The organism is Streptomyces sp. NPDC104761 (genome assembly GCF_055583445.1).
Window position 1 is genome coordinate 174,805 of the sequence record NZ_JBVJNZ010000014.1, and the last position, 55,759, is coordinate 230,563.

Genomic DNA, 55,759 nt, shown 5'->3' on the forward strand with positions numbered 1-55,759 from the left:
GCCTTCTTCGGCAACCACGTACTGGAGCAGGGCCCGCTGGCCGTGTACTCGGGAAGCATCATCACCGTTCTGGGCCGGGCCGGCGTCGGCGAGCAGGCCGTACGCTCCACGCTCACCCGCATGGTCAACCGGAACCTGCTGCAACGCCGGCGGCAGGGCCGCAAGATGTACTTCGGCCTGACGCCCCTCGCCACGCAGATCCTCCACGACGGCCGGCGCCGCATCTGGGAGACCGGCGCCGTCAACGACGACTGGGACGGCTCCTGGACCCTGTTCGGGTTCTCGCTGCCGGAGTCCTGGCAGCGCCAGCGCCACGACCTGCGCTCCCGGCTCGGCTGGTCGGGTTTCGGGCCGCTGTACAGCGGGCTGTGGATCGCGCCGGGCCGGGTGGACGTCTCGGCCGTCGTCGGCGAACTCGGGCTCTCCGCCCACGTGAAGATCTTCCACGCGCTGGCCGACGAGGCGACCGACATCGACCTCATGATCCGCGACACCTGGGACCTGGCGTCCGTCGCGGCCCGGTACGAGGACTTCCGCGCCCGCTGGGACACATGGCGCGCCGGACCCGGCGACGACGCCGTGGCCACCCGGCTTCGGCTGGTCAGCGAGTGGCTGGGCATCATCCGCACCGATCCCCGGCTGCCGGTCCGGCACCTGCCCGCCGGCTGGCCGGCCCGGGAGGCGGAGCGGACGTTCCACCGCGTCGCGGCCGAGACCGAGGCCCCGGCCCGCCGGACGGCCGCGGCGCTGCTGGAGACCACGCCCCTGTGACCCGCCGCGCGCGGCGGACCTGCGCGCGGCCCGCACAGAATCCCTGATCAGCCCGGATCGCGCGGCGATCTATGCTGCTGGGGGCAGGAGGTTCGCCGGACCGTCGAAGGAGAGGGTGCCCGGGTACGGCGACGCTCCCTGTCCGGTGTCCGCACCGTGTCCGTCTCGCCCGCTCTCCCGAGGAAGCCCCGTTGAACTTCTGGTCGATCTATGAGCATGGTTTCGCGCGCGTCGCCTCGTGCACGGGCCACACCGTCATCGCCGACCCGCGCGCCAACGCCGAGGCGGTGCTGCGGCAGGCACGCCGCTGCGCCGAGGAGGGCGTCGCGGTGGCGGTCTTCCCGGAGCTCGGCCTGACCGGTTACTCGATCGAGGACCTGCTGCTCCAGGACGCGGTGCTCGACCAGGCCGAGGAGGCCGTCGAGACGGTGAAGGCCGGTTCCGCCGGGCTGCTGCCGGTCCTCGTCGTCGGCGCCCCGCTGCGGCACCGCAACCGGGTCTACAACTGCGCGGTGTTCGTGCACCGCGGCCGGATCCTCGGGGTCGCGCCCAAGTCGTACCCGCCGAACTACCGGGAGTTCTACGAGCGGCGCCAGATCGCCGGCGGCGACGACGAGCGGGGCGGCACCATCCGGATCGGCGGCGAGAACGTGCCGTTCGGGGTGGACCTGCTCTTCGAGGCGGAGGACGTCCCCGGGCTCGTGCTGCACGCCGAGATCTGCGAGGACATGTGGGTACCGGTACCGCCGAGCGCGGAGGCGGCACTGGCCGGCGCGACCGTGCTGCTCAACCTGTCGGGCAGCCCGATCACGGTCGGCCGGGCGGAGGACCGCAAGCTGCTGTGCCGCTCCGCGTCGCAGCGCTGTCTCGCGGCGTACGTCTACGCCGCGGCCGGGCTCGGCGAGTCGTCCACGGACCTGTCCTGGGACGGCCAGACCATGATCTACGAGAACGGCTCACTGCTGGCCGAGACGGACCGGTTCCCGCTCGACGACCAGTACGCGGTGGCCGACGTCGACCTCGACCTGCTGCGCCAGGAGCGGGCCCGGATGGGCTCGTTCGACGACAACCGCCGTACCCACGCGGCCCGCACGGGCGGCTTCCGGACCGTCGCCTTCCGGCTCGACCCGCCGACGGCCGACCTGGGGCTGCGGCGCCGCGTGGAGCGCTTCCCCTTCGTCCCGGCCGACGTGCAGCGGCTCGCCCAGGACTGCTACGAGGCGTACAACATCCAGGTCGCCGCGCTCCAGCAGCGGCTGGCGGCGATCGGCGGCCCGAAGGTGGTCGTCGGGGTGTCCGGCGGCCTCGACTCCACGCACGCGCTGATCGTCGCCGCCCGTGCCATGGACCGCGCGGGCCGGCCGCGCAGCGACATCCTCGCGTTCACCCTGCCGGGCTTCGCGACGGGCGCGCACACCAAGGGCAACGCACACCGGCTGATGAACTCGCTCGGGGTGACCGCGGCCGAGCTGGACATCACGCCGACCGCGCGGCTCATGCTGCAGGAGATGGGCCATCCGTTCGCCGCCGGCGAGCCGGTCTACGACGTGACCTTCGAGAACGTGCAGGCCGGTCTGCGCACCGACTACCTGTTCCGGCTGGCCAACCAGCGCGGTGGCATCGTGCTCGGCACCGGGGACCTGTCGGAGCTGGCGCTGGGCTGGTCGACGTACGGCGTCGGCGACCAGATGAGCCACTACAACGTCAACTCCGGGGTGCCGAAGACGCTGATCCAGCACCTGATCCGCTGGGTCATCAGCAGCGAGCAGTTCGACGCGGAGACCGGCAAGACCCTCGCGGCGATCCTCGACACCGAGATCAGTCCGGAGCTGGTGCCGGGCGAGGAACTGCAGTCCACCGAGTCGAAGATCGGCCCGTACGCGCTGCACGACTTCAGCCTCTACCAGGTGCTGCGGCACGGGTTCCGGCCGTCGAAGATCGCCTTTTTGGCCTGGCACGCCTGGCACGACCGGGAGGCGGGCGCCTGGCCGCCCGGCTTCCCCGAGGCCGAGCGCAAGGCGTACGACCTCGCGGAGATCCGGCACTGGCTCGACTACTTCTGCCGCCGCTTCTTCGCCTTCGCCCAGTTCAAGCGCTCGGCGATGCCGAACGGGCCGAAGGTCTCGGCCGGCGGCTCGCTCTCCCCGCGCGGCGACTGGCGTGCTCCGTCGGACAGTTCGGCGAAGGCCTGGCTGCACGACCTGGCCCGCGTCCCCGAGTAGCCGCCCGAACGCGGGTCCGGTCCGTCCGCCGTCGGTCGCCGGCCGTCGCTCGACGAGGCAGGCGATGGTCACGAGGTGGCTCCTCGGGGTGCCGGTCGTGGTGCGGACCGGTCCGCCGCTTTCCGGGCGGCGGACCGCCGTGGTCGTCGTGAGCTGTCGTCACGGAGCGGGCGCGGTGTCACGGCGCGGAGGCGGTTTGTGGCCGGTGCCCGTCCGCGGTAGGCTCGATCATGAGCGCGGCACCCAACTCCGGGTCGCACGCGATGCGTTGGTGGTCCAAGGAAAGACGCCCCGCTTCCTGTGGGGAGATGCAGGTGCAAGGCCTGCCCGGCGCTCCATGCGAAGAGCCCCGTCCCTGATCCGTCAGGGACGGGGCTCTTCGCGTACGGCCCGCGCCGGCTGCCGGGCACACTCTGACGGGCGAACACCCGACCGACACCCGGACGGAGCCACGTACCGGAACAAACCCCCTGGTCAGAGGCTTCGCCCGGGGACGGCCCGCGCGCGCCACGGCGGGTGACCGGTTGCGGGCCCGCACCCCGCTTTCCACGGTGGGCGAAAGACAGCAGTTCTCGAAAGGAAACCCATGCGCGCCCTTGCCTCCCGCGGCCTCCTCGTTTCCCCCCTGGTCTGTGCCGCCCTGGTCCTCGGCCCGGCGGCCGCCTCCGCTGCCGCCGCCGACGCCGGCCGAGAAGCGACGGGACCCGGTGTCGCGCAGACGGCTCTGCCGCCCGGCACCGATCTCGCCACGCTCCTCGACCGGATCGACGCGATCGACCCGACACAGTACGACCGCGCCCTGACACCCCTGCTGGACACACTGCCCGGCTTCGCCGCGGCGCAGGGCACCCGCATCGACCCGGCGCAGGCCGCCGCCTACGCGAAGGCGCTGCGCCAGTGGAGCAGCACCGTCCAGGAGCGGCTGCGCCACCTGGACGCGGGTGCCGCCGACCGTGCGCACCGCGCCGCGCCCCGCGCCGCCGACCCCGTCTCGGACCTGGTGAACGCGATCCAGGACGCCGTCAAGAAGCTGCTCACCGCACTGACCTCGCTCGACCTCGGCGGGGTGGTGAGCGCCGTCACCGGGCTGCTGGCCCCCATCCTCGCGGCGGTCACCGGCCTCCTCGGCGCCCTGCCCTCGCTGCCGTCGCTGCCCTCGGCGGGCAGCCTGGCCGCCACGACCCTCGCCCCGTGAGGAACTGACACCGCGTCGGCGCTCTCCGCGCCGCCGGGGGGGGGGGGGGGGCGGGCGGCACACCCCCCCCCCCCCCCCCCCCCCCCCCCCCCCCCCCCCCCCCCCCCCCCCCCCCCCCCCCCGCTCCCGCGACCGTCAGTGCCCGTTCCAGCCGGGGACGGTCGGCAGTACCTGCTCCGCCACCCGCACCAGTGCCGTGTCGTCCGGTGGTACGTCGTCCTGCCGCCAGAGTGCGACCTCGAACGTGCCCCGGCCGTCGTCCTTGCCGTGCTTGGAGACCAGGAGGCAGCGCGCGGTGCCGCCGGGGCCCGTGCTCGCCTTGCCGCCACCGAGGTTGAATCCGATGGAGATGGTCGGGCTGGAGTAGAGGACGGCGGGGTGGCCGAGGACCGATGTCCTGCGGGCGTCGCCCATCAGGTCGCCCGCGGTGGCGACGGTCATGTGGTCGTACGACGCCGTCAGCTTCACGGAGTACGTCGCGAGGGTCACCGTCGCCTCGGGTTCGGCGATCTTCGTGCCCCCGGCGAGCGTGAGCCACTCCCCGCTGCCGTCGGCGGTCTCGGCCTGCTCGTGCGAGGTCCCCAGCAGGGCCGGCAGGTCCGGCCGGTTGAGCGCCTTGCACAGCCGGCCGCCGGAGACGTAGCGGGCCGGCAGATGGTCGTCCGGCTTCGAGCAGGCCGCCGGTTCACCCACCGTGTCCTTCTGGTGGACGAACTCCTTCTGCGCCCACAGAGCGCCCACCACGGCCGCGAACAACGCCACCGCCGCGATCGCCTGAAGTCCCGGTCTGCCGGCCTTTTCGGGCTCGGCGAAGCTCTCGGTCATGTCCCCCACCCCCGCTGTGCGTCCCCTGTGCGCGCTGGAGCCTAACCGATGTTCACGGGCACGGCACGCGCCGCACACACCGGTCGGTGGCAGCGGATTCCTCCGGGAGTGTTTGATGGCGGGAGCACACTGCAGGCCGGAGGAAGCGGGGGACGCGGTGACCGACGGACGCGGACGGGTCGTCGAGGCGGGCGGGAGTGCGCTGGTGTTGCGTCGCAGGCCGCGGGAGCGGACCCGCGCCGCGGTGCTCGTCCTGCACGGCGGGCAGGAGAACGGCGTCCGCCCGGCGCGCTCCTGGCAGCCGGCCGCGCTGCGCATGCGCCCCTTCGTCGGCGCGGCCGCGTCGGTCTCCTCGCCCCGCGACGTGCTGATCGGCCAGGTGCGCTACCGCTACCAGGGCTGGAACGACGCCGCCGACCCGCTCCAGGACACCCTGCGCGCGCTCGACGAACTGCGCGGCCTGGCCGGCGACGCGTCCGTGGTGCTGGTCGGCCACTCGATGGGCGGCCGGGCGGCGCTGCGCGCGGCGGCCGATCCCTCGGTGCGCGGGGTGCTCGCGCTGGCCCCCTGGTGCCCGCCCGGCGACCCCGTGGACGATCTCGCCGGGACGAGGATCGTCGTCCTGCACGGGGACCGGGACGGGACCACCGCTCCCGCCGACTCGGCCGCGTACGTACGGCAGGCCCGCAGCGCCGGTGCGCAGGCCGGGATGGTGCTGCTCAGGGGCGGGGACCACGCGATGCTCCGCCGCAGCCGTGACTGGCACCGGGCCTCGGCGGCCGCCATCAGGCGGTTGCTGCGCCCCGAACGCGACCTCGAGGGATGGACGGCCGAGGCCTGCGCGTCGGACGAGCCCCTTCTGCGCTGATCCGCGCCCTGGTAGGGTGCCTCGCCCCCATGGGGCGTCCGGCCGTACCGGACGTCCATCACCCGCACCGGACACCCACCCCGCACGGGACATCCATCCAGAGGACTGCTGCCGATGCCGATCGCACGATCGTTCCGGATTGTCACGTACCTGACAGTCATGTTCCTGGTTCTCACCCTGTTCGGCACCGCCCCCGTCACCGCCGCTCCGCAGTCCACGCGGTCCGCGCAGTCCGCCGCGCAGGCCACCGGCGCCTGGCAGCCCCCGCTGTCCACCCGGGGCCGGTACATCGTCGACGCCGCGGGCAACCGCTTCCGCCTCGAGGCCGCCAACTGGGACGGTGCACAGGGCTCCTGGACCGGCAGCGGCAGCACCGACGATCCCGCGAACCACCACGCCGGCCAGGACTCCCACGGCATCCCCCTCGGCCTGGACCGCGCGCCCCTGTCCCAGCTCCTCTCGGACTTCCAGGCACTCGGCATCAACAGCATCCGGCTGCCCTTCTCGAACGAGATGATCCACAGCACGGCCCCGGTGCCGGACGCTGCGGTCACCGCCAACCCGCAGCTGCGCGGCAGGACCCCGCTGGAGGTCTACGACGCCGTCGTGAGCGCCCTCACCGGCGCGGGCTTCGCCGTCATCCTCAACAACCACACCAACACCTCGCGCTGGTGCTGCGGCGTCGACGGCAACGAGCGCTGGAACAGCAGCCAGTCGACCCAGCAGTGGGCCGACGACTGGGTCTTCATGGCCCGCCGCTACGCCGCCAACTCCCGCGTCGTGGGCGCCGACCTCTACAACGAGGTACGCCGTGACGTCCTCGACGACCCCAACTGGGGCCTGGGCGACGGCCACGACTGGTACGCCGCGGCCCAGCTCGCCGGCGACCGCATCCTCACCGAGGCGAACCCGAACCTCCTGATCGTCGTCGAGGGCATCAACTGGACCGGCCTGCCCGTCGACGGCCTCCCCCACGGCCGCCCGATGCTCACCCCCGTCCGCACCCTCTCCAACACCCTCGTCGACGCCCACAAACTGGTCTACTCGGCCCACTTCTACGGCTACACCGGCCCCCACCACAGCGGCGCCACCGGCATCGGCGAGACCAGCGACCCCCGCTACCAGGATCTGACCCGCGACGAGCTCTACCAGGCCCTCGCCGACGAGGCCTTCTTCGTCACCACGGAGGGCAGGCACTACACCGCGCCGGTCTGGATCAGCGAGTTCGGCATCGGCGCGAACGAGACGAGCACGGCCGCCCGCACCTGGTTCGGCGACATCACCGACTACTTCGCCGGCCACGACGCCGACTTCGCCTACTGGCCGCTGGTCGGCTGGGCGGGCCACGACGACTGGGCGCTGCTGGACTACGACACCTCCGGGCACCGCTCCGGCATCCTCGACGGCGGCGACTGGCGGGCCACCGCCTGGGACCACCTCATGAACTCCGCGAGCCGCACCGGGTACGTCGAGCCGGGGCCGACCTGGCGCATGCTGTCCACGGACCACGGCGACCAGGTCGAGTCCCTGCGCGTCCGGGCGGGCGGCGACTGGGACTCGGGGGCCTACAAGGCGGTCTGCCCCGACGGGCTGCGGCTGATCGGTCTCGCGCACTCCGGCGGACGGGGCCTGTGCACCGACGCGGCCGCCGGCGACCTGCGCGCCGCGGGCAACGCCCAGACGGTGGTCACCGACGAGCGGTACGTCCCGGCGGGCGGCGACTGGGCGTCCGGGTACACCAAACTGCAGTGCCCGGCAGGCCAGTTCGTGATCGGCTACAGTCGGCGCGGTGAGCGCGTCTCGGCGGCCCTGTGCGCCCCCGCGCGCGCCACGCCGAACGCCGCCGGCCGGACGGTGTGGTTCGACCGCTCCGACAACCGCCCCGCCGACGGCGCGGGCGACGACTTCGCGTACGGCGCCTACAAGGGTCAGTGCGCCGCCGGCGAGTTCATCGCGGGCGTCGCCTTCACCACCCGGGTGGGCAGCGCGCAGGGGCCCGCCGCCGTGCTGTGTGTCCCCCTGCCGTCCTGACCGGGCCCGTCGGTCACCGGGCCGCCGCGCCGGTCACCACCTCGGACAGGGCCCGGACACTCACCGCGTCCTGGCTCAGGTGGGCGGCGCCGGTCAGCGGGCGGCCGCCGACCACCACGAACCGGGCCTTCGGCGCAGGCCGCTTGACCCGACGGCTCGAACGGGCACGCAATCAGGCGGAAGCTCATCCCGGAGGACTTCACAAAGACACCACCCGGTCGGTTACTTGACCGTCACTCGGCTCAGGTGCCCTGCCCGCCGGTGCCCGCGGGGACGGTGGGGAGCACGATGCCGAGCGCCAGGACCGCGGGGCGATCGTACAGGGGCGGCCGGCGGGAACCGGTGGCCGCGGTCTCCGGGCGGCGCGCGAACCCGGTGGGCGCAGTCGGCACGCGCCGCCTCTCGGCGCTCTGGGCACACCCGGCGCGCCGATCGATCTTGTCGCTCCGGTGATCACCCGCAGCCGCCCACGGCACGTCGATGACATGACCAGTGTCACTTGTCGTATGGTTCGACCAAGTTTTGGCCAACGTGCGTCGTTATCGTTTCCAGCCGCCCTGCCGTGGGACAGACTCACCCGCGGAGGGGGGACGAGCACGGCCGTTTCACGCCGGACGTGCCATCCCGCAGTGTCGCGTCGCCCAGGGGAAGGCGGCGAGCGGACCAGCGGAGGAATGCATGACGCAGTCGCTTCCGGGGCAGCGCCCTGCCCAGGAGCAGGCTTTCACGGGGCACGGGCGGCCACCCGTCGTCGTGATCGGCGCCGGGCCCTACGGGCTTTCGGTGGCCGCCCACCTGCGGGCGGCGGGGGCGCCGGTGCGCGTCTTCGGTGACGTGATGGGCAGTTGGCGGCACGCCATGGCCACCGGGATGTACCTGAAATCGACGCCGGACGCGACCGATCTGTCGGCGCCGGAGCCCGGCGGCACGCTGGCGGACTTCCGGCGCGCGCACAGCGAGCCGGAACTGACCGAGCTGACACCGATCCCGTGCGACGTCTTCGTCCGGTACGGGCAGTGGTTCCAGAAGCGGTACGTCGGTGAGGTCGAGCCGGCCCGGGTGACGGCCGTCGAGCGGGCGGTGTCCGGGCCCGGCTTCTCCGTCCGGCTGGACGACGGGACGGAGATGGCGGCCTCGGCCGTCGTGGTGGCGACCGGGCTGAACGGTCTCGCCCATGTCCCGGACGAGTTGCGGCGGCTCGCGCCCGAGGGGCCGGGCCCGCAGGCGCCGGTGTCGCACACCAGCCACCACACGGACCTGTCCAGGTACGCGGGACGCCGGGTGGCCGTCATCGGCGGCGGTCAGTCCGCGTTGGAGAGCGCCGCACTGCTGCACGAGGCGGGCGCCGAGGCGCAAATCCTGGTGCGTGAGCGGACGGTGCGGTGGGGCATGACGCCGGAGCTGTCGCGGCCCTGGACGCAGCGGGTGGCCAAACCGGCCTCGCCGCTCGGCACGGGCTGGATCCTGGCCGGGGTCTGCGCATCGCCGGGCTCTGTGCGTCGGCTGCCCGCGGCGGCCCGGCTGCTGCTGTTCCGGCGGGCGCTCGGTCCGTCGGGCGGCTGGTGGCTGCGGGACCGGGTGGAAGGCGTCGTACCGGTGCGCACCTCGCGCCGGGTCACCGGCGCCGTGGTCCAGGGACCGGAGGTGCGCCTGGACGTCGCCGGTCCCGGGGGAGAGCGGGAGTCGCTCGCGGTCGACCACGTGCTGGCGGCCACCGGTTACCGGCTGGACCTGGACGCGCTGCCGTTCCTGTCGCCGGCGGTGCGGGACGCCGTGGCGTGCGTGCCGGGTTCGAAGGCGCCCGCGCTGCGGGGGACGTTCGAGTCGTCGGTGCCCGGCCTGTACTTCACCGGTTCGCTCGCGGCGCCGGTGTTCGGGCCGATGATGCGCTTCGTGGCGGGCACGGAGTTCGCCGCCGTACGCATCGCCCGGCACGTCGCGGCCTCCTGAGAAACCCGCCCGCCGACCCTGGCACCCCCATCGGCCGGTCCGGGGCGAGCCCATCGGCCGCTCCGGGCGGGCCCCTCAGCCGCTCCGGGCGAGCGGGTCCGCCGTACCGGGTGCCTGGGTGTCGTCGGCGGGAGCCGACGGTACCGAGTGCCCTGTCCGGCCCAGGGCGGCCGAGGGTTCCAGGCCCTGGTCGCGCACCAGGGTGGTGCGCAGTCGCCGGTGGGCGTCCAACGCGTCGGTGCGCCGGCCCGAGCGGGGCAGGGCGAGGCCGGGCCGCCACACGCTCGACCCCCGCTCCCTGGTCCGGTATCCGGTGTCGGCGATCCGCTCGAACTCCCGGACGTCGTGGGCGCCTTCTTCGCTGTCGAGCAGACAGCCGCCGGGTACGGTGCGCAGGACCCGTTTGGCGGTGTGCGCGCCCGTGTCCTCGGCGCCCCGGTCTGCAGAGCTCCTCGGTCAGCGTGCCGACGGTCACCGCTTGGCCGGCGTGGGGCGCGAGCACGGCGAGGACCTGGCGGGCCTTGGGCTAGGTCGGCGCGATGCGGTCAAAAACCGCACGGACGGTTTGTCAACCTGCCCTGCGGCCGGATGACGCGCTCCCGGCCCGGGGCCGGGAGATGGCCGGCGCACTGTCATGCGAAGGACCCCAGCGAGCAGCACGATGGGGAGGTTTGCCGGTATCCGCCGGCCGGGTCCGACAGCCGCCTCCGTACCGGCCGGCCCGCCGCCAAGGCGCCGACGCCGGTTGACCTCATGCACTCAGCAAACCAGGCAGACGGTTTGGTACCAGTCTGCTCAGGCCTCGGTGGGCACGGGCGATTCCAGCCGGCGGCGCTCGACTTCCTCGACGACCCGGGCCCCCCGGTCGGGCGCGGTGTCCAGCCGGATCAGAGCGGCTGGAGTGGCTATGGCCGGCAGTACGTGGTTGTAGAGGACGGAGATCCGGTCGTTGAGATCGGTCCAGTCGGAGACCACCTCCGACATGAACTGGGTCCCGATCCAGGCCCCGAGGAAGCACTCCGCGGTCTCGCGCGGTGTGACGTGCGGCAGCACCTCGCCGCGCTCCTTGGCCTCCACCAGCTTGTCCGTCACCAGCTCGGTCCAGGCGGGCCACGCGCTGCCGAACAGGGAGCGCCCCTGGATGTCGGCGGAGAGCCTTATACCGGCGAGGAGAATGACCTCTTTGGGGATGCGGTGGGCCAGCGTCATGCCGATGTCCACCCACTCCTGGAGCTTCAGCTCGCGCGGCACCCAGTAGTCGTCGCTGATCTGGGCGTTGATCACACCCCGCGCGAGGGCTTCCTTCGAGTCGAAGTGGAAGTAGAGGGCGCCCTTGGTGACTCCGGCCCGTTCGAGGATCTCGGCGATCGTCGCCGCCGTGTACCCGCGTTCGGCGAAGACCGCGGCGGCGGCCTCGACAACAGCGCGGCGGGTCCGAATCGCACGCTCCTGACGCGCCATGGGGACCCCTCCTCGGTCAAAACAAAACCGGACGTGACGTACCTTACCCCAATCGGGGACGGGCACTTCGGCCGCACGGGGCAGGCTCCCGGTCGGTGCCGCCGCCGTCCGCCGCCGCCCCACCCCGACCGCGGGCCGGAGCCGGTGCGCCGGCGCGGGAGACCCTTCCGGGCAGTTCACCAGGCGGTGCGCCCCGCCGTCCACGGTAGATGCGGCACCCGTGACGAAGCTCGCCCGGTCGCCCCCACGGCCGGGCGGCGGCCTTCCCGGCCTCCTCCGGACCGCGGCGGCACGGGACAGCGGAGTGTACTCGACGACGGCCGCAGAGAGACGGTCGTACGGTTCGACGGTGAACCCGGCAGGCCGCCGGGTCACCCGCCCCGCGTCGGAGAGGGATCGGCGAGGGAGTCCACGTCCTGCCAGACGGTGCCGAGGGCGGCCTCGCGGTCGAGGGTGCGCAGGCGTTCCTCGTCGATCTCGCCGAGGTGGCCGACCAGGTGCCGGACGCCGATCTCGCGCATCAGCTCGCGCTGGAAGCCGTGTTCGAAGGTGCTGGGGCGGCCGACGAAGGGCACGCCCAGTTCCTTGGCGTGGCCGGCGAAGCGGGCGACGTCGTCGATGAAGAGGACCTGGTGGTAGCCGAGGCCGAAGCGGTCCCGGACGATCTCCCGGATGCCGGGGCGGAAGTCGTCGGTGCAGATGTAGTGGGGCGCGGTGAACAGGTGCTCCCAGGCGCCCAGATGACGACGGAAATGGGTCTCGTCGAGGCCGCCGTAGCAGATGACGTCCAGGCCCAGGCCGCGCAGCCGGTGCAGGAGTTCCTCGGCACCGTCGAGAGTGTGGACGGGGTGGTCTCGCAGGTGGTGCTCGCGTTCGGCGAAGTAGTCGGCGATGGCCTCCTGCTCGCTCACCCCGGCACCGGTCTCCTCCAGCAGCACCTTCGCGGCCGCGAGCCGGGACTGCGAGAAGAGCCGCTGCTCCAGCTGCCGGGTGTACACGCCGCCGTACTTGAGGACGAGCCGGTGCAGGACGGGACTGAAGCTGTCGTTGAGCAGGACGCCGTCGATGTTGACGGCGGCGAGGCGCAGGGTGCGCAGTGGTTCCATCGGGGTCTCTCCCTCTCGCGGGCCGTTCGTCCATCATGCAGGGGCCGTCGGGCGGGGGGTGAAGCCCAGGTGTCACGGCGGCCGGGCCAACTCCCTGGAATCTGGCCGAAAGAAACCGTCGGCCGGGTTTTCTCGAGAGCGGTGCACACTTTCCTGTCATCGCCGACGAGCCGCCGACATCTGCCAGTCAGTCCGCTTTTCGCCGTGCCCGTTGGCATGGTTGAGGGCAAAAATACTTGGCCAACCCACCACTGAGCGGAGTCATGCATGGATCGAGTCGAACCACACTTGGTGAATCCTTTACCTAGTGGCCGACCCGAGAAAACCGGTAGGTCCGTATCTTATAGGCGTCGAACAGGGATTCAAGCCAACGAAGAGCACTCCGACGGGGGGTCATCCGTGAGTCTTTCCGCCGGCGAGATCGACGTCGGTCTGCCCGAACTGCCCCGGCTGACCACCACGGTCCCCAAGGAGTACGTCCACCGCGCCTCCCTCGCCGAGGTGTTCCTCACCGGCTGTACCGCCCAGGACGACGGACGGCGGTTCTCCCTCACCGGACAGTGGCCGCGCGCCCACACGTTCTTCAACAGCGCCGACGGTTCCCACCATGACCCGCTCCAGGCCGCAGAGACGTTTCGGCAGGCCGGCATGTTCGTGACGCACGCGGAACACGGTGTGCCGCTCGGCCACCACTTCGTACTGTGGTCCCTCAGTTGCCACACCGATCCGGAGCGGCTGCGGATAGCCTCCCGCCCCACCGACTTCCGGCTCGACGTGACCTGCCCGGACTCCGCACCGCGCGGCCGGGCCTCCGCGCGCCGGATGGGCATCGGGTTCACCCTGCGCCGGGACGGCGTCCCCGTCGCCCACGGGGAGGGGCGGTACTCCGTGGTCACGCCGCCCGTGTACGCCAGGTTGCGCGCCGACCGGCCCGCCGGACAGCCGGCTTCGGCCGGCCCGGCCGTCGCGGCCGGTCCGGCCGTCGCGGCCGGTCCGATGCCACCGGCGTCCGTGGGCCGTACCTCCCCCGCCGACGTGGTGCTGACGGCCACGGACATGCCGGACCGCTGGCTCCTCACCCCGGACCTGGACCACCCGATCCTGTTCGACCACGGCGGCGACCACCTGCCCGGCATGGTCCTGATGGAGGGCGCCCGGCAGGCCGCCTGCGCCCGGCTGGCGCCCCGCGCGCTGATCCCGGCGAGCACGTCCTCGTCGTTCCACCGCTACGTCGAACTCGACAGCCCCTGCTGGATCGACGTCACGGAGGTGACGGCCGGGGACGACGGCACGGCGACCGTCGACGTCGTCGGCGTGCAGGACGGCGAGGTGGTCTTCACGTCCACGGTGAGCGGGCCGGTCGTCCTGGCCTGATACGGGGCGTCGGCGTGACACACGTCCGCCGCCTGGCCCCTGCGCTGGGGCCAGGCGGCGGACGTCTCACTGGTCAGCGACGGTGGCTGAAGGCGTGCCGGTCCTCCACAGCCGGGCGGTCGATGCCATGCCGCTCCTCCATCGGACGGTGGGCGACACCCTGCCGGTCCTCCATCGGGCGGTGGGCGAAGCCGTGCCGCTCCTCCATCGGACGGTGGGCGAAACCGTGCCCCTCCTCCATCGGACGGTGGGCGACCGCGTGCCGCCCGTCCGCGGCATGGCGGTGATGCGGGCCCCAGGAGGCGGAGTCGACGTAACGCCCGCGGTCGTTGCGCAGCGTGGCGGTGTCGGCGTCACGGTTCCACACGGAGGACCGGCGGTCCTGGTACAGGTCCGTCCGGGAGTCCCGGCCCTCGCCGGTGTGGACGCGGACCGTGGCACCGCCCGCCAGCCGGAAGTGGCGGAAGGTGTAGGTGTTGCCCGCGGCGTCCGACAGCGACCAGCCGCTGAGGTCGGCCTCCCGGCGCGCGGTGTTCGTGACGTCCACCCACTCCCGGTTCAGCGCGCGGCCGGAGAAGACCGCGCGGCCCTGCAGGTCGTGCTGTACGGCACTGATGACGACCGCGTCGCGGTGCGGCATCGCGGGCCGGGCGGTGGCCGCCGCGGCCGGCAGGGCCGTGACGCCCACCAGGGCGGCCGCGACGGCGGCGGCGGAACCGAGACGGCGGGCGGTCGCGGAGACGGAAACGGACACGTGGTCCCCCTTCGCGGGGTTCGAGCACACCCCGGCCGCGCGCGGCACGAAGCCGCAGGCCGCGAGGGGTGTGTGGAGCGGGACGGCGACCGGTCGGCCGCGCAGCCACACCCTGCGCCCCGGCCGGGCGCGAACCGGGCGCCACACGGCGCCTATTACGGATCCTTCGCTTTCCCATGACTCTCGGATGTAACGTCCATTTATTAGTTGAATGGGCGGATTTGACACTACTTCACCCCCTTCTGCCCCGCGGGCAACGGCCTCGACCACCCCCGGTCCGGCCGGTGCACAGGTCCGGGTCACCCGAAAGTGAGTAACAGTCAGCGCCCGATCGGCCGCACGGCGACAAGCCGATCTTTCGCGCGTCACGAGGAGTTTCCAAACTGGTTAGTAACAAGGGGGGTTCGGGAGAAAGCGTTTACCGCTACCTTGTGCCGTGCCTCATTGGCATGCCCACAACCCTCAGCGCACACCCTCCCCGTAGGAGACACCCCCATGCGCAGACTCGTTGCCTGTCTGGCGGCCGCCGTCGCCGCTCTCGGCGGGCTCACGGCGACGGCCACCCCGGCCGCGGCGGCCGGCTCGGGCACGTTCAGCGTGCTCACGTACAACGTCGCCGGGCTTCCGGAAGGCCTGTCGAGCGCACCCACCCCGCGCGACACCAGCACCACGGAGATAGGCAAGCGCATCGCGCCCTACGACATCGTCAACGTCCAGGAGGACTTCAACTACCACGCGTACCTGTACGCCACCGACACCCACCCCTACCGCACCGCGACCAGCGGCGGCGCGGGCATCGGCAGCGGGCTCAACACCGTTTCCGACTACGCCTGGGACGGGGACGACTTCGAGCGCGTCGGCTGGAACTCCTGCCAGATCGACTCCGGCGACTGCCTCACACCCAAGGGCTTCACCTTCATGCGGGAGCGGCTCGCCGAAGGCGTCTACGTCGACTTCTACAACCTGCACACCAACGCGGGCACGAACGACGGCGACGAGGCGTCCCGGGCGGACAACCTCAGCCAGCTGACGTCCTTCATCAGCACCCACTCGGCCGGCAACGCCGTCGTGGTGATGGGTGACACCAACACCCGCTACACCCGCACCGCCGACACCATCGCCGAGTTCGCCTCGGCCAACGGGCTCACCGACGCCTGGGTGCAGCTGATCCGCGGCGGCAGCGCGCCGGCCAAGGGCAGCGACGCGCTGGTCTGCGACCAGTCCGGGGCGACCGTGCCCAACACCTGCGAGGTCGTCGACAAGGTCCTGTACCGCAGCAGCAAGCTGGTGAACCTGAACGCGACCTCGTACAACAACGAGCACGCCAAGTTCCTGACGAGCGACGGCCTGATGCTCTCCGACCACGACCCGATCACGGTCGGCTTCTCCTGGTCCGAGAACGCGAACTTCCAGCTGAGCGACCAGTTCGGCGGTCCGCACGGCGACTACTACCAGGACATCGACAAGGTGGCCGCGGGCGCCCGCGCCACCAGCCTCTCGCTGCGCTCCGGCTCCCGCGTCGACCAGGTCGGCATCACCCTGGCCGACGGCACGACGCTGACCCACGGTGGCACCGGTGGCACGGCGTCCTCACTGACGCTGGGCAGCAGCGAGTACGTGACGACGGCGTACCTGTGCGAGGGCAAGTACAACAACACCACCCGCATCTTCTACGCGAAGTTCACCACCAACCTGGGCCGAACCCTCGCCGGTGGTACGACGACCTCGGACTGCGTGACCCGCACCGCCCCGTCGGGCTGGCAGATCGCCGGCTTCCACGGCCGCTCCGGCGACGAGCTGGACAAGGCCGGCTTCATCTACACGAAGCGCTGACCGCGCCCGGCCGGGCCGGCGAGCCGTTCATGACGTCCGCTCATGACACCCGCCGGCCCGGCCGGGGCGTGCGGCACATCGGCGATGATGGCCGCATGGCCGCCATGGACCTCCGCATCGACGCCACCGACCTGCCCGGCCGCTCCTGCCCGGCACCAGGAGACAGCGGTTTCTCCCTGTACGGCGACATCCACGTCGCCGTACAGCGCCGCAACCGCCCCGGCGAGCTGCTCGGCCCGCAGCCCGGCGACGCCGTCGCGGCGACCTGGACCCTGCCGTGCGTCACGGCGGTCTCGGTCACCGGTGTCGACATCACGGGGCCCTACGTCCAGGGCGGTCCCGGCGGCCGGTTCGTCTACCTGTCCTGGGGGACCGTGGACGCCGGGGGCGCCTTCACGATGTTCCGCCGCGCCAAGCTGATGCTCGGTGCCGTCCCCGCTGCGGTCGCAGAGGCGGCGGCGCGGGACGGGCTGCTGGTCGGCCGGCTCGGGCTGACCGACGGCCGGGGCATGCCGCTGTGCGCACGGGTCGTACCGCCGGCGGTCGAGTGGAGCGCCGGGAAGGGTCCTCAGCCCAGTGCCTCGCGGTAGTCGGCGAGCGCGGTCTCGGTGTCCGTGAGCGGGAAGCGGGCGCCGAGGTACCCGTCGGGGCGGACGACGAAGCCGGTGGGTCCGTCCGGCCGGTAGAGCCGGGCGAACTCTCCGGCCGTGCCCGGGTACCCGGGGGCGCGGGGCACGTGGGAACCGTCCTCCGTGCGGATGGCCAGGACGTCCCGCCGGGGGCGAGGACAGCCTTGATCACGTCGGGGGGGGCCGCCGCGTGGAGCAGCACGACGTGGTCCGGGCGGTCCCCATGGGGGGCGGTGGCGAGGGGGCCGTCGCCGGTGCGGGGCGCGGCCGGGCGGCTAATCGTGGCCGCCGTAGGCGCGCAGCTTGCGGTAGAGCGTGGCGCGGCCGATGCCCAGGGCGGCCGCCGTACGGGCCTTGTTGCCGCCGTGTCGGCGCAGGGCTTCCAGGATCGCGGTGCGCTCCGCGTGTTCCATGGGGCTCAGCGTGCGGCCGGCCGGGCCCTCGCGTACGGGGTCGGGCAGTTCGGCGCGCCGGACCGGTCCCACCAACCGCCTCCGCCGCGCCAACGACCGTACGACGTGGGTGAGTTCGGTGACGTTGCCGGGCCACGGGTACCTCTCCAGGGCGCGGCGGGCGTCGAGTGTCCAGGTGAGCGGGGGCTGTCCGGGTTCCGGCGCCGGGGCCACCGCGCTGAGCAGCTCCCTTATGTCCTCCGGACGTTCACGGAGGGCGGGCACGGTGACCGAGCGGGCGGCGAGGATGTCGAGGAGCCGCTGGAGGCACGGGCCGGGGGGCGCTCCCGGGGTGTAGGTGACCAGCAGAGGTGTACGGGGACGGGTTTCGAGCAGGGCGACGACCGCCGCCACGTCGGACTGCGCGAGGCGTTCGGCGTGGCGCAGCACGAGACCGCCGTGGGGGTCGGCGGGCAGTGTCTCGTGCAGGTCACCTTCGGCCGCGTCGACGACGAGTGGCCCGGTTGCGCCGAGCAACTCCCGGGCCAGGGCGGTCTTTCCGGTGCCGCGTTCACCGACGAGCAGCAACAGGCTGTGCGCGGCGGCCAGTTCGGCGGCGCGTGCGGTGGCGTGCCGCCACGGCACCGAGTGCCCGGCCAGCGCGCCGTCCGGGCGTCCCGCGGGAGCGGCGGGGGCGCGGCCGGGCACCGGTTCGAGTACGGCGACGGCGCCGGCGGTCTCGCCCAGGTGGCGGACGATCTCGACCGCGGCGCCGCCCGGGAGCCGTATGCCGGGCGCGTCCCTGCGCGGCACCTCGTGCACGGCGCGTTCCAGGTCCTCGATGTCCCGCGCCGACAGCAGCCGGGCCGCCGCCTCGCTCACCAGCCGGCTGTGGCCCGCGAACGCCACCACCGGCCGCTCCTGCCGCGCGCACGCCGCGAGGTAGGCATCCAGCACGGCTCGCTCCGGAGGACGCAGGTGCGCCCGCAGTTCCGCCTCCACCGCCGCGGCCGTCGCCTCGGCCAGGGCCGCCTGCGGATGCGGTGCGCAGCCGCCGCCGAGGGCCGAGGCGACGGTGACCGTGCCGACCGGCCTGGCGTCGCCGGAGGCCCGCAGCGGCACGCTCACCGCGGAGACCTCCTGCCACACGTCGAGGATGTGCTCGGGTCCGTGCACCTCGGCGCGGTGGCCGGTGCGCAGGGCGAGGGCCGCGCTGTTGGGGCCGACGCTCTCCTCGGAGAAGTCGCGGCAGAGGGTGTCCCAGGGGGCGTGCCCGGCGGACCACAGCACCCGGAGCCGGGCATCGGTGAGGAGGAGGGTGGCGCGTTCGTGGTCGAGTACCGGGGTGAGCCGCTCCAGCACCGGGCGGGCAGCCGCCAGCAGTTCGGGTTCGGGCGACTGCGGGGCGCGGCCCGCGGCGGGGGTCGCGGTGTCGGGTCGTACACCGTGGAAACGGGCGCGCCGCCAGGCGGCCGCCACCTCGTCCGGCACGTCCGCCGACGGCGGGTGCCCGGCGAGGAAGCGGGCGCGGGCCCGGCGCAGCCGGCCGAGCGCGGGGCGGGCCGTGGGGGGATGCTCTGCGGTGGTCATGGCGCCCCTCACCGTACCGGGAACAGTTGAAGGAGCAACGACCGGTGTGCACGGCCGGGATCCGCCGCACACCGGGTGTCTCGGATTGAGACACCCATGGCCGCCCCCGTCGGTTCATGATCTTGAACGGCCGGCTTCCGTACTTCCCCTCCGGAGTTCCCCGTGCACACCGACGTCGTGACGGACGTCCTGATCGTCGCCGGCGGCCCTGCCGGTGCCTCGGCCGCCCTGGCCTCCCCCCGCTTCCTCCCCCCACGCACGCCACACGAAAGGTGAACAGCATGGCCCTCGGGCTGCTCAGGCGCCGGTGGTCCAAGAACGCCCCGGTCCGTCCGGCGGAACTCACCCTGCCCCTCCCGCCCGGTGCGGGCGGGGTCGCCCGGACCGTCCTGGACCCCGTCGACCAGCCGTTCGGCGGCGCCGACGTCACGGTCACCGCGCTGGACACCCACCAGGTGGCGGCCCGGGGCACCACCGATCCCTTCGGCTTCTTCCTGGCGGCACTCCCGCCCGGCCGCTACAGCCTGCTGATCGTCGCCGAGGGTCTGGACCCGCACCGGGAGACCGTCGAGATCGTCGCCGGCAGCTGCCCGGAACCCGCCGGTGTCCGGCTGCAGCCGGCCCGGCAACTGCCGCTGCCGCCGACCGGCGGCTGGGTCTTCGATCCGCCGCACACCGCGATCCGCTTCATCGCCAAGCATGTCGGCATGGCACATGTCCACGGCCGGTTCGAGCGTTTCGACGGTTCCGTCAGCGTCGCCCCGGACATGAGCCGGTCGACGGTCCGGGTGCGCATCGACGCGTCGAGCATCAACACCGGGAACACGACCCGCGACAACCACCTGCGCTCCGGGGACTTCCTGGACGTCGAGCGGTATCCGTACGTCGACTTCGCCAGCACGCGCTTCGCCTACCGGGGCGGCAGCAAGTGGACGCTCCTCGGCACCCTGACGATGCACGGCGTCAGCCGTTCGGTCTCGCTCGACACCACGTACCTGGGCACGGTCAACGGCGGCTACGGCGAGGAACTGCGCTGCGCCGCGCTCGCCACGGCCGAGCTGCACCGGGAGGACTACACCCTCAACTGGCGGTCGATGCTGGCCCGTGGCATCGCGGTGGTGGGGCCGACGGTGCAGCTGGAACTGGACGTCCAGGCGATGTACCGCTCACCGGACACGCCGACGCCGCCGGACTGACGGGGCGGCTCCGCCAGGCCGGTGACCCCCTCCCGGGGTTCACCGCGCCGAGGCGGCGCCCGAGGGCTCTCGCGATCGCCGACGTGCCGGACCCGGCATGGCGCGGAGGTGCACCGATAGGTCGAAGAGCCCACGGAGTGCGGGTTCATCGCCGGGCTGCCCGACGACACCCGCTACGAGCCGGGCGCGATCATTGCCGAGGGTGACCTGGTCATGATGCACGGCCGCTACTGGGGCGGTCCCGGCAAGCCGCTCCTCGGGGTCGGCATCTTCCGTTTCGAGGACGGCCTGGTGGTCGAGCACTGGGAGCGTCCTGCAGAACGAGGTCGACGCCCGGGACACGGTGGCGGGGAACCCCATGTTCACCAACCCGCAGTCGAGCCCGGCATGACCCCCCGTCGACCGCGCGCCCAGACGATGACGCCGGTGTGGTCGCCGTCGCGGATCACCCGGTCCTCGGTGACGTAGTGCGCGGTCGCGCCGACGAGCTTCACGCCCCGCAGGAACCCGTCGGTGACGATGTGGCCGGCGCGGGTCACGGGTACGTACTGCCTGGCGTGGCCGACCGCGAATCGCTCGAAGTCGTCGACGCCGCGGTCGGCGAGCTCCGACGACGGCGATGCCGCCGCGTAGGGACCGCGGCAAGCGCTGTCTGTCCAGACAACCGCACGGGTCACCACACGCAGCTCACCTGCTCGGTGGTCCGTGCGTTGACCACCTATGGTTTTGATTGAGCTTTGTACCATTTTCGAGAAACCGCTTCACTCAAACACCGGTCGATCCGGATCGCTGGGTGTTAGAAATTGGCCACAGAACGTCGGGCTGCGCCCAGCCCTGCACGCCATCCCTGTTGTGAAATGGGACGATCTTGCCCAAGTCGAGACCTCTGACCGGCAATTGGCGCGTCGCAAGACGCCTCCAGGCCATTCTGCTCATCCCCGTACTCGTCGCCCTCGGCCTCGGCGGCATCCGTGTGAAGCACTCGATCGACACGCTGCGCGACGCCGACGACGCGGTGCGCGTCGCGGAGTTGGTCCAGGCGGCGAACGCCTACGCCAGTGACGCGATCAACGAGCGCGACGTGTCGGTCATCCCGCTCCTGGAGGGCAGGCGGGACGCTCCCGCCGTGGTGGCGGCCCGCAAGGTCACCGACGCCGACGCCAAGGCGTTCGACGCGGCCGTGGCCCGGGCGCCGCGGACCGCGGGACTCACCCGGCGGATCGAACTGGTACGGGCGGGCGAGCAACAGCTGGCGGCGGTGCGGGCCAACGCGTTCACGGCCAGGTCGTCCGGGGTGCAGACGGAGGAGAGCTACCACGCGGTCCAGCACCCGCTGATGGAGCTCTCGAACGAGCTGGGCTTCGGCAGCAACAACCAGGCCAGCTTCGGGCGCACCCTGTACGCCATCTCCCTCACCCAGGCCGCGGAGTCACTGGTCCGCAGTATCGGTACGCACCTGCTGGTCGAGGACCGCGACGCGCTCACCGAGGGCGAACTGCAGAACCAGCTCAGCTCGTTCAGCTCCTACGCCTACCTGGAGCAGGTGGGTCTCCAGGAGTACGCGGGCGCCGGCACCGCCGGGGACATGACCCGGCTGCGCGCGGCGCTGGCGGACGCACAGCAGAAGGGGGCGCGTCAGACGGCCGAGGCCGCCCGGAAGGCCAAGGCGGCCGGGCAGACCTTCGTGACGCCGCCGGCCCTGTCGCAGATGATCAGCGAGATCGCCAGTGGGAGGACCACCGAACAGCTGGCCGCCGAGGGGATCACCCCCGAGTCGTTCTTCGCCGCCTCCGCGCTCGCCTTCGACGCCTACCGGGGCATCGAGGTGCATCTCACCGACACCGCCCTCGCCGGTGCCCGGAGCGTCGCCTCCGACGCCAGGCGGGACGCGATCACCAACGGCTCCGTCGCGCTCGGCGCCGTACTCGCGGCCGTGCTCCTCGCCGCCTGGGTGGCCCGCTCGATGAGCCGCGGCATGCGCAGGCTCAGCGCCTCGGCGATGGAGATCGCCGAGCAGCGGCTGCCGGCGGTGATCACCCAGTTGTCGCAGGCCGTGCCCGGCCAGGTGGACACCAGGGTCGCGCCGATCCCGATCACCACCACCGACGAGATCGGCGAGGTCGCCCGCGCCTTCGACCACGTGCACCGGGAAGCGGTCAGGCTGGCCGCCGAACAGGCCCTGCTGCGCGGGAACGTCAACACGATCTTCACCAACCTCTCCCGCCGCAACCAGTCGCTGATCGAGCGCCAGCTCGCCCTGATCACCGACCTGGAGGAACGCGAGGCCGACCCCGAGCAGCTGGCGAACCTGTTCAGGCTGGACCACCTGGCCACGCGGGTGCGCCGCAACGGCGAGAACCTGCTGGTCCTGGGCGGCGAGCGCCCCACCCAGCAGTGGGACCACCCGCTCCCCCTGGTCGACGTCATCCGGGCCGCGGCCTCCGAGGTGGAGCAGTACGAGCGGATCGAGCTCGCGGGCGTCCCGGAGGCCGAGATCCACGGCCGCGCCGTCACCGACCTGGTGCATCTGCTCGCGGAACTGCTGGAGAACGCCACCTCGTTCTCCTCGCCGCGCTCGACGGTCCGGGTCACGGCGAGCCGGCTGCCGGACACCCGGATCATGGTCGAGATCCACGACCAGGGCATCGGCCTGCGGCCCGAGGACTTCGCGCTGATCAACCACAAGCTGGCGAACCCGCCCACCGCCGACGCCGACGTCTACCAGTACATGGGCCTGTTCGTGGTGGGCAGGCTCGCCGACCGGCACGGCATCCGGGTCCAGCTGCGGCCGGCCGCCGGAGAGTCCGGCACGACCTCCCTCGTCATGCTCCCGGGCACCGTCACCTGGCGCAGCGGCGAGTCCGACGCCGACACGCTGGCGCTCGCGGCCGTCAGGGCACAGGCGAAGCCCGGCCTGGCGGCGCTCCTCGCGAACGAGGCGGCGGATCCGTTCGGCGCCCACGAGGCGTGGGACGACGGCAGGCCGGCGCCCGGCCCCACGGCGCCCTCCGGCACGTCCACCACCACCCTGCGTGCCGCAGCCGGAACCTCCGCCACCGCGGGCACACCGGCTTCCGCCGGTCCCGAGCCCGCGGGACCCGCTGCGGCGTCCGGTCGTCCCCGGCGCACGGCCAAGCGCGGCCGTCGCCCCGCCGAGGGCGGCTGAGCCTCCGGCACCGGGTCAGGGCGGCGGTACCGGGCGCAGGGCCCGCACCACCGCCCAGACGACGGAGATGAACGGCACGGCCACGACGGCGCCGATCACCCCCGCGACGATGCTGCCCGCGATGACGGACACGGCGACGACGAGGGGGTGCAGCCGCACCGCCCAGCTCATCACCAGTGGATGCAGCACATGCCCCTCCAGCTGGCCGATGACGACGATGAGCACCAGGACGGCGGCGGCGGTGACCGGGCCCCGCCCGGCCAGCGCCACCACCGTGGCGACGCTCAGCGCGACCGGTGAGCCGACCAGCGGGACGAACGCGGCGAAGAACTCCAGCAGGGTGAGCGGCAGCGCGAGCGGCACCCGCAGGATGAGCAGGGCGATGCCGACGAGGACGGCGTTGACGGCGGCCACGATGATGATTCCGCGGGTGTATCCGGCGAACGTCCGCCAGGCCGCCTGCCCCGCCCGGTCCCAGGCGTCGCGGGCACCGGCGGGCAGCAGTTGGCTGCTCGTCCAGGCCCACAGCCGTTCGCCGGAGTGGATGAAGAAGACGGAGCTGAAGAGCGCGAGCGCGCCGCCGGTGACCAGTTCGACGAGGGTGCCGAAGCCGCTGAGCGCCCTGCTCGCCAGGTTGGAGCGGTGGGCCTGGACGTAGTCGACGATCTGCTGCTGGAGGTGGGACAGGGCGCCCGGGCCGAGCCCGAAGGGCGGGCGCTGCAGCCAGACCTCGATGCGGTGGATGCCGCCGCGGAACTCGTCGGCCAGCGTCGACGACTCCTGCGCGACCGCGTTGCCCACCAGGGCCAGCAGGCCGAAGAACAGGCAGATGCTGCCGACCAGGCTCACCGCCACGGAAAGGGGCCTGGGGAGCCACCGGGCCAGCAGGTCGGCGAGCGGGCGCAGCACCGAGGTGATGACGAGGGCCAGGAAGACGGCGACGGCGATCAGCTGGAAGCGGCCGAGGACGACGAAGACGCCGTAGACGACGATGCCGACCACGATGAGCCGCCAGGCGTAGGCGGCGGCGATCCGCACGGCGGGGACGACGACCGCGCCGGCGGGGGCGGCGGCGCGTGCGCCGCGGGCCCGTTTCGGGATCCGGACCGCGGGTGCGGTCCGGCCGTCCGGTGCCGCACCGCGGCCCCGGCGCGCGCGGCCCCGCCCGGCCGCCGGCCCGCCCGCACCCGCCACCGTGCCTCCCGCTGCCGGACTCCGTCACCTCTCATGCACGTTAGGGGCATTTCGGGTGGCGGGCGGGCTGCGGTGGGCCAAGGGGGTCAGCGGGGTCAGCGGGCCGCCGTCTCGGAGACGGCGGTGCGGACGGCTCGTTCCACCAGGTTCACGCCGTCCGGCATGGACGCGTTCCCGTTGGAGAGGACCGCGACGAGGTAGTGGTGGCCGCCGTTCGTGATGCGCCCGATGCTGTTGATGTCCCACCGGCCGGTCGTGGTGCGCATGAGCCAGCCGTTCTTCAGTGCCCACCCCGAGTCGGCGGCGGCGGAGACGCCCCAGGACTGGCCGGTGGAGATCTCGGTCATCAGGGTGCCGATGCGGTTGCGGGACGCCGTGTCCAGGGGGGTGGCTCCGGTGCCGAAGATCGCGCCGAGCAGGCGTATCTGATCGGTCGCGGTGGTCCGGGTGAGCCCCCAGAGGCCGCCGGGACCGCCCTGGGTGGAGGTGAGTCCGAGCCGCTTGTTGGCCGACGCCAGGCCGGGGGCCTGGCCGATGGCCCGCCACAGGGCGGTGGCCGCGGTGTTGTCGCTGTTGCGGATCATCACCTGAGCCTCGGCGTTCTCCCGTGCAGTGAGGTCGCGCCGGTGGTCCCGAGCGTGCAGGAGCATGGCGGCGAGGATGTCGACCTTGACGATGCTCGCCGTGTCGTACGGCGTGTCCTCGCCGTAGACGGCGGGTTCCCCGCCGGTGCGGTCGAGGTCGAGGACGGCGGCGGTCACCCGGGCCGTGTCCGGCGCCTGGACGGCGGTGCGGAAGGCGGTGGTGCCGGATCCGGCCTCGGCCGCCAGGGCCGCCGGTGCGGCTCCGGCGAGCAGGGTCACCACCGTGGCCGCGACGGACAGGGTTCGGTTGAGCATGGCGGGAACCTTCGCAGTTCGGGTCGGAGGGACACAGAGCTGCGAACGTAGACAAAATGTCCGACCTGCGACATGACGGGCGCCACGAAAGGACCGGTTCCGGGCCGATTGTGAGGAGGGCAACAGGGCCGGTCCGTGAGCAGGGCGACAGTGCCTTGTACGGCTCGGCCTTCCGGCGTACGGAACGCGAATTCCGCATGCCTGATTCGTATCGGTCCGGGGGAAGAATGAGGTCAGAGTGACGGGCCTGGTCCCTGGGAGGTGCCATGAGCACATCGGCGGAACCGCGGGTGAGCGGTCTGGAGGTCCGGTCCATCGACTACGTGCCGCTGGACGAGCGGCACGGCAAGCTCTGGCACCTGGGTCCGCTGTGGTTCATGTCCAACGCGCAGATCGCCACCCTGGCCGTGGGACTGATCAGCATCACGGAGGGCGGCAATCTGATCTGGTCGCTGCTGGCGATCGTCGCGGGCACGCTGATCGGCACGTTCTTCATGGCGTTCCACTCGGCGCAGGGGCCGCAGCTGGGACTGCCGCAGATGATCCAGTCCCGCCCGCAGTTCGGCTACGTCGGGGCGCTGCTGGTGTGGCTGTTCGCCTACGTGCAGTACGCGGGCTTCAACGTGTTCAACACCATCCTGGCCGGTCAGGCCCTGAACACCACGATCCACGGCGGGGTGAAGCTGTGGGTGGTCGTGGTCACGGCGATCGGGCTGGTCGTGGCGCTGGTGGGGTACGACGTCATCCACAAGGCCGAGCGGTTTTTGACCTACACGTTCCTGGTCGTCTTCGGGATCTTCACCGTCGGGGTCCTGGTCACGCTGCACTACCCGGCGGGCTCCTTCGACCTCGGCGCCTTCAAGGCCACCCCGTTCCTGGCGCAGTTCGGCGTGGTCGCCGGCTACCAGATCAGCTGGGCCATCTACGTCTCGGACTACTCGCGCTACCTGCCGCCGGACGTCACCGTCCGCAAGACCTTCTACTGGACCTACTTCGGCTCGGCGCTCGGCGGCATCTGGCTGATGGTGCTCGGGACGCTGCTGGCCGGCTGGGCGGGCGCCGGCTTCGACACCATCCGGTCGATCAACGCCGCGGGTGACAAGGTCTTCGACGGCTTCGGCGCGATCGTGCTGCTGTTCTCCGCGCTGGGCCTGATCTCGGTCACCGCGCTGAACATGTACGGCGGCTCCCTGACCCTGATCAGCGCCATCGACTCGTTCAAGCGGGTGCGGCCGACCCTGGGCGTGCGCCTGGTCACCCTCCTGGTGACCGCGGCGCTCTCCCTGATCGGTGCACTGGCGGCGACGTCGAACTTCCTGACGAACTTCAACAACTTCCTGTTGCTGGTGCTCTACCTGTTCATCCCGTGGACGTCCGTGAACCTGATGGACTACTACGTGGTGCGCCGGGGCCACTACGCGATCGCCGAGATCTTCAAGCCGAACGGCATCTACGGCCGCTGGGGCTGGCAGGGGATCATCTCGTACCTGGTCGGGTTCGCCGTCATGATCCCGTTCTTCTCGGTCGGCACCCTCTATGTCGGTCCCGCCGCGAAGGCCCTCGACGGCGCCGACATCTCCCTGTTCGTCGGGCTGCCGGTGTCGGCGCTGCTGTACTGGTGGCTGACCCGCTCCATCGACGTCGAGGAGGAGACCCGCATCGCCGAGGCGGAGGCCGCCGCCCTGGAGCAGGCGGCACACGAGCACCGCGAGCCGTAGGGGCGGGCGCCGTCCTGCTCGAACGGGCCGTGGCGGCGGGCCGGTTGCCCGCCGGGCTCGATCGGGACGCGGAGGCGGACCAGCTGGTGGGTCCAGGTCAGTACGCGGAGTTGACGTTGTCGATGGAGCCGTACCGGTGCGCGGCGTAGTTGGCGGCGGCGGTGATGTTGGCCACCGGGTCGGTGACGCTGTGGGCCGTGCCGGACACGTGGTACGCGTTGAAGGTGGGGTCGATCACCTGGAGCAGGCCCTTGGAGGGGGTGCCCTTCTTGGCGTTGACGTCCCAGTTGTTCTGGGCGCTCGGGTTGCCGCCGGACTCACGCATGATGTTGCGCTTGAGGCCGTCGTAGCTGCCCGGGATGCCCTTGGACTTCATGATCTGCAGGGACTGCTTGATCCAGCCGTCCAGGTTGTTGCCGCCGCCCTTCTGGGAGGCGGTGCGGCTGTCGCCGGAGGAGGCCGTGACCGCGGTCGTGGTGTGCGCCTGCGTCATCTCGGCAGCCTGTGCGTTCGCCGGCATCAGGGTGAGGGCGGCGGCCGCGGCACCCGTGGTGGCGAGGCCGGTCAGGCCGAGGGTGCGCAGGCGGGCGATGCGGGTGCGGTTGATCGTGGTCATGTGTAAGCAACTCTCCGGTCTGGGACGGCGTCGGCGCCGGCCGCGGTGCGCGGCGGCGGTGGGCGGAGCCCGTACTACCGGCGGGAGGTGCGCGGGTCCGGCGGGGTTCCGCTCGGCCCGTCGCTCGTCTCCCGGCGACGAGAGCAATAGTTAGCGGCAGCCGGAGCGGGTGGCAATCATGTGACGTACTACCCCACTTAGGAAGCAATGACCGAAATGCCCGCTATATATGCCTTCTGGGCAGTTCAGGGCGTTCCGTTCCTACGACGCCCGATAGGATGTGATCTGGCTCCTATGGGGGGTGTCACGCATCCGGGGCCCTTTCACGGGCTCCGCGGCACGGACTCGGCGCCCTCCAGAGGTCCCGGACAGGACCCCGCGGGAGCATCCCGCTGTCGCGGGCGGGGCGGGTCTCGGGCCGGCCGTCGCGGCCGCGATCACCCAGGCGCACGGCGGCCGCGTCGAGGGGGGCGGCGCGCCCGGCGACACCCGGTTCACCGTCACCCTGCCGCTCGCGGCGGCACGGAGCCGTACGGCGCGCACCGCCTGACGTCAGCGCGCCGCCGGCAGCTCCTCCCCCGCGGGCTTCCACCGCAGGTGGACGCTCTCCCCGTCCTGCCCGGCCCGCAGCAGTGACAGGCGCGGGCGGACGGCGTCGGTGCGTGCGGTGGGCGGCTTGCGGCGGCCGGCCCGGAACTGCACCGGCCACTCGGCGGCCGCTCCCGTGTACTCCTGCTCGGCGGCCGCGTGCAGGGTCCAGTGCGGGTCGTACAGGTGGGTGCGGCCGAGCGCGCACAGGTCGGCGCGGCCGGCGAGGAGGATGGAGTTCACGTCGTCGTAGGAGGCGATGGCACCGACGGCGATGACGGCCGCGCCGGTGGCGGCGGCGACCTCGTGCCGGATGCGGTCGGCGAAGGGGGTCTGGTACGAGCGGCCGTAGGCGGGCTTCTCGTCCTTGGCGATCTGGCCGGTGGAGACGTCGATGGCGTCGGCGCCGTGGGCGACGAAGGCGCGCGCGATCTCGACCGCGTCGTGCTCGGTGTTGCCGTCCGGCATCCAGTCGGTGGCGGAGATCCGAACGATCACGGGGCGGTCGGCGGGCCAGGCGGTCCGGACGGCGTCGAAGACCTCCAGCGGGAAGCGGAGCCGGTTCTCCAGCGGCCCGCCGAACTCGTCGGTGCGGTGGTTGGCGACCGGCGAGAGGAACGAGGAGAGCAGGTAGCCGTGGGCGCAGTGGAGTTCGAGGAGGTCGAAGCCGGCGTCCGCGCCGCGCCGGGCGGCCGCCGTGAACTCGTCCCTGATCCGGTCCAGGTCGGCGCGGGTGAGTTCGCGCGGGGTGGGTGAGCCGGGGCCGTAGGGCAGCGGGGAGGGGCCGGTGGTCTCCCAGTTGCCGTCCGGGAGCGGTTCGTCCATGCCCTCCCACATCAGGCGGGTCGAGCCCTTGCGGCCGGAGTGGCCGAGCTGGAGGCCGATGCGCGCGGTGCTGTTCGTGTGCACGAAGTCCACGACGCGGGTCCAGGAGTCGCGCTGTGTGTCGTTCCACAGGCCGGTGCAGCCGGGGGTGATCCGGCCCTCGGGCGAGACGCAGACCATCTCGGTCATCACCAGGCCGGCCCCGCCCATGGCCTTCGAGCCGAGGTGGACGAGGTGGAAGTCGCCCGGTACCCCGTCGACGGCGGAGTACATGTCCATCGGGGAGACGATCACCCGGTTCTTCAGCTCCAGCCGGCCGATGCGGAACGGCCGGAACATGGCGGGGGCCCGGCCGCTCAGGCCCTGTGCCGCGGCGAAGGCGGTGTCGACGCGGTCGGCGAACCCGGCGTCGCGGGTGCGCAGGTTGTCGTAGGTGATGCGGCGGGAGCGGGTGAGGAGGTTGAAGCAGAACTGGGTGGGTTCCTGTCGGGCGTACATGCCGATGTTCTCGAACCACTCGAGCGAGGCCTGCGCGGCCCGCTGGGTGGACTCCACCACTGGTCGCCGCTCGCTCTCGTAGGCACTCAACGCGCTGTCCGTGTCCGGGTGTTCGTGCAGGCAGGCGGCGAGGGCGAGGGCGTCCTCCATGGCCAGTTTGGTTCCGGAGCCGATGGAGAAGTGCGCGGTGTGGGCGGCGTCGCCGATCAGGACCAGGTTCCCGTGGTGCCACCGCTCGTTGCGCACGGTCGTGAAGTTCAGCCACTTGGAGTTGTTGGCGAACACCCGGTGGCCGTCGAGTTCGGCGGCGAACAGCTCACGGAGCCGGGCCACCGCCTGTTCGTCGGACGCGCCCGGCGCGAACACCGTGTCCTCGGTGGCGTCGAAGCCCGCCCGGCGCCAGACGTCCTCGTGCATCTCCACGATGAACGTCGAGCCGGCGTCGGAGTAGGGGTAGCCGTGCACCTGCATCACCCCCCACTCCGTCTCCTTGACGAAGAACTGGAAGGCCTCGAAGACCCGGTCCGTGCCGAGCCACATGTACTTGCTGTGCCGGCGGTCCAGAAAGGGGCCGAAGGCGTCCGCATGGGCCGTGCGCACGCCGGAGTTGACGCCGTCCGCGCCGACGACGAGGTCGTGCGAGGCACGCAGCTCGGCGACCTCCGGCGCGAGGGTGCGGAAGTGCAGGGTGACGCCCAGGTCTCGGCAGCGCTCCTGGAGGAGGCGCAGGAGTTCCTTGCGGCTCATGGCGGCGAAGCCCTGGCCGCCGACGGTGTGGCTCTCGCCCCGGTAGTGGATGTCGATGTCGGTCCAGCGGGCGAAGCGGCGGGCCATGGCCTCGGCGAAGACGGTGTCGGCGTTCTCGATGCCGCCGAGCGTCTCGTCGGAGAAGACCACGCCGAAGCCGAACGTGTCGTCGGGGGCGTTGCGTTCCCACACGGTGATCTCGTGGGCGGGGTCCAGCTGCTTCGTCAACGCCGCAAGGTAGAGGCCGCCCGGGCCACCGCCGATGATCGCGATTTTCACCGGAGTTCCTCTCACTGCTCGGCGACCGGCTCTGCGGCCTGCTTCTGTTCGACGGCCTGCTCGCGTTCGGCGGCCTGCTCCTGCTCGGCGACCTGCTCCTGCTCCAGGGCCCGCTCCTGCTCTACGGCCTGCTCCTGTTCGATGATCCGGCGGAGCGCGAACCGCTGGAGCTTGCCGCTGGTGTTGCGCGGCAGGGTGTCGCAAAAGCGCACGTCCCGCGGGTACTTGTAGGGCGCCAGGACCTGCTTGACGTGGTCCTGGATCTCCCTGGCCTTCGCCGCGTCCCCGGTGACGCCCTCGCGCAGCACGACGAAGGCGCACACCACCGAGCCGCGCTCCGGGTCGGGCCGGGCCACCACCGCCGACTCGACGACGTCGGGGTGGGTGTCGACGGCCGCTTCCACCTCGGGTCCGCCGATGTTGTACCCGGAGGAGACGATCATGTTGTCGCTGCGCGCGTGGTAGTGGAAGTAGCCGTCCTCGTCGCGGTGGAAGATGTCGCCGGTCACGTTCCAGCCGCCCACGACGTAGTCCTCCTGCCGCGTGTCGTCGAGATAACGGCAGCCCACCGGGCCGATGACGCCGAGCCGCCCCGGCTCCCCCGGGCCGAGCTCCTCGCCGTCGAGACCGAGGACGGCGGCCCGGTAACCGGGCACCGGGCGGCCCGTGGCGCCGGGCCTGATGTCGTCGCCGGCGGCCGAGATGAAGATGTGCAGCAGCTCGGTGGCTCCGATGCCGTCGATGACCTTCAGCCCGATGCGGTCGCGCAGCTGCTCCCACGTGGTCAGTGGTATGTGTTCGCCGGCCGAGACCCCGGTGCGCAGCCGGCTCAGCTGGTCCTCTCTGCCGTCGCGCAGGATCGCCTTCCAGGCGGTGGGTGCGGTGGCGAGGACGGTGACGCCGTGCTTCTCGACGAGGTCGGCGAGCTGGGGCGGGGTCGCCGTCTCCGTGAGCAGGGCGCAGGCGCCGGCCCGCAGCGGGAAGACGACGAGCATGCCGAGGCCGAAGGTGAAGGCGAACGGCGCGGTGCAGGCGACCAGGTCGTCCGGCCACAGCCGCAGGACGTGCCGTCCGAAGGTGTTGTCGATGGAGAGGATGTCCCGGTGGAAGTGCATGGTGATCTTGGGGACGCCGGTGCTGCCCGAGGTCGGGCCGAGGAGCGCCACGTCGTCGGCGGCGGTGTCGACGTTCGTGAACTCGCCCGACTTCGCCGCGCACCGGGCCAGCAGGTCGCCGTCGCCGGTTCCGCCGTACTCGACCACCGTCAGGCCGGGCAGTGCGTCGCGGAGCTCGTCGGTGCAGCGGTGGTCCACGAGGGCGAGCGCGGGCCGGGTGCGGTCGGCGATCGGGACGATCTCGCGGGCGCGCAGCGCGGCCATCGTGGTGACCACCACCCCGCCCGCCTTCAGGACGCCGAGCCAGCAGGCCACCGTCCAGGGGGTGTTGGGCGCGCGCAGCAGGACGCGCCTGCCCGGCACCAGGCCGAGGTCCTCGGTGAGGACCTGGGCGACCTGGTTGGCGCGGGTGCGCAGTTCGCCGTACGTCCACAGCTCCCCGGCCGGGGTGCGCAGGGCGGGGCGGTCGGGGCCGTGCCGCTCGACGGCCGCGTCGATGAGTTCGCCGGCCGCGTTGAGCCGGGCCGGGTAGGCCAGTTCGGGCGTGGTGAACTCGATGGTGGGCCACTGTCCGGCGGGCGGCAGGTGGTCCCTGGCGAAGGTGTCCAGGTGCGAGGTGGGTGAGAGCGGAAGAGCCAACGCGGGGTTCCTTCCGGGAGCCCGCCGGTGGTGTGCGGCGGGCGGCTCAGGCGGGGCGGATCATGCCCTCCTGGACCACGGTGGCCAGGTGGCGGTGGTCGCGGGTGAAGAAGCGGCCGCTGCCCAGCCCGCGGCCGGCCTCGGCGGCCTCCGCTTCCTGGGCGTAGAGCAGCCAGTCGCCGACCGGTGCGGGGCGGTGGAACCACATCGCGTGGTCGAGGCTGGCGGTGACCAGGCCGGGGTCGGCCCAGGCGAGGCCGAGGACGCGCAGGACGGGTTCGAGGATGGTGTAGTCGCAGACGTAGGCGAGCGCGGCGAGGTCGCGCTGGGCGTCGGTGAGTCCCTCGACGGGGCGGAGCGCGTCGAACGGCCGTACCCAGACGGCCTGGTGGGGCAGTCGTGCGCCGTCCACGGTGAGGTAGACGGGGCCGGGCACGTGGCGCATGTCGAAGCCGCGGCCGCCGCTCCAGTAGGCCTTGGAGCCGTCGGTCATGGTGCCGCCGGTGCGTTCGGCGAGGTACTCCGCCGTGCCGGGCAGGGACTCCGGGTCGGGTACGTCCGCGGGGAACTCGGCCTGGAAGGCCGAACCGGGCTCCCCTGCCGCGAAGTTGGCGAGGCAGACGTAGAGGACCTTGCCGTTCTGGTAGCCGCGCACCTGGCGGGTGCTGTAGCCGCGGCCGTCGCGCAGCACCTCGACCTCGTAGCGGACCTCGGCGCCGATGTCGGCCGGGCGCAGGAAGTAGCTGTGCATGGAGTGCAGCGTCTTGCCGTCGGTCACCGAGCGCATCGCCGCGGCGGCGGCCTGGGCGACGAGGTCGCCGCCGTAAGCCTTGGGCCAGGGGCAGGGCTGGGTGGTGGCGGTGAAGGCGACGTCGAAGTGCTCGGGCGGGGCGGGCTTGAGGGTGAGGGCGGCCGTGACGATCGCGGAGGTCGGGGCGGCCTCGCCGGTCGGCCCGGCCGGTGCGGCGGTCACCGGTTCAGCCAGTCGCGCAGGTCGGTGTCGGCCACGTCGGGCAGGTTCACCACGATGTTCTCCGGGGTCCGGGTGGTCATCCACACCAGCGGTTTGGTCCTGGACAGGTTGCACTCGACGTGCGGCATGAACGGCGGGACGAAGACCCAGTCGCCCTCCGCCATGTCGAGGTAGTCCTCGAACTTCTCGCCGAAGTAGATCCGGGCCCGCCCGGACAGGACGTAGCCGCCGGTCTCGGCCTCGCCGTGGTGGTGGGAGACCGAGCGGTAGCCCGGTTCGTTGCTGACCTTGCCGTACCACAGGCGGCGCGCCGGGGTGTGCCGGGCGCTGACGCCCGACACGCGGACGGCGCCGCCCGAGTCGGCGGTGTTGACGTCCTCCTGGCCGGCCCGGGTCACGACCGGGGCGACGATGCCGCTGGGCAGCCGGTACATCGCGTTGTCGCCCTCGAGCCGGTACTTGCCGAGGTCAGGCTCCATGGAATCGACTCCGTTTCCGTGGGCTCGCCGGGGTCCGGAACCGGACCGCGCGCTCTATCTCGTATTTTTCACGGTCGTCATTTATTGTCAATACAACCGGCCGTGCGGCCGGCGCCGGACACCACCGAACCGGAGGCCCGATGACTCCCGTCGCCGTGAACCCGCCCGTGCTGCCCGCCCCGAGCGGCTACTCGCACGGAACCCTCGCCGGGAACACGCTGTACCTGGGCGGTCAGACCGCGCTGGACGCCGACATGAAGATCGTTCCGGGTGGGATCGTCGAGCAGTTCCGCCAGGCGTTCGGCAATGTGCTGACCACCCTGCGGGCGGCCGGGGGTGAGCCGCAGGACCTGGTGAGCGTGACCATCTACCTCACCGACATCCCCGACTACCAGGCCCACGGCAAGGAGATCGGCACGGTGTGGCGGGAGCTGGCGGGGCCGGTGTACCCGGCGATGGCCGGCATCGGCTGCACCGCGCTGTGGCAGCCGGAGGCGATGATCGAGATCCTCGGTGTGGCGGTGATCCCGGAGGACCGGCTGGTCAGGCCGTAGGCCGGGGGCCGGGTGCGCTACCGGGCGTGTATGACCGCCAGGGCGTGGGCGCGGGCGGGCTCCCGGAGGGTCTTGTCCAGTTCCTCGAAGAGCGCGCCGGCGGTTTCCCCCATCCAGCCCGGCGGCAGCAGGGACAGCGGCAGCCCGGGGTCGCGGTACGGGAGCCTGCGCCACTCGGTGAGCATCGGCAGGTAGATCCCGAACGCCTCCCGGGGCGGGACCGCGCCCGCCGCCGCGCGCTCGCGCACCGGCCGGTACCGCTCCAGGAAGTCGGCGTACAGCGCGGTGAGCTCGTCGAGGTCCCACCACTCGCGGACCTTCGTGTGCAGGTCACCGAAGGCGAAGTGGTCACCGGTGAAGATGTCCACGTACGGCGTCAGCGCGAGGCGTTGCAGGGTGCGGCGGGTCTCGTCGGCCAGGATGCCGGGCGCCACCCACACGCCGGGGGCCGCGGTCCCGAAGCCGAGGCGGGTCAGTGCGGTGCGCAGGGCGTGGCGCTTGTCGCGCTCGGACTCGGGCACGGAGAACACGACGACGAGCCAGCCGTCGCCGGCCGCGGCCCGGTTGCGCTCGAAGATCCGCACGTCACCGTCTTCGAGGACCTCCAGCGTGCGGTCGGAGACGGCGTACCCGGCGGCACCCTCGTGGCGCTCCCCGCGCAGCACCCCGCGCCGCTTCAGCCGGGAGACCGCCGAGCGTACGGCCTGCCCCTCCACGCCGAGGTCGGCCATAAGGCGTATCACGGAGGCGACGGAGAGCCAGTTGTGCTCCCCGCGCGCGTACAGCGCGAACAGGGTGATGATCAACGGGCCCAGCCGGCTGTCCCGGCCGCCCGCGCCGACGGCGGACGACGGCTCGACGTGCGCTGTCATGCCCACCCACCTCCGGCCGGAGTCACCCTTCCGATCGCGCAGCAGCCTACCGCGCGTGCGGGAGCCGCAGCGGCGCCGCGGATCACTGCCTCGGGGCCCGGCCGCGCATGTCGCGCCGTGGGGCGCCTGCCGACGGCACGGGCCGGCGGTACGGCACGGGCGGCGGCGTCCGACCGGGCATCGAATGCGGCGGCGCCGTCGTTGTCCCTGACACCTCTCGGTACCTCTGGTACCTCTAGTGCTTCAGATACCTCTGGTGCCTTCGCCGTCTCTGTTGGGGAGTCCGTCATGACCACACCCCGGGACCTGTTCCTCGTCACCGTGTACGACGCCGCCGCGCGGCCCGTCGAGCAGGGTGACCTCTCGCTGGCGCTCGCGGGAGCAGAACTGGTCGATCTCATCGACGCCGGGGCGGTCACGCTCGACGGCGAGCTCGTCGTGCCCGCCCCCGCGGGCACGACGAGCGACCGGCTCCTCGGCGAGGCGGCGGCGGCGCTGCGGAGGGAGACACCCTACGAGTCGGTCGAGGACTGGCTGTGGCGGCGGGGGCGCGGCCTGGGCGCCGCCTACCTCGATGCCCTGGAGGCGGACGGGACCGTGGCCCAGCAGCGGCGGCGCTGGCTGCCGCTGCCGACCGGGCGTACGGAGGCCGCCGACTCTCCCGAGCGGGCGCGGGCGCACGAGCGGTGGGCGTCGGGCGAGCCCGTGCTCGCCGCCCTGGCGGCCGCGGTGGGGATCCGGGACGAGGCGGCCAAGGACCTCGCGAGTTCGGTCTCCGACCCGATCGTGACGGTGGTGGCCGCCGTGGACGACGCCGTGACGGAACTGGCCGCCGTACGCCAGCGCAGGGAGATCGAGGACGCGGCGTTCGACAACGTCTGGCGCGGCCTGTGACGGTGGCTGCCGTCCGGCGACGCCCGGAGCGCCCCTGAGCACCGTCGCCCGGGCGCCCGAGCGCCTGGGCGGCTGGGCGGCTGGGCGGCGGCCTCCTCGGCGGCGGCGAGATGCCCGCCGTCGCGTGCGGTGAAGACGGTGCCGATGGGCCGTCCGGCGGTGACCGCCACGACCGGCGCACCCGGCGCGCCCCCGGAGACCTGGCCGATCGCCCGCCCTCACTTGAGGCCGCTGAGCATGACGCCCCTGATGTAGTACTTCTGCAGCAGCAGGAAGAGGACAAGGACCGGCAGGACGCTCAGGACCAGGCCGGCCATGACGATGGGCAGGGTCCGCGTCGGGTCGACGTAGTCCTGAAGGAACTGGATGCCGACGGGCAGGGTCATCACGTCCGGGTCGGCGGTGGAGACCAGCAGGGCCCAGATGTACTCGTTCCAGGCGTCGACGAACGTCAGCAGACCGAGGGTGACCAGGACCGGCTTGGTCTGCGGGACGACGATCCGCCACCACACGGCGAACTCGCCCGCCCCGTCGATGCGCGCGGCCTCCAGGACCTCGTCCGGGAGGGAGACCATGAACTGGCGCGTCAGGAAGATCCCGAAACTGCTGACGAGGAACGGCATGGCAAGGGCCAGGATGCTGACGGTCAGTCCCGCGCCGCCGCGCCCGAGCAGGTCGTTGCCGCCGGCCAGCGGCCAGTGCACCAGGATCAGGAAGTGCGGGATGAAGAAGAGGAACGGCGGGAACATCATCGTCGACAGCACCAGCCGGAAGACGAAGTCCCGGCCGGGGAAGCGGAGTTTGGCGAGCGCGTAGCCCGCGAGCGACGACGTGAGCAGCACCGAGCCGGTGATCGTGGCGGTGGCGACGACGCTGTTGCGGAAGAGCACCGGCAGGTCGAGCTGGTGGATCGCCGCCCGGTAGTTGGACAGGTCGAACGCCTTCGGCAGGAACCGGTAGGGCAGCGTGCCCGCCTCGTCCGGTCCCTTGAAGGACGTCATCAGCATGTCGGCGAACGGCACCACGGTGAGCACCGCGCCGGACACCACCAGCAGGTACGACAGCCACGGGAAACGGCGGCGGATCACGCGTCCTCCCCCGTGCGCCGGAAGAGCCAGAGCTGGACCAGCGTGACCGCGAGGACCACCCCGAACAGCACGAAGGCGGCGGCGCTCGCGGTGCCCCAGTCGCCGTAGGAGAAGGCCTGCCGGTACATCTCGAGGGCGGCCACGTCGGTGGCGTCGCCCGGGCCGCCCTTGGTCATCACGATGATCAGCGCGAAGGACTGCAGGCCGGTGAGGAACTGGGTGACGCACACGAACAGCAGGGACGGCCGCAGCAGCGGCAGCGTGATCCGCCAGAAGACGGTCGCCGGCCCGGCCCCGTCGAGCGCGGCGGCCTCGTAGTACGACTCGGGAACGGACTTCAGCCCGGCGGTCAGGACGAGGATCGCCGAGCCGACGGAGGCCCAGGCCTGGACGACCACCACCGCGGGCAGTGCGGTGTCGGGGTCCTGGAGGAACGCCACCGAGCCGAGCCCGACGGCGTTGAGGACGCCGTTGACGAGGCCGCCCGGCTGGTACATGTACTTCCAGACGTTGCCGACGGCGACGACGGTCGTGACGATCGGCAGGAAGTACAGGGTGCGCCACAGCCCCTGGAACCGCAGCTTGTCGATGCAGGTGGCGACGAGCACCGAGCCGGCGAGTGCGAGGGCCACGGTGCCCAGCGCGAAGAGCAGCGTGTTGGTGAGGATCGGCGTCAGGAACGCCGAGCCGTCCGCGAACAGGCCGGCGAAGTTGTCCAGGCCCACCGGGTGGATGTCGCCGAGGTCGAACCCGGCCCAGCGGGACGTCGAGAGGAGCACCGCGAAGCCGAGCGGCAGGGCGAGGAAGACGGCGTAGAACAGCAGCGTCGGTGCCAGGAAGAGGTAGGCGACGACGGCCTGGCGGCGCCGGTTGCGGGCCTGGATGCGGAGTCCGACGGCGGTGGACCCGCCGTGCGGTGCCCGTTCGGTGGGCTCCGGTGCCAGGGTGGCGTTCACCATGACCGCGCCACCTCCTGGTCGACCTGGCGGCGGGTGGCGCGCAGGGCCTCGTCGACCGTCTGCTGACCGGTCCACAGGGCCTCGATGTTCTTGCGCAGCAGCGACTTGGCCTGCTGCGCGCCGGGCACGTTCGGTTCGGGTACGGCGTACGCCAGCGCGTCCAGGAACGGACGCAGGTTCGGATCGCCGCCCGCGCCGAGGAGCCTGCGCATGTCGTCGGCGCGGCCGGTCAGGGAGCCGACCGACGCCTGCAGCGCGCTCATCCGGGTGGTGCCCCGCACTTTCTCGGTGTTGAGCCAGCGCAGGAACTCCCAGGCCTCGTCCGGGTGCCGGCTGGCGGTGTTGACGCCGAGCATGAAGCCGGTGGCGAGGGTGGCGCGTCTCCCGCCCGCCTCGGGGAGGGGCACCGGAGCGACGCCGACGTCGCGGTAGGCCGGGCCCATCAGCGCCTTCAGGTTGGCGGTCCACCAGCCGGCGCTGATCACCATGGCGACCTGGCCGGAGGCGAACGCCTGGTAGACGTTGACGCCGGGGGCGCTCGCGCCCTTGTCGACGAGGCGGCGCTCCAGCTCGAAGACGGTCCGGCCGGCCGGCGAGTCGATGGCGGTGCGCCTGCCGTCGGCCGAGACGAACCGCCCGCCGGCGGCGTTGAGCAGGGCGAGGGTCTGGCCGACGGTCGTGGAGTCGTCGAAGGCGGACAGCCCGAACCCCTGGACCAGCGTGTTGCCGTACCGGTCCTGCCGGGCGGTCCGGTAGGCGGCCTCCTCCAGCTCCGGCCAGGTGCGCGGCGGGCCGTGGACGCCGGCCTCGCGCAGCAGCCGCCTGTTGTAGTAGAGGGCGTAGGTCTGCATCTCGGTGGGGTAGCCGTAGACCCTGCCCGCCACCGATGCGGAGCCGGCCGCGGCGGCGCCGTAGCCGCGGCCGATCTCCTCGGCGTGCTCGGGCGGCGCGGGCCGCAGCACCCCCGCGCGGACGAGCTGGCCGTTCCACAGGCAGTACGGGTGCAGGATGTCCGTGCCCTGGCCCGCCGCCTGCCGGACCATGAAGGTGGTCAGCAGGTCGGTGAACTCGACGGCCTTCGTCCGCACCTTGACCCGGTCGTGCAGGGCGTTCCACTCGTCCACCGGTCCCTGGAGCGCCTTCTTGAGCTCGCCGCTCGCGTAGTGCGAGAGCAGGGTGAGGACGACGGGGTCGCCGGGCCGGCCGGTGCCCTGGTGCGGGGCCGCGCAGCCGGAGACCAGCAGCGCCGAGGGCAGGGCGAGCGCGAAGTGGCGCCGGCTCAGTGAGGGTGTCACCGGGCGGCCTCCCTGCGCAGCACCCTGAACACCCGGGTCGTGGTGAAGCCGCTCTTGCGGTAGAGGTGCCCCGCCGGGGACTGCGCGCCGGTCCACAGGAACCACGCGGAGTGCGCGCGGAGCGCCCGCATCCGCTCCAGGACCAGGTGGAGCAGGACTTCGCCGAGTCCGGTGCCGCGCATCTCCTCCAGCACGCCGATCGGCCCGAACCGCTCGTCCACCGAGTCGAACGCCCCGTGCATCGCCCAGCCGGCCATCCGGCCCCCGGGATCGCGGGCCACGACGATCCGGTCGAGGGGGGTGCCCGCGGTCAGGCACGCCCGGATCGTGGCCGCCCAGTCCGGCCCGAAGTGGCCCTGGGCGAGGGCGAGGAGGTCCACCAGGTCGTCGTCGGCCGGGGTGCCGAACCGGTAGCCCCGCGCGGTCAGCTCGCCCACCCGGACGGCGACCTCGTCGGGGACGCGGTAGCCGACCAGGACGCGGTCCATCGCCACCGCCTCGTACAGGGTGCGAAATCCCAGGGAGTCGAGGAGGCCCGCCGCCTCCGGGTAGGCCTCGGCGTCCAGTCCCGGGAAGACGTAGTTCGGGGTGTACGAGGAGAAGTCCACCCGCGTCCGGCCGTGGCCGTGCAGCCAGTCGAGGGCCTCGGTGAGCAGCCGGCGGCCGAGGCCCTGCCCGCGGGCGTCCGGGTCGACGAAGAAGAACGGGATCCAGCCCTGCTCCGGTTCCAGGTCGGTGCCGGCCATCGGGGTGAGCCGGCGCACCGCGTAGGCGGCGCCGACGACCCGTTCGCCGTCGACGGCGACCCGCAGCCCCTCCGGGTCGAAGTTGGGGTCGAGCAGCACCAGCGAGCGGAACCGGTCCGCGGTGACGGGGTCGGCCGGCGCGCTCCGCCGCCACGCCGCCACGACCTGCGGCCCGTCGCCCGCGCGGAAGCCGCGGGTCGCGGTCCGGGTGGTCGTCGTCAGAGTCGTGAGGTCGGTCATCGACGGGGGGTCCTTCCGAGCGGGGCGGCGGCTGCCGGGGAGGGAACGGCGGGTCTCAGGGGTAGAGCAGCGCGTCGTCGCCGGCCCACCGGCCGGGCGGGGCGGGCGGGTCGCACAGCGGCAGCGGGTCGTCGCCCGCGTCGACGGCGCGCCGCAGCCGGTCGGATCCCCACAGCAGGTCGACGAAGTACCGGTGGCCGGTCCCCTCGGCGCCGGCGTCGGTGTCCGTGGTGTGCCAGGCGAAGTCGTCCGGGTACAGCCGCCGGAGCACGGCGAGCATCGCCACGGCGGTGCGTACGGGGGCGAACGCCGTGCGGTCGGTGACGTGGAGCTGGACCCCGCGCAGCTGCCGTCCGGCGTGTCCGTGGAAGGCCGGCACGAACCGCAGGTCGCGGAAGTGCACGCCGGGCAGGGCGAGTTCGGCGAGGGCGGGCGCGAACCGGGCGTCGAGGTAGGGGGCGCCGACGATCTCGAAGGGCTGGGTGGTGCCGCGGCCCTCCGAGAGGTTGGTGCCCTCGAAGAGGCTGGTGCCGGGGTACACGGCGGCGGTGGCGGGCGTCGGCATGTTCGGGGAGGGGGCGATCCAGGGCAGGCCGGTGGCGGCGGCGTCCAGGGCGCGCCGCCAGCCGAGGGCCTCGATCACCGTCAGGTCGGCCGCGCGGCCGGCGGCGCGGGGCACGGCCGACGCGTTGAGATGCCGGGCGAGTTCGCCGCAGGTGAGGCCGTGCCGGACGGGGATGGGGGCGCGTCCGACGAAGCTGGCCCACGCCGGGTCGAGCAACGGGCCCTCGCTGACGAGTCCGCCGAGCGGGTTGGGCCGGTCGGCGACCACGAAGCGGATGCCGGTGCGGGCCGCCGAGACCATCAGGTCGAACATGGTCCACACGTAGGTGTAGCAGCGGGCCCCGATGTCCTGGAGGTCGTACACCAGGGCGTCGACGCCACTGTCGATGAGCAGCTTGTCGAGCCGCTCGCCGTCGCACCGGTACGTGTCGTGGACCGGCAGGCCGGTGCCGGGGTCGGTCCGGGCGGCCTCGCTCTCGCCGGCCTGGCCGGTCCCGTGCAGTCCGTGTTCGGGGCCGAACAGGGCGACGAGGGGCGCGCCGGCTTCGAGCAGCGCGGGCGCGGCCGGGCGCAGGTCCGGCAGGACACCGGTGTGGTTGGTCACCAGCCCGAAGCGGCCGGGCCCGGCGAGTACGGGCGCCGCGTGCAGCCGTGCGATCCCGGTCGTCACGGTGCCGCGGTCGTCCGTGCTCATCCCTTGCCCCGTCCGCCGGTGAGATCTCCCTCGAGCAATGGTCTGGAATTTACTCTTATGTCACGCAATTCCGGCAGGGAATCGCGGGGAAGCGGATTGCCCCGATGGTGTGACGACGCCGGTTGCGCCGACTCCCCCGGGCGTCGCGGACGTTGGGACAGTCATGGGCCTCAGTGACACCCCTCCCTTCGCCCAACTGTCGGACGCCTACTGGCTGGACAGTCCCCACCTGGGCGAGGAACTCCCCGACCCGGCTCCCCCGGTGTCGGCGCCGTCCTTCGCATGGCGGACCGCGATGGTCGGACTGTCGGCGCTCACCGTCGCCGTCGCCCTGGTCGTGGCGTTCGTGTGAGCCCCCGGCGGGCCGGACCGGGCGTCACGACACGCCGACGTACGTCCCCCGGACGTGGGACGTGCCCGTGTCGCTGGGACATCCGGGTGCGGTGACGGTGTGTGATGGCGCCGGACCTCGGTGCACCCGAGGCCCGTTGGTCATCGTTTCGCCGTTCCCGAAGGACTTCACCATGCGTCTCCTCCGTCCGCTCGCCGTCGCTCTCGGCGGGCTCGCCCTCACCGTCATCACCGTCGGACCGGCGTCCGCCGCCGACGGGACGTTCGTCTGGGTGGGGCCGAAGGGCAAGGCGTACGCCATCCAGAACCCGCCGGACCGCAAGTGCCTCGACATGGCGCAGGAGGCGCGCGGCCCGCAGAACGCCACGAAGAAGACGCTCGCCGTCTACAGCAAGGCGAAGTGCAAGGGCACCGAACACCGGATCGCCCCCGGCCGCTCGGCCTCCGGCAGCGTCCGCTTCGCCAGCGTGGTGTTCAACCCCCGCTAACCCCCGTTCCGCCCTCCGGTGGCGCCGGTCACGTCGTGGCGACCGGCGCCACCGGTCTGTCCGCGGGCGTCACAGGGGCGCGCGGGCGACCGTCATCACATAGGCCCCGAACAGCCACGAGAGCACGGCGAGGGCGCCGACGACGAGGACGGTCTGGGCGGGACGCACGCGCCGGCCGCCGGCCAGGGCGCGGGCGAGCGGGATCAGGAGGGGGAAGGCGGGGAGCAGGAAGCGGGGCTTGGAGGAGAAGGAGCCCGAGCCGCCCAGGACCACCAGGACCAGGACGCCCGCGAAGACCACCAGGACCAGTGGTGCCCGGTCCAGGCAGAGCAGGCCGAAGAGCAGCGCTCCGGCGGCGACGGTCACCAGGGCCGCCGCGTAGACGAAGCCGCCGCCGTGCACCAGCAGGCTCTTGACGAAGCGGAGTGAGCCCACGCCGAAGTCGAAGCGGGAACTCCAGGCGTCCTGCACCTCGAAATAGCCGTGCAGGAGGTTGCCGGTGCGCCGGCCGACCCACAGCACGTAGCCGAGCCAGCCGAGCGGGGCGAGCAGGCACCCGGCCCACAGGGCGAGCGGCACGCGGCCTCGTCGCCGTACCGCTTCATGGGCACCCGCGGCCAGGACGGCCGCCGCGACCGCGAAGCCGGTGGGGCGGGAGAGCCCGGCCAGCGCGGCCAGGCAGCCGGCCCACAGCCAGCGGCGCGTGAGGACGCAGTACAGGGACCAGGCCGCGAGGGCCGAGAAGAGGGACTCGGTGTACGCGATGGTGAGTTCGACCGACTGGGGCAGCACGGCCCACAGGACGACGAGCGCCGCGGCGACGGCTCGGCCGTACAGGTGATCGCCGATGCGGTGGATGCCCCACGCGGCGACGACGGCAGCGGTCCAGGAGACGGCCAGCGCGGCCTTGCCGGGGGTGAGGGGCAGGATTGTCGTCACGGCGCGGACGAGCCCGGGGTAGAGCGGGAAGAACGCCCAGTCGGTCTGGACGGCTCCCTTGCGGGTGATCAGGATGAGGTCGCCGTAGCCGTGGGCGGCGATGTGCAGGTACCAGCGGGCGTCCCAGGAATGGGCCAGGCTCCTGACCAGGGGGCGCCCCAGGGCGTGGTTCGCCACGGCGACGGCGACGACTCCGGCGAGCCGGACGGCCGTGAACAGGACGAGGGCCCGCAGCAGGCCGGACGGGATGCGGCGGCGGGGGGCGGGGTGGGCGGGGCCGGTCTGCACGGCGGACCCGGGCCGCGGGACGGAGGACGTGCTCACGCTCCGACCTTCGGCAACGGCCCGCGACCGCGCAACACGGCACGGAGGCTTCTTACGGTCTTCCGCCGGGGTTCAGAACTTCGCGACCCGCGTCACACCCGGACCCCCTTGATCGATCATTCACCGGGCGGTTTAGCATATGAGCGCCACCCAGCTCGATCGAGAGATTCAGGTCTGTGACTGTCAACGACGACTCGTTCACCAACTGGAAGAACCGCGAGGAGATCGCGGAGTCGATGATCCCGCTCATCGGGAAGCTGCACCGGGAGCGGGACGTGACGGTCCTCCTCCACAGCCGCTCCCTGGTGAACAAGTCGGTGGTCAGCATCCTCAAGACCCACCGCTTCGCCCGCCAGATCGACGGTGCCGAGCTGTCGGTCACCGAGACGATGCCGTTCCTGCGGGCGCTCACCGCCCTCGACCTCGGCCCCTCCCAGATCGACATCGGCATGCTCGCCGCGACCCACAAGGCCGACGACCGGGGTCTGAGCGTCGAGGCGTTCACCGCGGAGGCGGTCGCCGGGGCCACCGGCGCCAACAAGATCGAACAGCGTGAGCCGCGGGACGTCGTCCTGTACGGCTTCGGCCGCATCGGCCGCCTCGTGGCCCGGCTGCTGATCGAGAAGGCGGGCTCCGGCAACGGCCTTCGGCTGCGGGCCATCGTGGTGCGCGGGGCCGGCGGCGAGGACATCGTCAAGCGCGCCTCGCTGCTGCGCCGCGACTCGATCCACGGCCAGTTCCAGGGCACGATCACCGTCGACGAGGAGAACAGCACGATCCTCGCCAACGGCAACGAGATCAAGGTGATCTACGCCGACGACCCGTCCCAGGTCGACTACACGGCGTACGGCATCCGGGACGCGATCCTCATCGACAACACGGGCAAGTGGCGGGACCGCGAGGGCCTGTCCAAGCACCTGCGCCCGGGTATCGAGAAGGTCGTCCTGACCGCGCCGGGCAAGGGCGACGTCCCGAACATCGTGCACGGCGTCAACCACGACACCGTCAAGCCGGACGAGCAGATCCTGTCCTGCGCCTCCTGCACGACCAACGCGATCGTGCCGCCGCTGAAGGCCATGGCCGACGAGTACGGAGTGCTGCGCGGGCACGTCGAGACGGTGCACTCGTTCACCAACGACCAGAACCTGCTGGACAACTACCACAAGTCCGAGCGTCGCGGCCGGTCCGCGCCGCTCAACATGGTCATCACCGAGACGGGTGCCGCCTCCGCCGTGGCGAAGGCGCTGCCGGACCTCAAGGCGCGCATCACCGGCAGCTCGATCCGGGTCCCGGTGCCGGACGTGTCGATCGCGATCCTCAACCTCCAGCTGGCCCGCGAGGCCTCCCGCGCGGAGGTCCTCGACTACCTCCGCGAGGTGTCGCTGACCTCGCCGCTGAAGCGCCAGATCGACTTCATCACCGCCCCGGACGCGGTCTCCAGCGACTTCATCGGCTCGCGCCACGCGTCGATCGTCGACGCCGGCGCGCTGAAGGTGGAGGGCGACAACGCGATCCTCTACCTCTGGTACGACAACGAGTTCGGCTACTCCTGCCAGGTGGTCCGGGTCGTCCAGCACGTCTCCGGCGTGGAGTACCCGACGTTCCCGTCCCCGGCGGTCTGACGCCCCTCTCCCCCTACGACAGCCCGGCTCCCTGTACCCACAGGGGGCCGGGCTGCTCGCGCTCTTGACGCGATCACGGCCCGATGGCAGGTTTTTATCGATACAACCGGCTTCACGAACCCCGTTCCGTATATCGAACAACCTGCCCCCGACAGGAGTGCCCGCGTGCCCACCGCCACCGCCACCGCGATCATCAACCTCGACATCGAGGGCCCGACGATCAGCCGCCACCTCTACGGCCACTTCGCCGAACACCTCGGCCGCTGCGTCTACGGCGGCTTCTGGGTCGGCGAGGACTCCCCCGTCCCCAACGAGGGCGGCATCCGCCTGGACGTCGTGGCAGCCCTGCGCGCCCTGGACATCCCCAACCTGCGCTGGCCGGGCGGCTGTTTCGCCGACGAGTACCACTGGCGGGACGGCGTCGGCCCGCGCGAGCAGCGGCCCCGGATGGTCAACACGCACTGGGGCAACGTCGAGGAGAACAACCACTTCGGCACCCACGAGTTCATGGCCCTGTGCGAACTCCTCGGCGCCGAGCCCTACATCAGCGGCAACGTCGGCTCCGGCACCGTCCGCGAGATGAGCGAGTGGGTGGAGTACCTCACGCGGGACGGCGACAGCCCGATGGTGCGGCTGCGCAAGGAGAACGGGCGCGAGGAGCCGTGGCCGGTGAAGTACTGGGGCATCGGCAACGAGACCTGGGGCTGCGGCGGCAACATGCGCGCCGAGTACTCGGCCGACCTGGCCCGCCAGTACGCCACCTACTGCCGCGACCACGGCGACAACAAGCTCTACCGGATCGCCTCGGGCGCCTCCGACGCCGACTACAAGTGGACCGAGACGCTGATGCAGCAGATCAGCTGTTTCGGCTGCGAGGCGACCCCCAAGAACTTCTTCCAGGGCATCTCAGTCCACTACTACACGCTCGCCGGGCCCTGGGAGGCCAAGGGCAGCGCCACGGAGTTCGACGCCGAGGACCACTACCGCACGATGCTGTCGGCCCACCGCATCGACCGCATCCTCACCGGCCACTCCACGGTCATGGACGTCTACGACCCGGGGCGCACCGTCGGCCTGGTCCTGGACGAGTGGGGCACCTGGTGGGACGTGGAACCCGGCACCGACCCGGGCTTCCTCTTCCAGCAGAACACCCTGCGCGACGCGCTGGTGGCGAGCACCCATTTCGACGTCTTCCACCGGCACGCGGCCCGCCTGCACATGGCCAACATCGCCCAGACCGTCAATGTCCTGCAGGCCATGCTCCTCACCGACGGCGACGCCCTGGTCCTGACCCCGACCTACCACGTCTTCGAGATGAACAAGGGCCACCAGGACGCCACCTCGCTCCCCGTGCACCTGCGCGGCGAGGGCACCCGGCGCACGGTCGGCGACGCGGAACTGGAGACGGTGTCCGCCTCGGCCAGCGTCAAGGACGGCACCGTCCTGATCTCGCTCAGCAACCTGGACGCCGAGGAACCGGCCGAGGTCACCCTCGACCTGCGCGGCGGCCGCCTAGGCGAGCCAGCCGCCCGGATCCTCACGGCCGACAAGCTCCAGGCCCACAACACCCCAAAGGCCCCGGCGGCCGTCTCCCCCACCGCCTTCGACGGCGTGGCCGTGACCGCCGGCGGACTGCGGCTCACCCTCCCGCCCCACTCGTTCGTCACCGTCCAGGCTCCCCTGGACCGGCCCTGACCGGCAGGAGCGCGCACATGACCCGACCCGCACGCCCGCTGCCCGCCCGTCACCTGCGGCCGCCCATGGGGTGGAACAGCTGGGACTGCTACGGCACCACCGTCACCGAGGAGGAGGTCCTCGCCAACGCCCGGTTCATGCACGAGCACCTGCTCCCGCACGGCTGGGACACCGTCGTCGTCGACATCCAGTGGTACGAGCCCACCGCCCGGGCCCACGGCTACAACCCGGACGCCCCGCTCGTCCTCGACGGCCACGGCCGCCAGCTCCCCGCCCCCAACCGATTCCCCTCCGCCGCCGGCGGGGCCGGGTTCGGGCCGCTGGCCGCGCGGGTGCACGGCATGGGCCTGCGGTTCGGGCTGCACGTCCTGCGGGGCATCCCACGCCGCGCGGTCGAGGCCGCACTGCCCGTGCTCGGCACGGAGTTCACGGCCGCGGACGTGGCCGACACCGGTTCCGTGTGCCCCTGGAACTCCGACAACTACGGGCTGAACCACGACCATCCGGGCGCCCAGGCCTACTACGACTCCCAGGTCGCCCAGTTCGCCGCCTGGGGCGTGGACTTCGTCAAGGCCGACGACATGCTCTTCCCGTACCACGAGCGGGAGATCGCCGCGTACGCGCGGGCCGTCGAACGCAGCGGGCGGCCCATCGAGCTGAGCCTCTCCCCCGGCACCGACATGTCCCTCGCCCGCCTGGACCACCTGCGCGAGCACGCCACCATGTGGCGGGTCTGCGACGACCTGTGGGACCGCTGGGAGGACGTCGAGGCGCAGTTCGCGCGGATGGCCCGCTGGGCCCCCTGGCAGGGCGAGCGGGGCTGGGCGGACGCCGACATGCTGCCGCTCGGCCGCATCGGCATCCGCGCCGAGCGCGGCGCGGACCGCCGGTCCGCACTCACCCGCGCCGAGCAGATCAGCCTGCTCACCCTCTGGCTCGTCTCCCGCTCGCCGCTGATGATGGGCGGTGACCTGCCCACCTCCCCGCCCGAGACCATCGAGCTGCTCACCAACGACGAGGCCCTCGACGTCCTGTGGCACAGCACCGGCAACCGGGAGGTGCTGCGGGAGCGGGACCTGGTGCTGTGGACCGCCCGGGACACCGACGGGCACACCAGGTACGCGGCGGTGTTCTCGCTCGCGGACGAGGAGCGGCGCGTCCAGGTGCCGCTGGGGTCGGTCGGCGCCACCTCCCGCGACCGTGTCCGGGAGCTGTGGACCGGCACCGCGGCCGCCCACGACGGCCGGCACCTGACCGCGGTACTGCCCGCCCACGGTGCCGCCCTCTATCGTCTTGCCGAGGACAGCCGGCGGGAGTGAGTGTGACGACGATCCAGGACGTGGCGAAGGCGGCCGGGGTGTCGGCGATGACCGTCTCCAACGTGATGAACGGGCACCCCAACGTCCGCCCGGCCACCCGTGAGCGGGTCCTTGAGGCGATGGACCGGCTGGGCTACCGGGTCAACGTGGCCGCCCGCAACCTGCGCAAGGGCCGTACCGGGACCATCGGCCTGGCCGTCCCCGAGATCAACCGCCCGTACTACGGCCGGCTGGCCGCCGCCATCATCGCGGCGGCCGGCCGGCACGGCCTGCGGGTGAGCATCGAGCAGACCGGCGCCAGCCGGGAGAGCGAGCTCGCCGCTCTCTCCCAGTCCCGCAACCGGCTCTACGACGGTCTCATCCTGAGCACGGTCGGCATGGGCCCGGCCGATGTCGGGGCGCTCGACGTGGACCACCCGGTGGTGATCCTCGGCGAGCGGATCTTCGGCGGGCCCGTCGACCACGTCGCGATGCCGAACGAGGCCGCCGCCGAGGCCGCGACCCGCCATCTCGTCGAGCGGGGCTGCCGGCGGATCGCCGTCGTGTGCGGGCGGCTGGGCGGCGAGGCCGACGTGTCGAGCCTGCGGTACGCCGGTTATCTGCGGGCGCTGGCGGCCGCGGGGCTGCCGGCGGACCCGGAGCTGGTGGTGACGGCCGCAACGCTCACCATGCAGGAGGCCGCCCGCGGTGTCCGCGAGCGGACGGCGCGGGGCCTCGGCTTCGACGGGGTGTTCTGCGTGACGGACACGGTCGCCATGGGCGTGCTGCGCGCTCTCGCCGACGCCGGGATCCGGGTGCCGGAGCAGGTCAAGGTCGTCGGCTTCGACAATGTCGACGAGAGCGCGTACCTCGTCCCTTCCCTGACCACCGTCGACCCGGACCACGACCTGATGGCCGAGCGCGCGGTCGCCCTGCTGGCGGCCCGCATCGACCGGGGCGGTCCGGGTCAGGTACGGGAGGAGTTCGCCGGTCCGTTCCGGCTGGTGGTGCGGGAGTCCACGGGTGGCTGACCCGGCGGTGCCGGTGCGGCGTCGTACCACGTGTCGGGTCAGGTGTCAGACCAGGTGGGCGAAGACCACCAGGTTCTCCGTGTAGTCCCTGACGTCGTGGTCGTAGTCGCCTGCGCAGGTGATCAGGCGTACCTCGGGGCGGCGGGTGTCGGCGTAGACGCGGTCGCTGGGGAAGTCGTCCTTCGGGAAGGTCTCGGCGTCGTCGACGACGAAGTCCGCTTCCGTCCCGTCGGCCCGGTCCACCGTGAAGCGGTCGCCGCGTTCCAGTTCGTCCAGCCGGGCGAAGACGGCCGCCGAGCTCACGGTGTCGACGTGCCCCGCGATGATCGAGGTGCCCGCTTCGCCGGGTGCCGCGCCCTTCGAGTACCAGCCGACGAGGTTGGTGTTGGCGGCCGGCGGGGGCTCGAGCTGGCCCGTGGAACCGATGGTGAGGGCGGTGAAGGGGGCGTCGACGGCGATCTTCGGGATGAGCAGGCGGATCGGCGTGGACCGCGGCAGCGCCTCGCCGGTCCGGCGGGGATCGGCCGAGGGCAGGGCGTCCGTGCTCTCGGCCCTGGTGGTGCCGGTGGTGTCGGAGCCGCCCGGGTGCCCGCCGATCAGCGCCACGGCGACGAGCAGGGCGGCGATGCACCATACGGGGAACCGCCCGCCGGACGGGGGGCTGCCGGCGGCGTCCCGGTCGTCGGGGCCGTCGGGGTCGGCGGGGGCTTCGGGGATCTGGGTGGCGGGGCCAGCTGCCATCGGAGGTCACCTTTCTGGGGCACGGCAGCGGGAGGGCGGAACACAGGGGGCGCGGTGCCGTCGGAGTGTGGAGCGCCGACGGCACCGCGGCCCCCGCAGCGTGGGCCCATCAGGACGCGGACCCGGGGACTCTCCTGCGCCGCAGCGCGTAGGCACCGGTGGCGGCCACGCCGAGCACGGCCAGCCCGCCCGCGGTGACACCGGGCGAGGCGAGGGCGCCGCCGCCGGTGTGCATACCGCCGTGCGGCCGGTCGCTCTCCTCGTCGTCGCCCCACGACGAACCGCCCTGGTCCTTCCCCTTGCCGCCCTGCTGCTTGCCGCCCTGCTGCTTGCCCCCCTGGTCCTGCTTGCCTCCCTCGTCCTCGTCGTCCTGACCCTTGTAGGAATCGGGGTCGAACCTGCTGTCGTTGCTGCTGTAGGAGGAGTCGCCTCCGTCGTCCCGGTCCCCCGAGCCCGCGGCCTGGGCTGCTGGGGCGGAGAGCGCGAGGGCCGCGGTGGCGGCCGTGGTCGCGAGGATCATGCGGGCAGAACGCATCTCGATGTCCTTCCGCCGTGGCCGGGCGCCGATACTCCATCAGCTGTAACGACCCGGCCCCGACATGAACCACCGTCAGCCAGCCCCGCGGCGCGCACCATCCAGGCGGCCCATCCGTGGTCACGACACGCCCAACACCGCCCGGCTGGGCCAATCCCCCGGTCGGGCACACCGCCATTCGGGCGGTCATGGGCCCGTGGTCGGCGTGTCGCCGCACAGCGGGCCCGGTGGGGCGTCAGTAGCCCACGTAGAAGGTGGCGTCGGCCTGGTCGGTGCTCGTGGAGACGGGGTCGATGCGCAGCACGAAGTCGGAGTGGCGGATGTAGCGCGTCGGGTAGTTGTACGAGCGGAACGAGGACCAGGAGGCGTCGGCCAGGCCAGCCGTCCGGTAGAACGTGGCGTCCCCGGCGAACGTCGTGGTGCCGTCGTTCTCGTCGAGCCGCAGCTGGTAGTCGTAGTGGCGCAGGTAGCGGGTCGGGTAGTTCACGGACCGGAAGGACACGCCGCCGCTGTCGGCGAGGCCGGGGACCAGCTTCCACATGCCGTCGGTGTACGGGTCGAAGGCGTACTCGTCGATCCGGCCGACGAAGTCGCTGTGCCGGACGTATCTGGCCGGGTAGTTGTAGGACTTCAGCCGGTTCCAGGTGGGGGTGCCCCACGTGGCGACGAGGTTGGCGTACTCCGTCGCGGTGATGGGCTGGATGCCGCAGTGCTTGGAGTTGAGCGGCTGGGTGTAGGTCTTCTGGTCGAGGGCGGTCCAGGTACCGGCGGACAGGGCGCTGGTCTGCCAGGCGTAGAAGACGCCGTTGGGGTCCCAGGTGTCTCCCCAGAGGTACCAGGTGGAGCCCGACGTGAGGGACTTGACCAGGGTCGGGGCCTCGGTGCCGTTGTGCGAGACGGCCGTGGAGAAGGCGGTGAAGCTGCCCGGGTCCAGTGAGGTGGAGCGGGCGCCGACGAGGGTCGAGTTCTTCTTGAAGTACAGGTAGTTCACGCCGCCCACGCCGACGGCGAGGTCGCCGTCGATGACGTCGTAGCCCGGGTCGAAGAAGACCTGCGGGTCGCCGGCGGTCACGAAGTCGGCGGTGTAGTTGATCATGATGACGTTGTGGCCGCTGTCGTTGACGGCGGAGTAGATGACGCCGTACGTGCCGCGCCCCGCGTCCCAGAAGGCCTCCGGGGCCCAGGCGTGGGTGTCCATGTCGTGCAGCTTCATCCGCCGGTAGCCGGTGAAGGTGCGCAGGTCGGTGGAGTCCCAGACGTGGATGTACTGGCTTACGTAGGACCAGTCGGTGCCGTACAGGTCGGTGGCGAGGACCACGAAGGTGCCGTCCTGCTTGCGCAGGATGAACGGGTCGCGCAGGCCGAGGGAGCCCTCGGTTGGGGTGGCCACGGGGTCGTTCTGGTTGAGCGGGGTCCACTGGAGGCCGTCGGTGCTGACGGCGAGGTGCAGGCCGTAGTTGGCGGCCAGCATGTCCGGGGACTCGGTGAAGTAGCACATCACGTAGGCCGAGTCGGTCGCGGCCCGGGCGGCTCCGGCGCCGAGGGCGAGGGCGCCGGTGGCGGCGAGGGGGACGGTCACGGCCGCACCGAGGAAGTGGCGGCGCGACAGAGGGGTGCCGTTCATGTGCGCTCCAGACGAGGGGGGATGTCCGGGATTTCGGACACGGTTCGGAAAACCGATCAGAAACTAGAGGGGGGCGTGGGGCGCGTCAATGCTTGTGCAGCAAGGGAGTTACTGGGAATTCACTGTGCGACCAGGGCACCCGGGGCTCGTGATCCCGCCCGGCCCGTACCCTGGTGGCCGTGGTCGACGGCGGCGAGAGTCCGGGCGCGGTGGCCGCCCGGCTCACCGGGCGGCCGGTCTCGGGTGAGCGGGCGGGGCCGGGCGGTCTGGCGGAGGTGACGCTCGCGGGTGGTCCCGCGGTCGTCGTCAAGCGCGGTGACGGCCCCGGGGCGGTACGGGCCGAGGCGGCCGGGCTGCGCTGGCTGGCCGCCGCCCGGGCGGTGCCGGTGCCCGAGGTGCTCGGACACGACGAGCGCTGGCTGGTGACCGGGCTGGTCCGCACGGGGCGTCCGGACGCCGGGGCGGCGACGCGCTTCGGCCGGGCGCTGGCCGCCCTGCACGCGGCGGGCGCCCCGGCCTTCGGGGCGGCCCCTCCGGGCGGTCCTCGCGACGCGTGGATCGGTCTCGCCCCGATGCGCAACGAGCCCGGCACCGGCTGGCCGCACTGGTACGCCGAGCACCGGGTGCTGCCGTACCTGCGCGAGGCGGCCGACCGGGGGATCCTGCGGCCGGGCGAGGCCGCCGTGATCGAGCGGGTCTGCGAGCGGCTGCCGGAGCTCGCGGGGCCGCCCGAGCCGCCGGCCCGGCTGCACGGCGACCTGTGGAGCGGCAACGTCCTGTGGGGCGCCGACGGCCGGGTCCGGCTGATCGACCCGGCCGCGCACGGCGGGCACCGCGAGACCGACCTCGCGATGCTCCATCTCTTCGGCTGCCCGTATCTGGACCGGATCCTGGCGGGTTATCAGGAAGCGGCCCCGCTGACCGACGGCTGGGCCCGGCGGATCGGCCTGCACCAGCTGTTCCCGCTGCTGGTACACGCGGTGCTCTTCGGACGGAGCTATGCCGAACAGGCTTTGGCGACATCCCGGAATTACGCGGACATGTGACACCGTCACCTGCCGCACGGGAATGTGAAATCGGCCACGTGCGCGAGCGAATAGCCGGTTCTCCCTTAACAAGCTCTTAATTCGGCCTGAGATTACGCAGAGTAAGGAAACCAACCACGCGTTCGAATCGTATAAGTGCATGGAAGAACGAAACAGGGAGAGACCATGCAACCGTTCGCGCTCAACTACGCACGCCCCGCAGTGCAGTTGGACGTCACCACTCCGTACGCGTATGACTCCGGACTGCAGTTGAACGTTCTCCACGATGGCCGGATCGCAGCCACTGATCACGCAACGCTCAGAGCCCTGGGGACCACGACCTCCACCGCGGGCTCCAAGACGCACTTCGACGACTGATCGCGGATCCTCACGATGACCGTGCTCATCCTGACCAGTGACGAGGACGTGACGGCGGACATGGTGGTCCTCCGGCTGCACGAGGCCGGAGTGCCCGTCGTCCGTCTCGATCCTGCCGATCTGACCAGTGGTGTGGCCCTGTCGGGCGAGTACGTGCAGGGCGTCAGCCGCGGACATCTGTCCGTGAACGGGCGTCTGGTGAGCGTGAACGGCCTGCGCTCCATCTGGGTGCGCAGGCCGGGGGCGGCGGCCGCCCGGGCGGCGCAGCCGTCGGCCTGGCTGACCGAGGAGTCCGAGCAGGCGCTGTACGGCATGCTGCGCGGGACCGAGGCCCGCTGGATGAACCATCCGGACGCGGCCCGCCGGGCCCGCCACAAGCCCTGGCAGCTGCGGCTGGCGCAGCAGAGCGGGCTCGCCGTGCCCGCGACGCTGATCACCACGTTTCCGCAGGCGGCCCGGGACTTCGCGGAGCGGTTCCCGGACCTCGTGGTGAAGCCGGTGTCGGGCGCGCATCCGCAGGAGCCGCCGCGGGCCGTGCCGACCAGCCGGGTGGCGCCGGACACCGACTTCGCGGCGGTGGCGTTCGGCCCGACGCTGTTGCAGCGGCGGGTCGCCAAGCGCGCCGACATCCGGCTCACGGTGGTCGGCGACCGGTTGCTGGCCGCCCGCAAGCCGGTGAGCCCGGACGCCCACCCCGACGACGTGGACGTCCGGTTCGCGCCGTCCGACTCCCCCTGGCAGGAGGCGCAGGTGCCGCCGCGAGTCGCCGAGGCGGTCCACACGTACATGAAGGACGCCGGGCTGGCCTACGGCGCCTTCGACTTCGCGGAGGACGCCGACGGCATCTGGTGGTTCCTGGAGTGCAACCAGTCGGGGCAGTTCGGGTTCGTCGAGATGGACACCGGCCAGCCGATCGCCGAGACCATCGCCGGGTGGCTGGCGCACGGCAGCGACCGGTGCCGGTCGCACGCCGGCCGGGGGCGGAGCACGACGCCTTGACCGGCTGGGCGACGATGGGGGACCGGGTACGGAGAAAGGAACGCGAGATGCGCATCGGACTGCTGGGCACCGGGCCCTGGGCGCAGGCGGCGTACGCCCCCGCGCTGGCGGGGCACGGTTCGCTGGACTTCGCCGGGGTGTGGGGCCGCCGCCCCGAGGCCGCCGCGGAACTGGCCGGGGAGTACGGCGTCCGGGCGTACGACGACGTGGACGCGCTCCTCGGCGACGTGGACGCGGTGGCCGTGGCGCTGCCGCCGGTCGTCCAGGCGGAGCTGGCCGTGCGGGCCGCGACGGCCGGCCGGCACCTGCTGCTGGACAAGCCGCTCGCCCTCGGCGTCGCCGAGGGGCGGGCGGTGGTGGAGGCGGCCGAGCGGGCGCGGGTCGCCTCCGTGGTGTTCTTCACCACCCGGTTCCAGCAGGAGCCCGAGGCGTGGATCGGGGAACAGGCCGCCGCGGACGGGTGGTTCACGGCCCGGGCGCAGTGGCTGGGCTCGCTGTTCACCGGTGAGAGCCCGTTCGCCGACTCGCCCTGGCGGCGGGAGAAGGGCGCGCTGTGGGACGTGGGTCCGCACGCCCTGTCCGTGCTGCTGCCGGTGCTGGGCGACGTACGGCGGGTGGCGGCCGCGGTGCACGGTCCCGCGGACACCGTTCATCTCGTCCTCGAGCACGCAGGCGGGGCGTCGAGCACGGTGACGCTGAGCCTGACCGCGCCGCCGGCGGCGGCCGGGGCCGATGTGGAACTGCGGGGCGAGGCGGGGGTCACGCTCCTTCCGAGGAGTGCGGAAGGAGCGGTTCCCGCGCTGAGCCGGGCCGCCGACGCCCTGGTCACGGCCGCGCGCACGGGGCAGGGGCACCCGTGCGACGCGGCCT

The 55,759-nt window shown here is 72.3% G+C and carries 52 protein-coding genes (2 of these 52 running past the window's edge); 25 read left to right on the forward strand and 27 right to left on the reverse strand.

What is annotated here, in order from left to right; all coding sequences use genetic code 11:
* The 3 genes from ACZ63F_RS32665 to ACZ63F_RS32675 form a co-directional block, all read left to right on the forward strand.
* Positions 1 to 771, forward strand: partial view of a PaaX family transcriptional regulator gene (locus tag ACZ63F_RS32665; protein ID WP_469716569.1) — the 3' portion only. The gene continues 66 nt to the left of window position 1, outside the view; only the last 771 of its 837 coding nucleotides appear in the window; its start codon lies beyond the left edge, outside the window; the stop codon is at positions 769 to 771.
* Between the two features lie 191 nt (positions 772 to 962).
* Positions 963 to 2,993 carry an NAD(+) synthase gene (locus ACZ63F_RS32670; protein ID WP_469716571.1) on the forward strand — a complete coding sequence of 677 codons (2,031 nt, stop codon included), beginning with the start codon at positions 963 to 965 and terminating at the stop codon, positions 2,991 to 2,993.
* A gap of 586 nt (positions 2,994 to 3,579) precedes the next feature.
* Positions 3,580 to 4,188, forward strand: coding sequence for a hypothetical protein (locus ACZ63F_RS32675; protein WP_469716573.1), 609 nt, complete (start codon positions 3,580 to 3,582; stop codon positions 4,186 to 4,188).
* Between the two features lie 135 nt (positions 4,189 to 4,323).
* Here the strand turns inward: ACZ63F_RS32675 and ACZ63F_RS32680 are convergent, their stop codons facing one another.
* Entirely contained in the window at positions 4,324 to 5,013 is a 690-nt protein-coding gene (locus tag ACZ63F_RS32680) for a DUF6215 domain-containing protein (protein WP_469716575.1), read from the reverse strand.
* A 157-nt stretch (positions 5,014 to 5,170) separates the two neighbouring features.
* On the opposite strand from ACZ63F_RS32680, the gene ACZ63F_RS32685 reads away from it, so the two are divergent.
* Together ACZ63F_RS32685 and ACZ63F_RS32690 are read left to right on the forward strand one after the other, a co-directional pair.
* Entirely contained in the window at positions 5,171 to 5,881 is a 711-nt protein-coding gene (locus ACZ63F_RS32685; protein ID WP_469716577.1) for an alpha/beta fold hydrolase, read from the forward strand.
* Positions 5,882 to 6,040: 159 nt separating this feature from the next.
* Entirely contained in the window at positions 6,041 to 7,912 is a 1,872-nt protein-coding gene (locus ACZ63F_RS32690; RefSeq protein WP_469716579.1) for a glycoside hydrolase family 5 protein, read from the forward strand.
* A 13-nt stretch (positions 7,913 to 7,925) separates the two neighbouring features.
* Here the strand turns inward: ACZ63F_RS32690 and ACZ63F_RS32695 are convergent, their stop codons facing one another.
* A complete protein-coding gene (locus ACZ63F_RS32695; protein ID WP_469716581.1) occupies positions 7,926 to 8,084 on the reverse strand; it encodes a hypothetical protein in 159 nt (52 codons plus the stop codon).
* 70 nt (positions 8,085 to 8,154) lie between these two features.
* Positions 8,155 to 8,304 (reverse strand): hypothetical protein, encoded by a 150-nt coding sequence (locus ACZ63F_RS32700; protein WP_469716583.1) that lies wholly within the window; start codon positions 8,302 to 8,304, stop codon positions 8,155 to 8,157.
* Between the two features lie 286 nt (positions 8,305 to 8,590).
* Between ACZ63F_RS32700 and ACZ63F_RS32705 the strand changes: the two genes are divergently transcribed.
* Positions 8,591 to 9,862, forward strand: a complete 1,272-nt coding sequence (locus ACZ63F_RS32705; RefSeq protein ID WP_469716585.1) for an FAD-dependent oxidoreductase — start codon at positions 8,591 to 8,593, stop codon at positions 9,860 to 9,862.
* 75 nt (positions 9,863 to 9,937) lie between these two features.
* On the opposite strand, the gene ACZ63F_RS32710 is transcribed toward ACZ63F_RS32705, so the two are convergent.
* The 3 genes from ACZ63F_RS32710 to ACZ63F_RS32720 form a co-directional block, all read right to left on the reverse strand.
* Entirely contained in the window at positions 9,938 to 10,144 is a 207-nt protein-coding gene (locus tag ACZ63F_RS32710; RefSeq protein ID WP_469716587.1) for a BTAD domain-containing putative transcriptional regulator, read from the reverse strand.
* A gap of 513 nt (positions 10,145 to 10,657) precedes the next feature.
* Entirely contained in the window at positions 10,658 to 11,323 is a 666-nt protein-coding gene (locus ACZ63F_RS32715) for a ScbR family autoregulator-binding transcription factor (RefSeq protein WP_469716590.1), read from the reverse strand.
* 371 nt (positions 11,324 to 11,694) lie between these two features.
* Positions 11,695 to 12,429: an HAD family phosphatase gene (locus tag ACZ63F_RS32720; protein ID WP_469716593.1), complete on the reverse strand. Its 735-nt coding sequence runs from the start codon at positions 12,427 to 12,429 to the stop codon at positions 11,695 to 11,697.
* A gap of 399 nt (positions 12,430 to 12,828) precedes the next feature.
* On the opposite strand from ACZ63F_RS32720, the gene ACZ63F_RS32725 reads away from it, so the two are divergent.
* Positions 12,829 to 13,803: a ScbA/BarX family gamma-butyrolactone biosynthesis protein gene (locus ACZ63F_RS32725; protein WP_469716595.1), complete on the forward strand. Its 975-nt coding sequence runs from the start codon at positions 12,829 to 12,831 to the stop codon at positions 13,801 to 13,803.
* Between the two features lie 73 nt (positions 13,804 to 13,876).
* Here the strand turns inward: ACZ63F_RS32725 and ACZ63F_RS32730 are convergent, their stop codons facing one another.
* Positions 13,877 to 14,557 (reverse strand): lamin tail domain-containing protein, encoded by a 681-nt coding sequence (locus tag ACZ63F_RS32730; RefSeq protein ID WP_469716597.1) that lies wholly within the window; start codon positions 14,555 to 14,557, stop codon positions 13,877 to 13,879.
* Positions 14,558 to 15,052: 495 nt separating this feature from the next.
* On the opposite strand from ACZ63F_RS32730, the gene ACZ63F_RS32735 reads away from it, so the two are divergent.
* Together ACZ63F_RS32735 and ACZ63F_RS32740 are read left to right on the forward strand one after the other, a co-directional pair.
* Positions 15,053 to 16,390 carry a jacalin-like lectin gene (locus tag ACZ63F_RS32735; protein WP_469716599.1) on the forward strand — a complete coding sequence of 446 codons (1,338 nt, stop codon included), beginning with the start codon at positions 15,053 to 15,055 and terminating at the stop codon, positions 16,388 to 16,390.
* Positions 16,391 to 16,494: 104 nt separating this feature from the next.
* The gene (locus ACZ63F_RS32740; RefSeq protein WP_469716808.1) at positions 16,495 to 16,980 is read left to right on the forward strand and encodes a DUF5990 family protein; all 486 of its coding nucleotides are present in this window, start codon (positions 16,495 to 16,497) and stop codon (positions 16,978 to 16,980) included.
* Here ACZ63F_RS32740 and ACZ63F_RS32745 read toward each other — a convergent pair.
* Together ACZ63F_RS32745 and ACZ63F_RS32750 are read right to left on the reverse strand one after the other, a co-directional pair.
* On the reverse strand, positions 16,959 to 17,126 hold the full coding sequence (locus ACZ63F_RS32745) for a hypothetical protein (protein WP_469716601.1): 168 nt from the start codon (positions 17,124 to 17,126) through the stop codon (positions 16,959 to 16,961). The genes ACZ63F_RS32740 and ACZ63F_RS32745 overlap by 22 nt on opposite strands.
* A gap of 168 nt (positions 17,127 to 17,294) precedes the next feature.
* Complete coding sequence (locus ACZ63F_RS32750) at positions 17,295 to 19,001, reverse strand: helix-turn-helix domain-containing protein (protein ID WP_469716603.1); 1,707 nt, start codon at positions 18,999 to 19,001, stop codon at positions 17,295 to 17,297.
* A 281-nt stretch (positions 19,002 to 19,282) separates the two neighbouring features.
* Here ACZ63F_RS32750 and ACZ63F_RS32755 point away from each other — a divergent pair, with 281 nt between their 5' ends.
* Both ACZ63F_RS32755 and ACZ63F_RS32760 read left to right on the forward strand, forming a co-directional pair.
* Positions 19,283 to 20,197 (forward strand): YceI family protein, encoded by a 915-nt coding sequence (locus ACZ63F_RS32755; protein ID WP_469716605.1) that lies wholly within the window; start codon positions 19,283 to 19,285, stop codon positions 20,195 to 20,197.
* 207 nt (positions 20,198 to 20,404) lie between these two features.
* Complete coding sequence (locus ACZ63F_RS32760) at positions 20,405 to 20,665, forward strand: hypothetical protein (protein ID WP_469716810.1); 261 nt, start codon at positions 20,405 to 20,407, stop codon at positions 20,663 to 20,665.
* Here ACZ63F_RS32760 and ACZ63F_RS32765 read toward each other — a convergent pair.
* A complete protein-coding gene (locus ACZ63F_RS32765) occupies positions 20,560 to 20,874 on the reverse strand; it encodes a hypothetical protein (RefSeq protein ID WP_469716606.1) in 315 nt (104 codons plus the stop codon). The genes ACZ63F_RS32760 and ACZ63F_RS32765 overlap by 106 nt on opposite strands.
* Before the next feature lie 191 nt (positions 20,875 to 21,065).
* Between ACZ63F_RS32765 and ACZ63F_RS32770 the strand changes: the two genes are divergently transcribed.
* A complete protein-coding gene (locus ACZ63F_RS32770; protein WP_469716608.1) occupies positions 21,066 to 23,363 on the forward strand; it encodes a sensor histidine kinase in 2,298 nt (765 codons plus the stop codon).
* A 15-nt stretch (positions 23,364 to 23,378) separates the two neighbouring features.
* Here ACZ63F_RS32770 and ACZ63F_RS32775 read toward each other — a convergent pair whose 3' ends face one another.
* Positions 23,379 to 24,557: an AI-2E family transporter gene (locus ACZ63F_RS32775; RefSeq protein WP_469716610.1), complete on the reverse strand. Its 1,179-nt coding sequence runs from the start codon at positions 24,555 to 24,557 to the stop codon at positions 23,379 to 23,381.
* 95 nt (positions 24,558 to 24,652) lie between these two features.
* Positions 24,653 to 25,456, reverse strand: a complete 804-nt coding sequence (locus ACZ63F_RS32780) for a serine hydrolase (RefSeq protein WP_469716612.1) — start codon at positions 25,454 to 25,456, stop codon at positions 24,653 to 24,655.
* Between the two features lie 266 nt (positions 25,457 to 25,722).
* On the opposite strand from ACZ63F_RS32780, the gene ACZ63F_RS32785 reads away from it, so the two are divergent.
* A complete protein-coding gene (locus ACZ63F_RS32785) occupies positions 25,723 to 27,174 on the forward strand; it encodes a purine-cytosine permease family protein (RefSeq protein ID WP_469716614.1) in 1,452 nt (483 codons plus the stop codon).
* A 97-nt stretch (positions 27,175 to 27,271) separates the two neighbouring features.
* Here ACZ63F_RS32785 and ACZ63F_RS32790 read toward each other — a convergent pair whose 3' ends face one another.
* The 5 genes from ACZ63F_RS32790 to ACZ63F_RS32810 all read right to left on the reverse strand — a co-directional run bounded on the left by ACZ63F_RS32790 (position 27,272) and on the right by ACZ63F_RS32810 (position 33,933).
* On the reverse strand, positions 27,272 to 27,790 hold the full coding sequence (locus ACZ63F_RS32790; RefSeq protein WP_469716615.1) for a transglycosylase SLT domain-containing protein: 519 nt from the start codon (positions 27,788 to 27,790) through the stop codon (positions 27,272 to 27,274).
* Between the two features lie 552 nt (positions 27,791 to 28,342).
* On the reverse strand, positions 28,343 to 30,727 hold the full coding sequence (locus ACZ63F_RS32795; RefSeq protein WP_469716616.1) for a bifunctional salicylyl-CoA 5-hydroxylase/oxidoreductase: 2,385 nt from the start codon (positions 30,725 to 30,727) through the stop codon (positions 28,343 to 28,345).
* Positions 30,728 to 30,738: 11 nt separating this feature from the next.
* Positions 30,739 to 32,481 (reverse strand): AMP-binding protein, encoded by a 1,743-nt coding sequence (locus tag ACZ63F_RS32800; protein ID WP_469716617.1) that lies wholly within the window; start codon positions 32,479 to 32,481, stop codon positions 30,739 to 30,741.
* 46 nt (positions 32,482 to 32,527) lie between these two features.
* Positions 32,528 to 33,454 carry an acyl-CoA thioesterase gene (locus ACZ63F_RS32805; protein ID WP_469716618.1) on the reverse strand — a complete coding sequence of 309 codons (927 nt, stop codon included), beginning with the start codon at positions 33,452 to 33,454 and terminating at the stop codon, positions 32,528 to 32,530.
* Complete coding sequence (locus ACZ63F_RS32810) at positions 33,451 to 33,933, reverse strand: cupin domain-containing protein (protein ID WP_351961400.1); 483 nt, start codon at positions 33,931 to 33,933, stop codon at positions 33,451 to 33,453. The genes ACZ63F_RS32805 and ACZ63F_RS32810 overlap by 4 nt, the downstream gene beginning before the upstream one ends.
* Positions 33,934 to 34,073: 140 nt before the next feature.
* On the opposite strand from ACZ63F_RS32810, the gene ACZ63F_RS32815 reads away from it, so the two are divergent.
* Positions 34,074 to 34,487, forward strand: a complete 414-nt coding sequence (locus tag ACZ63F_RS32815; protein WP_469716620.1) for a RidA family protein — start codon at positions 34,074 to 34,076, stop codon at positions 34,485 to 34,487.
* 17 nt (positions 34,488 to 34,504) lie between these two features.
* On the opposite strand, the gene ACZ63F_RS32820 is transcribed toward ACZ63F_RS32815, so the two are convergent.
* Positions 34,505 to 35,359 carry a PaaX family transcriptional regulator gene (locus tag ACZ63F_RS32820; RefSeq protein WP_469716623.1) on the reverse strand — a complete coding sequence of 285 codons (855 nt, stop codon included), beginning with the start codon at positions 35,357 to 35,359 and terminating at the stop codon, positions 34,505 to 34,507.
* Positions 35,360 to 35,647: 288 nt separating this feature from the next.
* Between ACZ63F_RS32820 and ACZ63F_RS32825 the strand changes: the two genes are divergently transcribed.
* Positions 35,648 to 36,253 carry a GOLPH3/VPS74 family protein gene (locus ACZ63F_RS32825; protein WP_469716625.1) on the forward strand — a complete coding sequence of 202 codons (606 nt, stop codon included), beginning with the start codon at positions 35,648 to 35,650 and terminating at the stop codon, positions 36,251 to 36,253.
* Positions 36,254 to 36,471: 218 nt separating this feature from the next.
* Here ACZ63F_RS32825 and ACZ63F_RS32830 read toward each other — a convergent pair whose 3' ends face one another.
* The 5 genes from ACZ63F_RS32830 to ACZ63F_RS32850 are packed head-to-tail and all read right to left on the reverse strand — an operon-like array spanning position 36,472 to position 41,839.
* Complete coding sequence (locus ACZ63F_RS32830; protein ID WP_469716627.1) at positions 36,472 to 37,341, reverse strand: carbohydrate ABC transporter permease; 870 nt, start codon at positions 37,339 to 37,341, stop codon at positions 36,472 to 36,474.
* Positions 37,338 to 38,300, reverse strand: a complete 963-nt coding sequence (locus tag ACZ63F_RS32835; RefSeq protein WP_469716629.1) for a carbohydrate ABC transporter permease — start codon at positions 38,298 to 38,300, stop codon at positions 37,338 to 37,340. Before ACZ63F_RS32835 ends, ACZ63F_RS32830 begins: the two co-directional genes overlap by 4 nt.
* Positions 38,294 to 39,595 carry an ABC transporter substrate-binding protein gene (locus tag ACZ63F_RS32840; RefSeq protein ID WP_469716631.1) on the reverse strand — a complete coding sequence of 434 codons (1,302 nt, stop codon included), beginning with the start codon at positions 39,593 to 39,595 and terminating at the stop codon, positions 38,294 to 38,296. Before ACZ63F_RS32840 ends, ACZ63F_RS32835 begins: the two co-directional genes overlap by 7 nt.
* Positions 39,592 to 40,581 carry a GNAT family N-acetyltransferase gene (locus ACZ63F_RS32845; RefSeq protein ID WP_469716633.1) on the reverse strand — a complete coding sequence of 330 codons (990 nt, stop codon included), beginning with the start codon at positions 40,579 to 40,581 and terminating at the stop codon, positions 39,592 to 39,594. Before ACZ63F_RS32845 ends, ACZ63F_RS32840 begins: the two co-directional genes overlap by 4 nt.
* Before the next feature lie 55 nt (positions 40,582 to 40,636).
* Positions 40,637 to 41,839, reverse strand: coding sequence for an exo-beta-N-acetylmuramidase NamZ family protein (locus ACZ63F_RS32850; protein WP_469716635.1), 1,203 nt, complete (start codon positions 41,837 to 41,839; stop codon positions 40,637 to 40,639).
* 163 nt (positions 41,840 to 42,002) lie between these two features.
* Here ACZ63F_RS32850 and ACZ63F_RS32855 point away from each other — a divergent pair, with 163 nt between their 5' ends.
* Positions 42,003 to 42,191, forward strand: a complete 189-nt coding sequence (locus tag ACZ63F_RS32855) for a hypothetical protein (protein ID WP_469716637.1) — start codon at positions 42,003 to 42,005, stop codon at positions 42,189 to 42,191.
* A 172-nt stretch (positions 42,192 to 42,363) separates the two neighbouring features.
* On the forward strand, positions 42,364 to 42,678 hold the full coding sequence (locus tag ACZ63F_RS32860; RefSeq protein WP_351961411.1) for a hypothetical protein: 315 nt from the start codon (positions 42,364 to 42,366) through the stop codon (positions 42,676 to 42,678).
* Between the two features lie 69 nt (positions 42,679 to 42,747).
* On the opposite strand, the gene ACZ63F_RS32865 is transcribed toward ACZ63F_RS32860, so the two are convergent.
* The gene (locus ACZ63F_RS32865) at positions 42,748 to 43,941 is read right to left on the reverse strand and encodes a hypothetical protein (protein ID WP_469716639.1); all 1,194 of its coding nucleotides are present in this window, start codon (positions 43,939 to 43,941) and stop codon (positions 42,748 to 42,750) included.
* Between the two features lie 176 nt (positions 43,942 to 44,117).
* On the opposite strand from ACZ63F_RS32865, the gene ACZ63F_RS32870 reads away from it, so the two are divergent.
* From ACZ63F_RS32870 to ACZ63F_RS32885, 4 genes are all read left to right on the forward strand, one after another.
* Positions 44,118 to 45,563, forward strand: a complete 1,446-nt coding sequence (locus tag ACZ63F_RS32870) for a glyceraldehyde-3-phosphate dehydrogenase (RefSeq protein ID WP_351961413.1) — start codon at positions 44,118 to 44,120, stop codon at positions 45,561 to 45,563.
* Positions 45,564 to 45,728: 165 nt separating this feature from the next.
* On the forward strand, positions 45,729 to 47,258 hold the full coding sequence (locus ACZ63F_RS32875) for an alpha-N-arabinofuranosidase (protein ID WP_469716642.1): 1,530 nt from the start codon (positions 45,729 to 45,731) through the stop codon (positions 47,256 to 47,258).
* A 17-nt stretch (positions 47,259 to 47,275) separates the two neighbouring features.
* Positions 47,276 to 48,577, forward strand: coding sequence for a glycoside hydrolase family 27 protein (locus ACZ63F_RS32880; RefSeq protein ID WP_469716644.1), 1,302 nt, complete (start codon positions 47,276 to 47,278; stop codon positions 48,575 to 48,577).
* Positions 48,578 to 48,579: 2 nt separating this feature from the next.
* Complete coding sequence (locus ACZ63F_RS32885) at positions 48,580 to 49,587, forward strand: LacI family DNA-binding transcriptional regulator (RefSeq protein ID WP_469716647.1); 1,008 nt, start codon at positions 48,580 to 48,582, stop codon at positions 49,585 to 49,587.
* Between the two features lie 45 nt (positions 49,588 to 49,632).
* On the opposite strand, the gene ACZ63F_RS32890 is transcribed toward ACZ63F_RS32885, so the two are convergent.
* The 3 genes from ACZ63F_RS32890 to ACZ63F_RS32900 form a co-directional block, all read right to left on the reverse strand.
* Positions 49,633 to 50,328 carry a class F sortase gene (locus ACZ63F_RS32890; protein WP_469716649.1) on the reverse strand — a complete coding sequence of 232 codons (696 nt, stop codon included), beginning with the start codon at positions 50,326 to 50,328 and terminating at the stop codon, positions 49,633 to 49,635.
* A gap of 109 nt (positions 50,329 to 50,437) precedes the next feature.
* Positions 50,438 to 50,863 (reverse strand): hypothetical protein, encoded by a 426-nt coding sequence (locus ACZ63F_RS32895; protein ID WP_469716651.1) that lies wholly within the window; start codon positions 50,861 to 50,863, stop codon positions 50,438 to 50,440.
* A 235-nt stretch (positions 50,864 to 51,098) separates the two neighbouring features.
* Positions 51,099 to 52,487 carry a glycoside hydrolase family 43 protein gene (locus tag ACZ63F_RS32900; protein WP_469716653.1) on the reverse strand — a complete coding sequence of 463 codons (1,389 nt, stop codon included), beginning with the start codon at positions 52,485 to 52,487 and terminating at the stop codon, positions 51,099 to 51,101.
* 179 nt (positions 52,488 to 52,666) lie between these two features.
* Between ACZ63F_RS32900 and ACZ63F_RS32905 the strand changes: the two genes are divergently transcribed.
* From ACZ63F_RS32905 to ACZ63F_RS32920, 4 genes are all read left to right on the forward strand, one after another.
* Positions 52,667 to 53,533: a fructosamine kinase family protein gene (locus tag ACZ63F_RS32905; RefSeq protein WP_469716655.1), complete on the forward strand. Its 867-nt coding sequence runs from the start codon at positions 52,667 to 52,669 to the stop codon at positions 53,531 to 53,533.
* A 165-nt stretch (positions 53,534 to 53,698) separates the two neighbouring features.
* The gene (tgmA, locus tag ACZ63F_RS32910; RefSeq protein ID WP_089102565.1) at positions 53,699 to 53,890 is read left to right on the forward strand and encodes a putative ATP-grasp-modified RiPP; all 192 of its coding nucleotides are present in this window, start codon (positions 53,699 to 53,701) and stop codon (positions 53,888 to 53,890) included.
* 15 nt (positions 53,891 to 53,905) lie between these two features.
* Complete coding sequence (tgmB, locus tag ACZ63F_RS32915; protein ID WP_469716657.1) at positions 53,906 to 54,889, forward strand: ATP-grasp ribosomal peptide maturase; 984 nt, start codon at positions 53,906 to 53,908, stop codon at positions 54,887 to 54,889.
* Positions 54,890 to 54,936: 47 nt separating this feature from the next.
* A protein-coding gene (locus tag ACZ63F_RS32920) for a Gfo/Idh/MocA family protein (RefSeq protein ID WP_469716659.1) crosses the window boundary here: on the forward strand, positions 54,937 to 55,759 show its 5' portion. Its footprint extends 65 nt past the window's final position; the window shows 823 of its 888 coding nt (coding positions 1–823); it begins with the start codon at positions 54,937 to 54,939; its stop codon lies off the right edge, out of view.

What these genes read in the sequence shown, in the direction of transcription:
- ACZ63F_RS32675 (WP_469716573.1), top strand. Translation starts at nt 3,580, where the DNA reads ATGCGCGCCCTTGCCTCCCGCGGCCTCCTCGTTTCCCCCCTGGTCTGT.
- ACZ63F_RS32680 (WP_469716575.1), bottom strand. Translation starts at nt 5,013, where the DNA reads ATGACCGAGAGCTTCGCCGAGCCCGAAAAGGCCGGCAGACCGGGACTT.
- ACZ63F_RS32690 (WP_469716579.1), top strand. Translation starts at nt 6,041, where the DNA reads ATGTTCCTGGTTCTCACCCTGTTCGGCACCGCCCCCGTCACCGCCGCT.
- ACZ63F_RS32705 (WP_469716585.1), top strand. Translation starts at nt 8,591, where the DNA reads ATGACGCAGTCGCTTCCGGGGCAGCGCCCTGCCCAGGAGCAGGCTTTC.
- ACZ63F_RS32715 (WP_469716590.1), bottom strand. Translation starts at nt 11,323, where the DNA reads ATGGCGCGTCAGGAGCGTGCGATTCGGACCCGCCGCGCTGTTGTCGAG.
- ACZ63F_RS32720 (WP_469716593.1), bottom strand. Translation starts at nt 12,429, where the DNA reads ATGGAACCACTGCGCACCCTGCGCCTCGCCGCCGTCAACATCGACGGC.
- ACZ63F_RS32735 (WP_469716599.1), top strand. Translation starts at nt 15,053, where the DNA reads ATGCGCAGACTCGTTGCCTGTCTGGCGGCCGCCGTCGCCGCTCTCGGC.
- ACZ63F_RS32740 (WP_469716808.1), top strand. Translation starts at nt 16,495, where the DNA reads ATGGACCTCCGCATCGACGCCACCGACCTGCCCGGCCGCTCCTGCCCG.
- ACZ63F_RS32750 (WP_469716603.1), bottom strand. Translation starts at nt 19,001, where the DNA reads ATGACCACCGCAGAGCATCCCCCCACGGCCCGCCCCGCGCTCGGCCGG.
- ACZ63F_RS32755 (WP_469716605.1), top strand. Translation starts at nt 19,283, where the DNA reads ATGGCCCTCGGGCTGCTCAGGCGCCGGTGGTCCAAGAACGCCCCGGTC.
- ACZ63F_RS32780 (WP_469716612.1), bottom strand. Translation starts at nt 25,456, where the DNA reads ATGCTCAACCGAACCCTGTCCGTCGCGGCCACGGTGGTGACCCTGCTC.
- ACZ63F_RS32785 (WP_469716614.1), top strand. Translation starts at nt 25,723, where the DNA reads ATGAGCACATCGGCGGAACCGCGGGTGAGCGGTCTGGAGGTCCGGTCC.
- ACZ63F_RS32790 (WP_469716615.1), bottom strand. Translation starts at nt 27,790, where the DNA reads ATGACCACGATCAACCGCACCCGCATCGCCCGCCTGCGCACCCTCGGC.
- ACZ63F_RS32810 (WP_351961400.1), bottom strand. Translation starts at nt 33,933, where the DNA reads ATGGAGCCTGACCTCGGCAAGTACCGGCTCGAGGGCGACAACGCGATG.
- ACZ63F_RS32815 (WP_469716620.1), top strand. Translation starts at nt 34,074, where the DNA reads ATGACTCCCGTCGCCGTGAACCCGCCCGTGCTGCCCGCCCCGAGCGGC.
- ACZ63F_RS32820 (WP_469716623.1), bottom strand. Translation starts at nt 35,359, where the DNA reads ATGACAGCGCACGTCGAGCCGTCGTCCGCCGTCGGCGCGGGCGGCCGG.
- ACZ63F_RS32825 (WP_469716625.1), top strand. Translation starts at nt 35,648, where the DNA reads ATGACCACACCCCGGGACCTGTTCCTCGTCACCGTGTACGACGCCGCC.
- ACZ63F_RS32835 (WP_469716629.1), bottom strand. Translation starts at nt 38,300, where the DNA reads ATGGTGAACGCCACCCTGGCACCGGAGCCCACCGAACGGGCACCGCAC.
- ACZ63F_RS32845 (WP_469716633.1), bottom strand. Translation starts at nt 40,581, where the DNA reads ATGACCGACCTCACGACTCTGACGACGACCACCCGGACCGCGACCCGC.
- ACZ63F_RS32850 (WP_469716635.1), bottom strand. Translation starts at nt 41,839, where the DNA reads ATGAGCACGGACGACCGCGGCACCGTGACGACCGGGATCGCACGGCTG.
- ACZ63F_RS32855 (WP_469716637.1), top strand. Translation starts at nt 42,003, where the DNA reads ATGGGCCTCAGTGACACCCCTCCCTTCGCCCAACTGTCGGACGCCTAC.
- ACZ63F_RS32860 (WP_351961411.1), top strand. Translation starts at nt 42,364, where the DNA reads ATGCGTCTCCTCCGTCCGCTCGCCGTCGCTCTCGGCGGGCTCGCCCTC.
- ACZ63F_RS32880 (WP_469716644.1), top strand. Translation starts at nt 47,276, where the DNA reads ATGACCCGACCCGCACGCCCGCTGCCCGCCCGTCACCTGCGGCCGCCC.
- ACZ63F_RS32890 (WP_469716649.1), bottom strand. Translation starts at nt 50,328, where the DNA reads ATGGCAGCTGGCCCCGCCACCCAGATCCCCGAAGCCCCCGCCGACCCC.
- ACZ63F_RS32895 (WP_469716651.1), bottom strand. Translation starts at nt 50,863, where the DNA reads ATGCGTTCTGCCCGCATGATCCTCGCGACCACGGCCGCCACCGCGGCC.
- ACZ63F_RS32900 (WP_469716653.1), bottom strand. Translation starts at nt 52,487, where the DNA reads ATGAACGGCACCCCTCTGTCGCGCCGCCACTTCCTCGGTGCGGCCGTG.
- tgmA (WP_089102565.1), top strand. Translation starts at nt 53,699, where the DNA reads ATGCAACCGTTCGCGCTCAACTACGCACGCCCCGCAGTGCAGTTGGAC.
- tgmB (WP_469716657.1), top strand. Translation starts at nt 53,906, where the DNA reads ATGACCGTGCTCATCCTGACCAGTGACGAGGACGTGACGGCGGACATG.